The organism is Micromonospora sp. CPCC 205558 (assembly GCF_036902955.1).
In the GTDB taxonomy this organism is placed as follows: domain Bacteria; phylum Actinomycetota; class Actinomycetes; order Mycobacteriales; family Micromonosporaceae; genus Micromonospora.
Genome location: NZ_JBAKHR010000003.1, coordinates 1 through 55651 on the forward strand (window position 1 = coordinate 1; position 55651 = coordinate 55651).

Genomic DNA, 55651 nt, shown 5'->3' on the forward strand with positions numbered 1-55651 from the left:
CCCCCCCCCCCCCCGGCCCCCCGTGGCCCCGGGGCCCGCGGCGGCGCCCTCCCCCCCGGGGGGTTGCGCCCCGCCCGGCGACCGGATCCTCAGCGGTAGGTCATCCGTACCCGGTTGTCGGAGTCGTTGATCTCCATCAGGTGGCGGAATCCGCTGTCCATCGGCCAGACATCCACGTCGGCCTTCCCGGTGCCCAGCGTGCCCCCCTCGGCCACCCGGAAGCTGAGGTCCAGCCGCACCTCCGCCCCCGCTGCCAGCCGGCCAAGGGTGCAGGTCACCGGCTCGCTGGTGCGCTGGGGCTCGTCCACACACGGGCCCCATCCGTCGACGTCCGGACGCATCGTCGCGGGTACGCCCAACCTCAGGTCCACGCGGGCTACCGGCTCAGTGCCCCGGTTGCGAACCCGTACGGTGGTCGTACCCGTGAGGGAGCCGTCGTCGGCCGTGGTCAGCACGAGGTCGGTGGCGGTGACCGAGACGTCCGCCGAGTGCGGATTCTGGCCGAAGGTCGTCGGCCCGGAGACCTGGGCGAAACTGTCGCCGTTCCAGCGGTAGCCCCGCCACTGCCGCTGTGACCACTCGCCGGGCCAGCCGCCTCCGGGAGCGATGTCACCGACCTGCACGCGCACCGTGCCGTCACTCACGACATCCAGCGCGAACAGCCACTGCGGCTTGTCAATGGTGCTCGCGACCACTCGGCCGAGCGTAATCACCTTTCCTTCCTGGTCGCGGTCGAAGGCGACCACCTGCATCGGCCCGCGGCTGCCGAGCACGCACTGCACCAGCGCCACCGTCTCCACCGCGCCGTCTCCGTCGACGTCGCCGTGGTCGAGCGCCAAGAGCCAGTTCCTGCCCTCCCGGCCCTCGGCGGTGAGCCGCGTCTCCGACGTCGGGCAGCCTGGTCCGGCCCGCCATGCCGGCAGGGTCACCGATGCCGCCAGCAACTGGGCCCGGCTGAATCGGCCGTCCGGTACGGCGATGGTCGGGATGGCACTGGTCCCGGCAGGGCTGGGGGTTGAACTTGGCGGCGTCGGCGTCGGTGACACCGAGATGCTCGGCGTCGGGTCGACCGGACCGGGCCGGTGGTCCGGGCCGTTCAACGCCGCGTATCCGACGGCCGACCCGCCGAACAGGGCGAGCGCCGTCGTGGCGGTGGCAGCCAGCCGACGCCGGCTGCGGCCTTGCACCGTCCGTCGAACGGCGGCGGGTCCCGGCGCCTCGATCTCCGCCAGCGCGGTCGTGCGGTAACGGGCGAACTCTTGGGCGAGGTCGAGGGTCTCCTGCTCAGACATCCCGCACCTCCTCATTGGTGTCGCGCAGGTGGGTGGCGAGTGCGGTCCGGCCCCGGTGCAGCCAGGACTTGACGGTCCCTTCGGCGACCTGTTCCTGAGCGGCGATCTCCGCGACAGTCAGGTCGGCGAGGTAGTGCAGCACGACGGCCCGCCGCTGCTTCGGCGGCAGTTTCGCCAACGCGGCGTCGACGGCGACCCGGTCCGGGTTCGGTTCCGCAACGTGGGTCTCCCGCTGCCGCATCAGCCACAGCTGCGCGGTCCGCAGCCGCCGCCAGCGGTTGTGGCCGAGGTTCCAGGCGACCTTACGGACCCAGGCCAGCGGGTCGTGGTATCCGGCGAGCCGGTCCCAGCGGGCGTACGCCCGGCAGAACGCCTCCTGAACCAACTCCTGCGCCTGCCCACGGTCACCCGTGTACGCGGTCAGCTGCACCACCAGGCCGCGAAAGTGGGCGTGGTAGAAGTCGTCGAAGACCAGCTCTGTCGGCGTGGGGGTTCCCAGTTGGTCCGGTGGGCGTCCGCCCACCCGCACATCTCGTGTCACAAGCACTTGTCCTCCCCGTGGCGAGTGCGGGCGGTGTGTTCGCCAGCACCGGTCACACAAGCGAGCGCGCCGACAGGTTGCGCATCAATCGATCCCGAGCCCTTGTCGGGTCTCGGACAACTGGCCGAACGCTCAACTGGCGGGCAGCTTCAAGTCGATCCGGGTGGTGTTGTCGTCGGGCGAACGGTCGGGTGGGAACTTTCCGCTCACGTTCGCCCGCACGGTGAGCGCAAAGCCGGTGAGGGTCCGGGCCGGTCCGCCCGGGGCGATGTTCACCGTGACGGCGATCTGGTACGACCGGGTGCCGCCGAGGGGGATCGGCCCGTCGCCGGTACAGGTCATCGTCTTGACGTCGTCGGTCTGGCCCTGGTGGAAGCAACCGCCGATGTTCGTGCCCTTCAGACTGATCGTCGCCTCGAGGGGGAGCACCACGATCAGGTCCCCGGCGTCGTACGACCGGGTCGCGGCATTGCCCATCGTGACGTCGAGCGTTCCGGTGTAGGCGGTGTCGGACGGCTCCAGAGTGAGGGAGCGCGGGGCACTGATCGACAGGTCAACGTACCGGGTAGGCGTCGGCGTCGGCGTCGGCTTGGGTGTGGGGCGGGAACTGGTCGGCCGCTCGGCCGGAAGGCTGGTGGAGGGGGTAGCACTCGGCGTCGACGAACCACTCGGAACGGACGTGGGCGATTCGCTGACGGGAGGGCCCGCCGAGGTGTCCGGCTGGAACGAGGGAAGGTCGGTGGCCGGCGAGGGGGCGATGACATCGGTGGGCGGCGGAGCGGCCACGGGCCGGACCAGACTCACCCCGCCGACCGCGACGAGTACCGCCGCGGCGATCCCCGACGACACGACCCGGTTGCGAAGCCGGCGGTACGCGCGTCGCCGCGGCACGTCCGGATCAGGCTCGACGACCTGCCGGAAGCCGGCGGCGCTCAACTCCTCGAAGGCAGCCGCCAGTCGATCCGCTCGCTCGTTGCGCTGTTCCATCTAGTCCGCCCTCCTTCCGGTCAGGCCCTCGTCGATTGCTGCGGGTTGACGGCCGAGTAGTTCGGGCTCCTGCTCCGCCAGGACGTTGGCCAGGGCGGCCCTGGCCCGGTGCAGCCAGGACTTGACGGTGCCGGCCGCCACCCCGCAGTCCTCGGCGATCTCACTGACGGTCAACTCGGCCATGTAGTGCAGAACCACCGCGCGCCGTTGGTTCGCCGGCAGGGTCGCCAGCGCGGCGGCGAGTGCCACCCGATCCGGACCGGGCCCGTTGACCACCTCCACCCGCTGGCGGAGGCTGAACAAACGGGCGGTGCGCAGGCGGCGCCATCGGCTGACCGCGACGTTCCAGGCGACCCGACGGATCCAGGCCACCGGATCGTCGTACCGGGAGATCCGGTCCCAGCGGGGCCAGGCCCGGCTGAACGCCTCCTGCACCAGGTCCTGTGCTTCGTTCATGTCCCCGACGAACGCGTACAGCTGCACCACCAGTGGCTGGAAGTGACGGCGGTAGACCTCGTCGAAGCGGGGACCATCCTCGTGCGGGACCACTCCGCTCACCTCGATGTGCAGTCGCGCGGGAGTTGTCACCGGATCGGGTGAGGTGGGCGTGCGCGGCCGCAGGAACACCTGCGGCCGCGCCTCGGTCGGGGACATTCCGTCAGCCGGCGGTGACGGTGAAGGTGGCGACGTTGTCGGCCGGGTACACGTCGGGCAGCAGACCGCCCCAACCAAAGCTGGCGCCCAGGTGCGCCGAACCGGTGCCGAGGTCACCGGGGGACACCTCGGCCGGTGCCCGGATCAGCAGGGCTATCGTCCGCTCTTCGCCGGGCATGAACTTGCCGCCGGCCACCATGCAGCTCGCCGTACAGGGCTCTGGAGGTTCGATGCCGCCGATCTCGACCCCGCTCGGCAGCGTCGGAGTGAGCCAGTACACGTCGTGTGGCGCGTCGCCTGCGACCCGGATGATCAGCGGCACCCGGCCGAGCCAGCTCCCGTCCTCCTGACGCGTCAGGGCGGCGGGACCGGCGCTCACGGCCGCGTCCGTGAGGGTGTCCCGCACGTACGGTCGGGGAGCGCGCAGTGAGCCGGTCGTTGAGCGGTACAACGCGGAGAAGGCTGCCGTGTCGTTCGCCGGGTTCCGGTCCCCAGTCTCGATGGCGACCTGTCCGCCGAAGCTGACCATCGCGTACGGCCGGGTGGTGGTGTGCACCCGGAAGTCGACTGTGAACGTCCGCCGCTCACCCGGTCGCAACGCGCCGCCCGGCACGTGGCAGTAGATCGTCCGGGCCGGCTGTGCCGCTCCGAAAACGCAGGGATCGGCGGGGTCGAGCCCGTCGAAGGCGCCAGGGGCCGGCTCGGTGACCGCCAGGTTGAGGTACGCCGCATCGTGGCCGCGGTAGTTGACGGTCACCGGAAGGCTGCCCGCGTACCCCCGGTCGGTCGGCTCGAGCACCAGCCGACCGACGGAAACCGACGTGTCGTGCGGGGCGGCGAACGCCGGCCCCGACAGGCCGGTCAGCGCGACCCCCGCGCCCAGCACACCGGCCACCAGCCGGCGGGTGATGGTTCTGGTCATCTGTGTCTCCCCGTTCCCCGTGGTGCCGCCCCCGTTGCCCCGGTGGCGGTGATGCGAGCAAGACACTCGACGGGCCCAACAACGGTTGCAGGCATTGCGCCCGTGGGGGTGTCAGGTGGGTGACAGGCGGCGAGACCCCGCGCACCAGCGGGATCGTGACCGGCACCAACGGGTGCGCGCCGGAGCTGTGATTGACTGTTCGGCGGGGGTAGGAGGGAGGCGGTCGTGCAGCTGCCGGCAGTGCTCGGTGAGCCGATCCGGTTCGTGCTGAACTGGGGGCGCCGCTACTCGCTCTGGGTGTTCAACTTCGGTCTGGCCTGCTGCGCGATCGAGTTCATCGCGACCAGCATGGGTCGGCACGACTTCATCCGACTCGGCGTGATCCCGTTCGCCCACGGCCCCCGCCAGGCCGACCTGATGGTGGTCTCCGGCACGGTGACCGACAAGATGGCCCCGGCGATCAAGCGGCTCTACGACCAGATGCCCGAGCCGAAGTACGTCATCTCGTTCGGCGCCTGCTCCAACTGTGGCGGCCCCTACTGGGATTCGTACTCGGTGACCAAGGGCGTCGACCAGATCATTCCGGTCGATGTGTACGTGCCCGGCTGCCCGCCTCGGCCGGAGGCGCTGCTGCACGGCATCCTGCGCCTGCAGGAGAAGATCGCCGCCGAGCAGTCCGGCATCGGGGGTGTGCCGCAACGGGACGTGCTGGCCGCACCGCTGGACGCCCCGCCCCGCGAGGCCGCCGCGCCACGCTCGGTCGACTCGCTCACCGCCGCACCGGTACGCCACCCCATTGTGGACCCGCCGCACTAGCCTGCGCACTATGAGCAGCTCAGCTGATCAACGGTCCGCCCACATCGTCGACGTGCTCACCGAGGAGTTCGGGGCGTCGATGGCGATCGACCCGGCCGCCTTCCGCCGCAAGTTCCGCAAGATGGCGGCTTCACCGTTCGCCTTCTACCGGGGCAGCGCCGCGCTGTTCTACGCCGACCAGCTCGGCGACTTCGCCGACGACCGGTTCCTCGACGAGCAGACCAGCCGGGTGTGGATCCACGGTGACCTGCACGCGGAGAACTTCGGCACCTACATGAACGCCTCCGGGCAGCTGGTGTTCAACGTCAACGACTTCGACGAGGCGTACGTCGGGCCGTTCACCTGGGACCTGCGTCGGCTCGCGGCCAGCGTGGCGCTGCTCGGCTACGGCAAGGCGCTCTCCGACACGGGCATCGGCGAGCTGGTGGCCGGGTTCGCCCGGTCGTACCTGACCGAGCTGCGGGCCATCGCCGCCGGCGGTGACGACGCGATCGGTTCGATCACGCTGGACAACGCTGACGGGGTACTGCGCCGGGTGCTCCAGCGGGCCCGACTCAACACCCGTGTCGACCTGCTCGCCGCGCAGACCACGATCGACAACTACGAGCGGCGCTTCTCCATCGGCGACGGGGTCTTCGAGATCGACGACGCCACGCGGGACCTGGTCAGCGCCGCCTTCCAGGACTACCTGGGCACCCTGCCCGTCGCCTCGACGCAGCTCCGCCCGGTGGCGGCCCGGATCAAGGACGTGGTGCTGCGCAAGGGGGTGGGCATCGGCTCGGCCGGGCTGCCGTCGTACAACCTCTTGCTGGAGGGGCACACCCAGGCACTGGAGAACGACGTCGTCATCTACATGAAACAGGCACAGGTGCCGGCCGTGGCACGGTACGTCACCGACGAGTCGGTCCGCGGCTACTTCCAGCACCAGGGGCACCGGACCGCCGAGTCGCAGCGGGCGTTGCAGGCGCACGCCGACCCGTGGTTGGGCTTCACCGAGCTGAACGGGGCGGGTCAGCTCGTCGCCGAGGTCTCCCCGTACGCCGCCGACCTGGACTGGTCGGACGTGAACGAGCCGGAGGAGCTGACCGGGATTCTCGTCGACCTGGGCCGGGCGGTGGCCCGGATGCACTCGGTCGCCGACGACGAATCCAGTCACGATCTGGTGGACTACTCCACCGAAGAGGCGATCGTCGCGGCGGTGGATGCCGACGAGGCCGGGTTCGTCGCCCACCTGGTGGACTTCGCGCACGCGTACGGGGTGCGGGCCCGCCAGGACCACCAGCTCTTCGTCGACCTGTTCCGCAACGGCCGGCTGCCGGGCATCTGATCGGGCGCAGCGTCGCTCAGGAGGCGAACTCCAGCACCACTTTGATGTCGTCCGGCCCGGGGGTGTACGCGTCGGCGTACCGGTTCACCGGCACCCGCCGGGTGATCAGCGACTCGAGCCAGACCTGGTCGGCACGGGCGAGTGCCTGCGCGGCCATGTTCCAGTGCCGCCGGTTGGCGTTCACCGAGCCGAACACCACGTTGTTCTCCAGCACCAGCGCCCGGTTGAGGGCCCCGGCGTCGAAGTCGATGCTCCGGCCACCGCTGGACACCCCGGCCAGGCAGACGATCCCGGTCGGGCCCGCCTTGCACATGACGTCGAGGACCACTGTGGGGGCGCCGGTGCACTCGATCACCACGTCCGGCTCGAAGGGCAGGTCGTTGACCGGAACCGCGTGGTAGGTAGCGCCGAGCCCGGCGACCAGCTCCGGCTTCGGCCCATCGGTGGCCCGGTCCAGCACGTGGACGGTGAGCCCGCGCTGGGTGCCGAGCAGCGCGGCCAGCAGCCCGATCGGCCCGGCCCCGGTCACCAGGACGGTCTGCGGCTGCCACTCGGCCCGGTGCCCGATCCGTTCGATGTGGTCCCAGGCCTTCGCCACCACACTGGTCGGCTCCAGCAGCACGCCGACCTGGGCCAGCGCCGGGTCGAGCTTGACCGCGAACTGCGGCTCGATCCGCCAGCGGTCGCGGGCGAACCCGGGTAGCGCCTTGATGCCGTGTTCGGTGTACTGGCCGTTGCGGCACATGTCCCACTCGCCGACCGCGCAGTTCGGGCAGGGCACCGGGTCGGGGTGCCGGACGATCCCGGCCACCAGGTCGCCGGGTTGCAGGGTGCCGCTCGGGTCCTCGATCACCCGGCCCAGTGACTCGTGCCCGATGACCAGGCGGTCCGCCCCCGGCGGCGCCTCGCCGTATTTCCCGTCGATGATCTCGTGGTCGGTGCCGCAGATCCCCACCGCCAACGCCTCGACCAGGACAGAGCCCTCCTCGTCAGCCGGCTCCGGCTGATCCTCGACGAGGTTCAGCGAGTTGGCGACTTCGGGTCTCACCGTCACAGCGCGCACGCCCTCATCTTTCCCCGTGGAGACGTGCAGCGCGTCCAAAGCCGGCAGATCGGCTGGCATCGCCGGCGGCCAGGTGTGGGCGCGGCCGGCACTAGGATCAGCGGCATGACTCCCGAAGAGGTCGGCGCTCGACTGGTCGCGCTGCTCGCGCCGGTTGAGGCGACCCCGTCGGTCTCCGGCGGGCAACGGTTCGCCCGGGCCACCGTCGATGTGCCGCCGGCGAGCTGGTTGACCGCGGTTTCCGCCGCCCGTGACGACGCCGATCTGGCCTGCGACTTCTTCGACTGGCTCTCCGCCGTCGACGAGTTGGCGGAGGGCTTCGACGTGGTGGCGCACCTCTGGTCGACGCGACTGCGCCACGGCCTGCTGCTGCGTACCCGGTTGCCGCGTGGGGCGCCCACCGTCGACTCGGTGGTCGACGTCTACCCCGGTGCCGCCTGGCATGAGCGGGAGACGCACGAGATGTTCGGCATCGACTTCGCCGGCCACGGGGAGTTGCTGCCGCTGCTATTGCCCCCGGAGTTCGAGGGCCACCCGTTGCGTAAGGAGTTCGTGCTCGCTTCCCGGGTGGCGAAGCCCTGGCCGGGTGCGAAGGAGCCGGGCGAATCCGAAGCCGGCGGCGGACGCCGACCGATCCGTCCGCCGGGCGTTCCCGCTCCGGGCGAGTGGGGGCCCACGCCCACCCCGGCCGGCGCCGGTGGTGTGGGGGAGGGCCCGCGCGGCGGCACCCCGGCCAGACCGGCCGGTGAGCGTCCGGCGCGGCCAGCCCCGGGGGCCCGTCCGCCCGCGCCTGACGCAGGCCCGGCCGCATCGGGGGGCGAGCCGATCGCGGACCCGCCGGGTGGTGCTGGCCGCAGCGACCACGACGGGGGTACGGCCTGATGCCGCTCTGGGTGGAGCTGGTGCTCCGAATCGGCGGCGTGGTGGTCGCGTTCCTCACCCTGCCGTTGCTCGTCGGCCAGGCCGAGCACAAGGTGATGGCGCACATGCAGGGCCGGCTCGGCCCGATGTACGCGGGCGGCTTCCACGGTTGGGCGCAGCTGGTGGCCGACGGGGTCAAGTTCGTGCAGAAGGAGGACATAACGCCGCGCGAGGCGGATCGGGCGGTGTTCCGGTTGGCGCCGGCGGTGGCGCTGGTGCCCTACCTGCTGGTGCTGCTGGTCATCCCGCTCGGCCCGGACGACCTGGTCGGGCAACCTCTGGACATCGGCCTCTTCTTCGTGCTGGCCGTTGTCGGTGTCGGCGTGGTGGCGGTGCTGATGTCGGCGTGGGCGTCGGCCAACAAGTACAGCCTGCTCGGCGGGCTGCGCGGGGCCGCCCAGCTGCTCGGTTACGAGTTGCCGCTGGTACTGGCCGCCGCGTCGGTGGCGATGGCGGCCGGCACGCTCAGCCTGTCGGGCATCGTCGAGGCGTGGCAGCCGTGGTGGCTGATCTGGCAGGCGCCCGCGATGATCATTTTCTTCGTCGCCGGGCTGGCCGAGATCCGTCGGCCACCGTTCGACATGCCGGTGGCCGACTCGGAGCTGGTCTTCGGCTACATGACCGAATACACCGGCCTGCGGTTCGCGTTCTTCCTGCTCGCCGAGTACGTCGGCATCGTGGTGATCGCCGCGCTGACCACGGTGCTGTTCCTCGGCGGTTGGCAGGGCCCGTTCGCGGACGACCAGCTCGGCTGGCTCTGGACGCTACTCAAGATCTTCGCGGTGTCCTTCGTGATCATCTGGCTCCGGGTGTCCTATCCCCGGCTCCGCGAGGACCAGCTGCAACGCCTCTGCTGGCTGGTGCTGGTCCCCGCGTCCCTGGCACAACTGGTCCTCACCGCAGCCGTCCGCATCGCCCTGTAGGCGGCGGCCCTTCGGGGTCGGCTCGGTGCCGGCAGAGGTCCGCCAGCGCGACGCGCTCGAGCTGGGTCCGCGCGGGCGCTGGTCGAGTTGGTCCCGGAAGACGCTTTCGAGCTGATGTCACAAACGAATCGGTGGCCGGCCGGCCCCACCGCGGCCGAGATCACACCTGATGTCGCAAACGATTCAGCTCGAAAGCGTCGTATGCCCACCTCGGTCGCCAGCCGCCGCCAGCCCCGGTCGCCAGCCGCCGCCAGCCACCGGCGGGGCCACCGCCAGCCACTGCCAGCCACTGCCAGCCACCGGCGGCCACTGCCGGCCACTGCCGGCCACCGGCGGGGCCACCTGCGGCCACCGTCGACCGCCGGCCACCTCGGCGCCGGGAAGGGCGTGTCGGCGCGGCGTTGGAACAGGACCGCTCAGCGCAGCGGGGTGTGTGCGGGGTCGACCGGCTCGGCGGGGGGTGGGGGCGGTGTGCCGTCGCCGAAGGGGCGGCCACCGAGCGCTTCCCGGCCGTGCGGGGTGAGCCAGTTGGACAGGTCGGGGCCGAGCGGAACGATCCCGGTCGGGTTGATGTCGCGGTGCACCTCGTAGTAGTGCCGCTTGATGTGGTCGAAGTCGATGGTGTCGCCGAAACCGGGAGTCTGGAACAGGTCCCGGGCGTACGCCCACAGCACCGGCATCTCGCTCAGCTTCTGCCGGTTGCACTTGAAGTGGCCGTGGTAGACCGGGTCGAAGCGGACCAGCGTGGTGAACAGTCGCACGTCGGCTTCGGTGATGGTGTCGCCGACCAGGTAACGCTGGTCGGTCAACCGCTCGGTGAGCCAGTCCAGCCGGTTGAAGAGCCGGTGGTACGCCTTGTCGTACGCCTCCTGGCTGCCCGCGAACCCGCACCGGTAGACACCGTTGTTGACGTCGGAGAACACCACGGCGTTGACCTCGTCGATCTGCTCCCGCAGGTGTTCGGGGTAGAGCTGCGGCGCACCCTCGCGGTGGTACGCCCCCCACTGCGTGGACAGGTCCAGGCTCATCTGCGCGTAGTCGTTGGTCACCACCTGCCCGGTCGGCACGTCCACGATCGCGGGCACGGTGATGCCGCGCTCGTAGCCGGGGAAGCGCTTGAAGTACGCCTCCTGGATGCGCTCGATGCCGAGCACCGGGTCCCGGCCGTCCGGGTCGAGGTCGAAGGTCCAGCTCCGGGCGTCGTGGGTTGGGCCGGCCACCGCCATCGAGATGGCGTCCTCCAGGCCGAGCAACCGCCGCACGATGATCAGTCGGTTGGCCCACGGGCAGGCCCGGCTGACCGCCAGCCGGTACCGGCCCGGCTCGACCGGGTATCCGTCCCGCCCGTCCTTGGTGATCCGAGTGGCGATGTACCGCTGGTCGCGGGTGAACTCGCCGCCCGGCTCGACGTACTTGCCGCCTTTTTCCTCGCCCACGTCGCCCTCCCGGTCTGGTCGGTGTCTCTCCCCAATCCTCGCGGATCTACGGCGCACTGTGGTCCCGGATAACCTGCCGGGATGACGGATGTGGAGGCGGCGGCCCGGCGGTTCATCGCCGATGTGTGGAATGCCCGCCAGGAGGAGTCGGCGTACGAGCTTGTCGCCGAGGAGTGCCCGGGGCTGGGCGGCACCGGGCCGGAGGCGACGTTGGCCTGGCACCGCGAGCGCCGGGCGGCCTTCCCGGACCTGCGCTACAAGATCGTGGACGTGGTGGCGGCCGGCGAGCGGGTGGCCGTGCACTGGCGGGCGGCCGGCACCCACGTCGGGCAGTTCGGGCCGGTGCCGCCGACCGGGCAGGTGGTCAGCTACTCGGGGGCGACGTTCCTGCGCTTCGACGCGGCGGGCCGGATCGTCGAGGTGTGGAGCTGCAACGAGTTGTTCCAGTTGTTGCAACAACTCGGCGTCGAGATGCTCCCGCCGCCGGTCGTCAGTGGGCCCGGGGCGTGATCCGGCTGATCGGCAGGTTGATGGGAAAGGGCTCACCGGTGTCGACGAACTTCGTCCACCGCCCGGTCTCGGTGTAGACCTCGTTGACCGCGTCGATCCGGTAGGTCACGACCTCAAGCTCGCCACCCTCGGTCTCGATCCGCCAGTAGTAGGGGATGCCGGCCTGGGCGTACAGCGCCGGCTTCAACACCCGGTCGATCGAACGGGTGTTCGGTGAGACGATCTCGACGGCGAGGACCACCTCGTGCGGCTCGTACTTCGACGGTTCGCGAGCCGCCGCGGCAGCCGTGGTGATCAGCACGTCGGGGATGAACGACCGGGTGCGGTTGATCCGCACCTCGACCGCCTGGGTCACGTCGTAGCCGTCGGGGCAGTCCTCGTCGAGCACGGCCATCAGCCGGCCGGCGATGGTCTGGTGGGTGCGGGTGGGGGAGGGGGACATCAGCAGCACTCCATCGAGCAGTTCCCGGCGGCGGCCATCCTCGGGCAGCGCATCCAGATCGTCAGTCGTCCATCCGCCCTCGGGCGGGTAGTCGCTCTGCAGCGCGGCGGTCATGGCAGGTCCTTCCAGGTGCGGTCGTTCTCCCCGCGACCACGGTACCGCCTTGGACCTGTGGGTGGTGGTCGCGCGCGCCGGGGCCACAGGGCAGGATGGTCGACATGAGCGACCCCAGCGAGCGCGGTGACACCAGCGAACGCGGCCTTCCCGGCGCGGGCCTGGTGAAGGGGCTGGCGGTCACCCTCAAGACGATGACCAGCCGTTCGACCACCCAGCAGTACCCGGACGTGGCCCCCGACCTGCCGCCACGCTCGCGCGGTGTGATCGCGTTGTCCGAGGAGAACTGCACGGTCTGCATGCTCTGCGCGCGTGAATGTCCGGACTGGTGCATCTACATCGACTCGCACAAGGAGGAGGTGGCGGTGCCCGGCGCCGCCCGCCCCCGCCAGCGCAACGTGCTCGACAAGTTCGACATCGACTTCTCGCTCTGCATGTACTGCGGCATCTGCATCGAGGTCTGCCCGTTCGACGCGCTCTACTGGTCACCGGAGTTCGAGTACGCCGAGTACGACATCAAGGACCTGCTGCACGACAAGGACCACCTCGGTCAGTGGATGGCCACCGTTCCGCCGCCGCCCGCGCACGACCCGAACGGCGAGCCGGCCAAGGAGGAAACCTCCGCCGCGCGCAAGGCCGCCGCCGCACGTCCGGCAATTCCAGCGGTACGCCCCGACGCCGACCAGGACCCCCCGTCGTGACCGCCCGAACCGGAGAGGCGGCCCGGTGACCGGGGCGGATGTGCTGCTGCTCGCCCTCGGCGCGGTGGCGGTCGGCGCCGGCGTGTTGGTGGTGACCACGAAACACCTGGTCCGGGCCGGGCTCTACCTGGTGGTGTGCCTGGGCGCGTTGGCCGGTGACTTCCTGGTGCTCAGCGCCGAGTTGGTGGCCTGGGTGCAGGTGCTGATCTACGTGGGCGCGGTGGTGGTCCTGCTGCTGTTCGCGGTGATGCTGACCCGCGCTCCGATCGGTGCCTCCGACGACCTGGACCGGCCCGGCTGGCCGGCCGCGCTGATCGGTGGCGGCGCCGGGCTGGGGCTGACCGCCCTGCTGGTCGACGCGTACCGCTGGAGCACCGTCACGCTGCCCCACGCCGGCACCGCCGAGCGGCTGGGCGAGCAGATCTTCCAATCCTGGGTGCTGCCCTTCGAGGTGCTCTCGGTGCTGCTGCTCTCCGCCCTGGTGGGCGCGATCGTGCTGTCCCGGCCGGACATCGGCCGAGCCGGCCCGCACGGCGACGGCCGGGCGGCTGAGCTGGTCGACAGCGAGCCCGGGGGGCGCCGGTGAGGCCGGTCATCCCATACGTCACCGCCGCGCTGCTGTTCGGCCTCGGCGTGTACGGCGTACTGCGCCGCCGCAACGCGGTGCTGGTGCTGATGTCGGTCGAGTTGATGCTCAACGCGGTCAACCTGATCCTGGTCACCGCGGACACCACCGCCCGCGCCGTGCTCCCGCATTCGGGGCAGGTCTTCGCCCTGTTCGTCATCGTCCTCGCGGCTGCCGAGATCGGCGTGGGGTTGGCGATCGTCCTTCAGCTCTACCGGCTGCGGGCGACAGTCGCCGTGGATGACGTGCCGTTGACCGAGCCGGATCCCGGGCGCGAGCCGGCCGTCGTGGACTCGGAGGCGGGCCGGTGACCGGGCTGCTCGGGGCGCTGCTGCCCGCCGTACCGCTGGTCGCCGGGCTGCTCGGCCTGCTGCTGCCACCGGCACCTCGGCACGGCGGCTCGACCGGCGGCGACCGGGCCCGGACGACTGCCGTGACGCTCGGCGTCACAGGTGCGGCCGGCGCGCTGGCGTTGGCGGTCGCGCTGCTGATCACTGTCGACGGGCCGACGGAGACGTCGCGCACCTGGGTCGACTTCGGCGGGCTGGCGGTGACCCTCGGCGTACGGCTGGACGGCGCGGCCGCGCTGGTCGCGGTCGCGGTCACCGCGGTCGCCCTGGCCGTGCAGGTCTACTCGATCGGCTACCTGCGGCGCGGTCCCCACGACGACGTCGACGTGGACCACCGCTACCCGCCCTACGCCGCCCAGATCAGCCTCTTCACGGGTGCCATGCTGCTGGTGGTGGTCGCCGGCGACCTGATCATGCTGTTGGTCGGCTGGGAGGTGATGGGCCTCTGCTCGTACCTGCTGATCGCCCACGACCGCCGACTGGCCGGCGCCCCCGCCGCGGCCATGAAGGCGTTCCTGGTGACCCGGGTCGGTGACGTCGGGTTCCTGCTGGGCATCGCGCTGCTGGGTGTGTCGACCGGCAGCTTCCGGATCGCCGACGTGCTCGCCCACGAACATTCCGGCGCGACGTTGACCGCCGCCGGGCTGCTGCTGCTCGCCGGTGTGGCCGGCAAGAGCGCGCAGTTCCCGCTGCATACCTGGCTGCCGGACGCGATGGCCGGCCCGACACCGATCTCCGCGCTGATCCACGCCGCGACGATGGTCGCCGCCGGGGTGTACGCGGTGGCCCGGCTCTACCCGCTGTTCACGGCCGCGCCGGTGACGCTGACCGTGCTGGGGGTGCTCGGCGCGATCACGCTGCTGCTCGGCGCGCTCGCCGCCACCGCCCAGGACGACATCAAGCGCGTGCTGGCCTGGTCGACCGTGTCCCAACTGGGCTACATGACCGGCGCGCTGGCAGTCGGCTCACCGTCTGCCGCACTGTTCCACCTGCTCACCCATGCGGCCTTCAAGGCGCTGCTGTTCCTCGCCGCCGGCGCGGTGATCCACGCCGTCGGCACCACCCTGATGTCGGAGATGGGCGGGTTGCGGCGCAGCATGCCTGTGACGTTCTGGTGCACGGTGGTGGGCCTGGGCGCGCTGGCCGGGGTGCCGCCGTTGGCCGGCTTCTGGAGCAAGGACGGCGTACTGGCGGTCGCCGAGTCGGCCGCGCTGGAGGGCACCGGCCCGGCCCCGTCCTGGGTGGGCTGGATCGTCTGGATCGCCGGGCTGGTCGGCGTGGCGATCACCGCCTGGTACGCAGGTCGGCTGCTGCTACGCGCCTTCTTCGGCGCTCCGCGCCTGCCGCTGGTCCGGCCGCACGACCCGCCGGCCGTGCTGCGCTGGCCGGTGCTGCTGCTGGCCGTGCCGGCCGCGCTGCTCGGTCTGGCCGGGTTCGTCGGGGCGTTCGCGGACCGCCTGCGGTTCCCCACCGTCCCGGTGGCGGGCTCCGAGGACGGCCTGGTCCACCTGGGGTCGGGGGTGCTGCTGCCGCTCGCGTTCCTGCTGCTCGGCGCCGCGCTGGTGACGCTGGGTTGGCGGCGCGACCCGGCCGCGGCGCTGGGCCCGCTGCGGCCGGTCTTCGCCCGCGCGTTCCGGCTCGACGACGTCCAGCACACCCTTGTGGTACGCCCCGTCCGCGCGCTGGCCCGCGCCGCGCGCACCGGTGACGAGGTGGTGGTGGACGGCGCGGTCGAGGGCAGTGGGCGGGCCGCTTCCGGTCTGGGCGCGGCGTTGGCCACGCTGCACCGCGCGGCGCTGCCCCGGGCCGCCGCCGGCGTACTGGCCGGCGCGCTGCTGATCGGCCTGGCCGCCGCCGTGATCGGGGTCGTCCAGTGAGCGCGAGGAGTGAGCCGGGTTTGCGAGCCCCGCAGCCGCGAACAGAGGCGGTCCAGTGAGCGCGAGGAGTGAGCCGGGTTTGCGAGCCCCGCAGCCGCGAACAGAGGCGGTCCAGTGAGCGCGAGGAGTGAGCCGGGTTTGCGAGCCCCGCAGCCGCGAACAGAGGCGGTCCAGTGAGCGCGAGGAGTGAGCCGGGTTTGCGAGCCCCGCAGCCGCGAACAGAGGCGGGCCGATGACGTTTGGGCAGGTTTTGCTGGTGGCCGTCCTGGCGCTGCCGGCGCTGGGCGCGGTCGCGGTGGCGGCGACGCCCCGGGACCGGGCGGCCCGACTGGTCGGCACGATCGCGGCGGCGCTGACCCTGCTGGCCGCGGTGCCGCTGGTGCTCGGCGGTCGAGGCTGGGTCGCCTGGTCGGCCGACGCGCCGGCGGTGCGCCCGTGGCACCAACTGGACCTGCAGTGGGTGCCCGGTCTGGAGTTGCGCTTCCACCTCGGCGTCGACGGCATCTCCTGGCCGCTGGTGGTGCTGACCGCGCTGCTCACGTTGCTCTGCTGCGCGTACACGATGTGGCGTGTGCCGGACGGCGGCAGCGGCCGGGCGCTCGTCGCGCTGCTGTTGGTGGTCGAGGTGGGCATCCTGGGCACCTTCCTCGCCCTGGACCTGGTGCTGTTCTTCCTCTTCTTCGAGGTCGTCCTACTGCCGATGTACGCGATCATCGCGGGCTGGGGTGGTGCGGCCCGGCGCCGGGCGGCCCGGAAGTTCGCGCTCTACACGCTGTTCGGGTCGGTGCTGCTGCTGGTCGGCGTGTACGTCGTGGTCGCCGCCGCAGGCACCGCCGACATGGTGACGCTGACCGGTGGCGCGGGGATGTCCCGGGGCACCCAGTTGGCCGCGTTCACGGTGCTCGCGTTGGCGTTCGCGGTGAAGAGCCCGCTGTGGCCGCTGCACTCCTGGCTGCCCGACGCGCACACCCAGGCACCCACGGTGGGCAGTGTCGTGTTGGCCGGTGTGCTGCTCAAGATGGGCACGTACGGCTTGATCCGGGTCGCGGTGGGGGTGGCGCCGGAGGGTGCCCGTTGGGCGGCGCCGGTGCTCGGGGTGCTGGCCGTCGCCGCGATCCTGATCGGGTCGCTGGTCTGCCTGGCCCAGTCGGACGTGAAGCGGCTGATCGCGTACTCCAGCGTGGGTCACATGGGCTTCGTGTTGCTGGGCGTCGCCACGCTGACCGCCACCGGCATCCAGGCGGCGCTGATCGGCAACGTCGCGCACGGCGTGATCACCGGCCTGCTGTTCTTCCTGGCCGGGGCGGTGAAGGACCGTACCGGCACGGGCACCCTCGCCGAGCTGTCCGGGCTGCGGGAGACCGCGCCCCGTTTGGCGGGCCTGCTGGCGTTCGCGGCGATCGCGTCGCTGGGCCTGCCCGGGCTGGCCGGCTTCTGGGGCGAGGCGTTTGCGGTGATCGCCGCCGTGCAGGTGGGCGGCCCGCTCTGGACCACCCTGGGGGTGCTGGCGGCGGTCGGTGGGGCGCTCACCGCCGCGTACTTCCTGCGGTTGCTGCGGCAGGTCACCCACAACCGGCCGAGCCCCGCCGTCGGGCAGGTCGGCCCTGGCCTGGCCGGCGCGGAGCTGACCGCCTGGGTGCCGCTGGTGCTGCTCGCGTTGGCCATCGGGCTGGCGCCGACGCTGGTCCTCGGCGTCGCCGAAGCTCCCGTCGACGCCCTGATCGGAGTGGTTTCCCGATGAGTGCGAGGAGTGCAGCGAAGCGGAGCCCCGCAGTCGCGAACGAAGGCGGGCTCCTGGTGAGCGCGAGGAGTGCAGCGAAGCGGAGCCCCGCAGTCGCGAACGAAGGCGGGCTCAGATGAACGTCGTGCAGAGCGTGGACAGCGTCGCGCTGCTGCCGGCCTACCTGGCTGCCGGCACGGCCGTGCTCGTACTCATCACCGACCTACTGGTGGCTCGGCCACGGGCCACGATCGCGGTGGCCGCGCTCGGCGCGCTCGGCACCGCCGTCGGCTCCGCGCTGGTCGGGGCGGGTGCGCAGCGGCGGACGTTCTGCGTGGGCGCCGACTGCTCCTGGATCTTCGGCGGTCGCGCGGCCCTGGTCGGCGTGGTGGTCGCGCTGCTCACAGTGGGCGTGCTCGGGCTGTCGGTGCCTGCGCTGCGGGCTGGGCGGTCACCGGCCGGGGAGTACGCCTTCCTGTTGGCCTGCTCGATGACCGGCGGCGTGGTGCTCGGCGCGGCCGGCGACCTGATCACGTTGATCGTCGCTCTGGAGACGCTGACCCTGCCGCTGTACGTGCTGGTCGGGCTGCGCCGGGGGAGCCTCGCCAGCGCCGAGGCGGCGTTGACCTTCTTCGTGGTCAGCGTGGTGGCGACCACGCTGACCCTGCTCGGCGCGGCGCTGCTGTACGCGGTGACCGGTGGGCTGCACCTGGACCGGCTCGGCGCGTTGCTCGCCGAGCAGTCGGAGCTGCGGGACCTGCCGCTGACCACCGCCGCGGTGGCGGTGCTACTGGTCGGCCTGGCCTTCAAGGTGGCGGCGGTGCCGTTCCACGCCTGGGCACCGGCCACCTACGACGGCGCGCCGCTGCCGGTGGCCGCGTACCTGTCCACCGCGTCGAAGCTGGGCGGGCTGGTCGCCCTGCTCGCCGTGGTGCAGCGGGCGCTGCCCGCGGATCAGACCGGTCCGGTGCTCGCTCTGCTCGCCGTGCTCACCATGACCGTCGGCAACCTGGTCGCCCTGCGTCAGCGGCGGACCGTCCGGCTGCTCGCCTGGTCGTCCGTCGCGCAGGCCGGGTACATCCTCGCCCCGCTGGGAGCGTTGGCGTTGGCCGCCGGCCGCACCGACGAGGCGCGGTCCGCCGCGTACGCGGCCGCCGTGGCGTACGCCGTCTTCTTCGTGGTGTTGGAGCTGGCCGCCTTCGCCGGGGTGACCGCCCTGCGGCCGACCGGAGCGGACGGCGGCACGGTCGACGACCTGCGTGGGGCGGCCCGCCGGCACCCGTGGCGGGCCGCGGCGTTCGGTCTCGCGCTGGTGGGGCTGGCTGGTCTGCCGCCGGGGCTGGCTGGCCTGTTCGCGAAGGTGACAGTGGTGCGGGCACTGCTTGACGGTGGCGCGGCCTGGCTGGCGCTGGTGGTGGCGCTGAACGCCGTGATCGGCCTCGCCTACTACCTGCGGGTGACCGCCGCGCTCTGGGCGCCGGAGCCGGTCGCCAACCCGCACGGCGGCGGCGCTGCGGCCGTACCCCTGGTAGGGGTGGTGGCGGTGGTGCTGGCGGTGGCGACGGTGGCCGCCGTGGTGCTCGGCGTCGCCCCGCAGTTGGTGCTCGACCTGGCCGGCCGCTGACCTGACCTGCGGCGCAGTCTCAGTCAACTCACAGCGTTGTAACGGATGGTTGGTGGGTACCGGGTTGTTACACCGGTCAGCGGATCCTGGCGATCCGTGCACCGAAGGAGACATCGTGCACCACAACCGTCTGAAGACCGCAGCGCTGCTTGGCCTGCTCAGCGCCCTGATCCTGGCGGTGGGCTACTGGTTCGGCGGCAGCGGCGGTCTGGTCATCGCCGTCGTCGTGTCTCTGGTCATGAACGGCGTCACCTACTTCTACTCCGACAAGCTCGCACTGCGCTCGATGGGCGCGCAACCGGTCACCGAGGCACAGTTCCCCGAGCTGTACCGCATGGTCCGGGAGTTGGCCACCGACGCAAAGCAGCCGATGCCACGGCTCTACGTCAGCCCGACCGCGCAACCCAACGCGTTCGCCACCGGTCGCAACCCGCAGCACGCGGCCGTCTGCGTGACGCAGGGCATCACCGAGATCCTCGACTACCGTGAGCTGCGCGGCGTGATCGGGCACGAGCTGTCCCACGTCTACAACCGGGACATCCTGATCTCCAGCGTGGCGGCCGGCCTGGCCAGCATCATCACCCTGCTGGCGAACCTCGCCTTCTTCATCCCGCTGGGCGGCGGGGACGACGAGGACCGCCCCAACCCGGCTGTGCTGCTGCTCACCCTGATCCTGGGCCCGATCGCCGCCACGGTGATCCAGTTGGCGATCAGCCGGAGCCGCGAGTTCCAGGCGGACGAGTCGGGCGCCAAGTTGAGCCGCGACCCGCTGGCCCTGGCCAGCGCACTCCGCAAGATCGACGCGGTGGCCCGACGTCGGCCGTTGCCGGCCCAGGGCCAGCTCACCAGCACCGCCCACCTCATGATCGCCAACCCGTTCCGGGGCGGCGGCATGGCCGCGCTCTTCTCCACGCACCCGAAGATGGAGGACCGCGTCGCACGGCTGGAGCAGATGGCCCGCAACTCGGGGCCGGTGCAGTTCCAGCGCTGACCCGCTGATCCACCGCCTCCGCCCGTACCCGGTCGCACCGGGTACGGGCGGATTGCTGTATTTCCGTTGTCTACCCGCCCGGCGGTGGCGTTAGGGTCGTAACGGCTCACGCTCATTACATCCCCGGAGGTTCACGGTGACCGCGCTGCGTCAGTACCTGGGTGTCTGGCGGATCCCCGGCGCGCCCATGCTGCTGATCACCGGCATCATCGGGCGGCTCGGAATCGGCATGACCCCACTGGCGCTGCTCCTGGTCGTCGAGCAGGTGACCGGGCGCTACTCACTGGCCGCCATCGCGGGCGGCATCTACGCCCTCGCCGGTGCCGCGCTCAGCCCGGTGGCCGGGCGGATCGCCGACCGGGTCGGCCCCACCCCCGTCCTGCTGCTCACCGCCGTGGCCCACCCGCTGGCGCTCACCGGGTTGCTGCTGGCCAGCCGCTCCGGCGACGACGCTCTCCCCGTCATCTACCTCGCCGCAGGCGTGGCCGGCGCAACCTACCCGCCGCTCACCGCCGCCATCCGAGGCGCCTGGAACGACCTGACCGGCCCCAACTCCGGCCGGTACGCCCTGCGCAACACCGCGCTGGCCGCCGAGACCACGCTCTTCGAAATCGTCTTCGTCATCGGCCCGCTGCTCGTCGCCGGCTTCGTCCTCGTCGCCGACGCGGCAGCAGCGCTGATCGGTGCGGCAGTGGTCACCCTGGCCGGCACGACCGCCGTGGCCCTCGGCCGGGTCATGCGCGGCTGGCGCCCGCACCCGCAGGAACACCACGCCCGCGGGCTCGGCCCGCTGCGGGTCTCCGGCTTCCCGGCCCTGCTGATCTGCGTCGCCGGCCTGGGCATCGCGTTCGGCGCCGCCGGGGTGACCGTGCCGGCGTTCGCGAGCGACCACACCACCGGCGACCCGGAGAGCCTCGCCGGCCTCCTGCTCGCGGTCTGGGGGGTCGGCAGTGCCCTCGGTGGCCTCTGGTTCGGCGTCCGCAAGCCAGCACCGAACATGACCCGCCAGTTCGCCCTGCTGCTCGGCGCGCTGGCCGCCACCTTCGCCATCTTCGCGGTGATGCCCACCCCACTGGCGTTGGGTGTCGCGCTGGTCGCCGGCGGAGCCACCATCGCGCCCGCGCTGACCCTGGAGAACACCCTGGTCGGCCGGATCGCCCCGACCGGCATGTTGAACGAGGCGTACACCTGGGTTGTCACCGTCGCGGTGGCGTCCAGCGCGGCCGGCGGCTCGGTGGCCGGCGTGATCGTGGACCACGCCGGTGGCGTCCGCTGGGCGTTCCTGTTCGCCGGGGCGGCGGTCGCCGTCGGTGCCGCGGTCGCCGCCCTACCCGCCGGGCCCATCGCCCGCGCCGAAACCACAGCGGTACGCACCGAACAGCCCGTCACCGTCTGACGACCGATCCGCCCGCGCCCGCGCAGCCTCTTGATCGACTCGAGTTTCTGAAAGTCGCGGTGTCCCAGTCGCCCGGATGCCCCCACTTTCAGGAACCCGAGTCGATCTCAGTCAGGTGCTTTGCGTCCAGGGCGCCGGTGGCGGGTAGGGGTGGGCAGCCGTCACCGGTAGTTGTTGAACTGAAGGGCGACGCCGAAGTCCTCGCCCTTCAGCAGCGAGATCACGGCCTGCAGGTCGTCGCGCTTCTTACCGGTCACGCGCAACTGGTCGCCCTGGATCTGCGCCTGCACGCCCTTGGGGCCCTCGTCGCGGATCTTCTTGCTGATGGCCTTGGCCTTGTCCGTCTCGATGCCCTGGATCACCTTGCAGTCAATCTTGAAGATCTTGCCCGACGGGCGCGGCTCCCCAGCATCCAGCGACTTCAGCGAGATGTTCCGCTTGACGAGCTTCTCCTTGAACACGTCCAGTGCGGCGCGGACGCGCTCCTCAGTCTCCGCCTGAAGACCGATCGCCTCCTCGCCCGACCAGGAGATCTCAGCGCCGGTGCCGCGGAAGTCGAACCGTGTCGCAAGCTCCTTCTCCGCCTGCCGAAGGGCGTTGTCGACCTCCTGACGGTCAACCTTGCTCACGATGTCGAACGACGGGTTCGCTGCCATGTTTCTGCTCCTGCTGTCCGGCGGTCTGGGCCTGCCGTCGGCCGCCGACCAGCGGCACGACCCCCTGACGGTACCCGGTTGCGTCGGTGCCGGGGGGAGCCGCTATTCTTGCTTCCGCCGCCGCGTTGCGACGCGGTGGGGTGCCCTGGCGGGTTGCCCGAGCGGCCAATGGGAGCGGACTGTAAATCCGTCGCGAAAGCTTCAGAGGTTCGAATCCTCTACCCGCCACCAGGTGCAGACACGGCCCTTGACCAGCAGAGATGCTGATCAGGGGCCGTTGTCGTTTGTCTGGTCGAGTCCGGCTGAGTCCAGCTGTTGACGACTGGTTGTGGGCAGGTCGATCTTGGCCGCTTCTTCCGGGGCCTGCACGGTGGGTCGCTGTCCGAGTCGGTCTACGACCGGTGGTGGAAGCTCGCCCGGGAACGGGCCCTGACCGAGTCTCAGGTTTCCTCGCCGCTCGTCCGCCGGCCCTACGACCTGCGGCACGCAGCGGCCTCGCTCTGGCTGAATGCCAGCGTCCCGCCGACCGAGGTAGCCCGGCGCCTGGGCCACGGCGTCGCCGTCCTGCTCCGCGTCTACGCCAACTGCATCGACGGCGGCGACGACACCATGAACGACAAGATCGGCGACGCCCTCGGATGACCTCGTGTAGTTCAGCCGTGCCCGATAGCGGTTTCACCGATCAGCCGGTGCGCCTCGGCAATCACGTCTGCGCCGACATCCTCAAGGGTGCCGCTGTCCTCGCGCCCTCCATAGCCGGAATCAAGGATGTCGTAGGCGATCTCAAGGCCGACGAACTGCTCTGCCAATGGAGTGCCGTCCCAGGTGATGAATCGATACGCCCAAGACGTGAGGTCGCGAGGCGTGATGGTCTCTGCGAGCAGTCGGCGGGCCATGATTCGGACGGCTTCCTCCTCACCCTCTCGGCTCCCCTCCCGGTAATAGGTCAGCAAGAGCTCGGGAGGGCTCCTTCCAACCAACGCCGCAACTCGTCGCTCTCGCTTCCTCGGGCCGGCGAGATGCCTGCCAGGATTCGAAGGGTGGGGCTGTCTACGCCCGCAACAGGCAGTCACAGGCTGCCGCGATCACGTCCGCCGCCGTGTCCGAACCGACGCTCCAAAGGATGGCGGCGTCCTGAAGGCGGCTCAGAGCATCCTCGCTGTGCATCGGTACTTGGTCCGCTGCCAAGCTGGCGCTGTCTCCGAGATATCGAGCCGCAGAGCGGAAGTGCCCGGCGTTTCGCCGACCGAGATCGAACGGCTGTGGTGTGCGGTGCGAGCACTCGCCCTGACCGGGAATGATGCCGGCATGTCTTCACCTGCGCCGGACCGCGACTCACCTGCCGGCGACCACTTCATCAAGATTTGGTTCAAGTTCGTGCCGCGGGAAGGGTGGCTTCCCTACGACACCGAGGGTCTGTGGGGTGTCGCTGCGGGCCCGGACACGGCTCGCATTTGCAACGCTCCGTTCCTTCAAGAAGGCGTTGCTGAGGGTGACCTGGTGCGCTTCACCGTGAGTCCGGACGGACTTTGCTGGGCAACCGGGCGGGTCGAGGCGTCGGGCAACTGCACCGTAAGAGTCCTGCCGGAGCCCCGTGGCCCACTCGGACCAAGCGCCCAAGCTGTCTACGACCGCCTGGCGCCCTTCGGCATTGGCGGCGAGACGTTCAGCAAGGAACTCCCTCTCGTTGCTTTCACCGTGCCAGCGAGTGCAGATCTCGCCGCGATCAAGGCGACCTTGCAACGAGGCGAGGCGGATGGCTGGTGGAGCTTCGAGGTCGGCTGCGCGACCGACGACTGGAGAGCAGCCTGAACACCGGCGTCGTCCTGGCGCTGTTGCCGTGGGCGTGGGCACATGGTGGGCGGCTGACCGGTCGGTGTCGGTGAGGCGGCGAGGAACAGCAGCTCAGTGTGCTCATCGGGGACTGCCGGTCACCTCGTCCGCAAGGTTGAAGGTGACACCGCATACGGGACAGGTCATCCGACCAAACAAGTAGGTGAGTGAGGTCGCAACCGACTCATGGCCCAGCCCCAACGCCTCGGCGTGCAGACGCGTGCCAACTGCGCGGAAAGCCCGGGCTCGATCGAGGAATCGCCTGACTGTAGGTCGACGAGCAGGTCCTCAGCGCACGCCGGACACTGCACATCGACCTCTCCGTCGTTGATGCGATCGAGCTCCTTGCCCCAGACCTTGTCACCGTTGAAACCGAGTACGGCTTGCTGCAGGTACACGAACATCGTGTCGCTGGGCCCGCCGGACGCCAGGCACTCAAGGGTCAGCGCACGCAATGTGGCGATGTCACCGGCGTACAAGCCGCGACTCTTGTCGTCGGCGTCTACGGCGATGAATCCGGCGAGTACGACGCCGCGCTCTCGGTCTTGAGGACTGAAGTTGGCGCAGGTTCGGGCCAACCAGGGCAGCAGAACGGCGCTTGCGGGATCGCAGGTGCCCTCGTGACACGACTCCTGCCAGATGAGATCCCACGCCGGGGAAGCGGGATTGTCTGCGGCGGCGTCCAGGGCCTCCTGAAGGCTTGGCAGCTGCAGCCAACGCCCCGCCGCTCATCACGATCGTGGCGGCAGGTGACGGCGACCGACGTGTCATCGCCCACTGCGGTCGGTGCCGACAGGTAATGCTGGACCTGCCCCCCGATGTCTTCGTCATCGTTCCAACGGGCGACGGGCAGTTGGCTGCGAAGCCGGTCCGCGCAGGAACGCGCGGCACATGACGCGCTGAACCTGTTCACGACGGATGGCTTCGGCTACTTCCTGGAGCAGTCCACTCGACCGCAGACGATCGCTTGCTGGATTCGCCGATCGGGCTGGCTGCCTGGATGTTCGACCACGACACCGACAGCTACTACAAGATCTCCCGGGCGCTCCTCGACGGCGTGCCGACGGGCGCTCTCACCCGTGAGTCCATTGTCGACAAGGTCACGTTGTACTGGCTGACCGGCACCTCGTCCGCCCGGTGGCGCTGGGAGTTCGGGCGGTTCCTAACAGCGGCCCAGGCGGCCGGTCAGACCCCGCCGCCGGTCTCGGTCCCCGATCGGTTTCACCACGTTCCCCGGCGAGATCTGGGCCGCTCCGCGCAGCTGGGCCGAGGCGGTGAGGCTGACCGCGGCGGCCACTTCGCGGCCTGGGAGGAGCCGGAACTCTTCGCCGCTGAGGTGCGGGCAGTGTTCCGGCCGCTGCGGGGATCCTGAGGCAGGCTCGGCATGCGACGTGGGCTGCGCTGACGCTGCTCACACTCGCGACGGCGCCGAGCGCCCCCGTCTGTATTGAACCCGGCGAAGGGCTGGTGCGTTGGCGAAGAGCCGGTATGGTGGTCGATGGCTGGGCGTCGATGCAAGCGCGGACGCACCACCCGGGGGCATCACTCAGAGTGATCGACGTGTCAGATTTGCTGGCTGCATGGCGGCTGCGGCGAATTGTGGTGAAGGTCGTAATCGACGCTGTCTGAGGCGCTGATCGGCCCTGCAGGCTCGTGATCTGGCCCGCTGTGATGAGGGTGGTCGGCCGAACGGCGCGAAGTCACAGGCGGTGGGGTCAGTCAGGCTGTCCCTACTTTTCTGGCTGCCCGCGCTGTGGCACGATCGTGGAACCTCCACTATCCCCACGACAGTTTCCGACAGGAGCAATCATGTCTGGTCGTAGGCTGGGCCGGCTGTTTGGCTCACTTCTCATTCTGGCCGCGGTCTTCGGCGGCATCGGCGGTGTCGATCTTGGCAGCGGCCTGGAGGGTGGCGCGCAGACCGCGGACATCATCTGGCACTGAACCGAGCACTTTGGGTTCACCGTCGAGGTTTGCCCCGCCAGGGGTGCTGCACGCCTGTGACAGGGCAAGCCTCGGCGGTGGCGTGACTGCTCGGTGTCATTCCGAAGGAGCGTCATGAGCGGTCACGGTCAGCCTCGGCGGAGGTCGTCCGAGGACGCCTGGATCATCACCGCTCCTTTGGCACTGGTCGCCGTCGCCTGCGCCACGGTTGCCGGGCTGGTCGGCGACAAGCTGTTCGGCAACTGGCCACAGGCCGCGCTCCTCCTCGTCTTGATGATCGCTGCGGGGACGCCCCTGCTCAGCCTGGTCGTTCGGCGGCAGACGATCGGCGTGACGCTCACTGAGCTGCCGCTGGTTCTCGCGTTCTTCTTCCTGCCGCCGTTGACGGTGGCGGTCATCTACACGCTGACCTCTCTCATCACGCACACCCGGCAGCGGCTGTCGGCCCACAAGGTGTGGTTCAACGTGGCGAGGGCCGCTGCGGGGACGTCACTGGGCGCCCTGGTCCTGCAGGCTCTTCCGCCGATCGATGGTGTGGGTCCGCGCACCTGGGGCAGCATCTTCGCTGCGGTGAGCATGGTCATCCTGGTCAGCATCACCAGCGTGGCCGCGGTGCACACGCTCCTGTACGGCTGGCAGACCGGGCGTGGGGCGTTGCGTACCGCCAAGCCGGCGGTGCTCACGGCGGCGATCAACGTGGCGGTCGGCCTGATCGTGCTGATCCTGATCAGGAACACGTGGTGGTCGCTGCTGCTGCTCGCCGTGCTCGGTGCTGGCGTCGTGCTGGTCTACAGTTCGTACGCCCAGTTCTTCCGCCAGCACCGCACCCTCAGCGACCTGTACGACCTGACCCGTGCGGTGGTCGCGAGCGGGCAGAACGGCACTTTGCCGGATGCGCTGCTCGGCCGGGTCCGTGCTCTCATGCAGGCGGAGTACGCGACGCTCTGGCTTCCGGCTCAGGGGCGGCACCCGGAGACGCTGTTGACCGCCCGGGTGGACGATCCCGGTCTGCTCGACCAGGCCCACACCCCGTCGGCGATCCGCGATCGGGTGCGTGAAACCCGCCGCACGGTGGCCATCGGTCGAGGGGTCACCACGGACGGCGAGTTCCGGACCGACCTCAACGAGCGGCGGATCAAAGATGCGGTGGTGGTGCCGCTGCGTTCCGGCGAGGTCGTCATCGGCACCCTGGAGGTCGCCAACCGCATCGGCGACGGCAACAACTTCACCTCCGCGGACATCGCGGTCCTGGAGACGGTTGCCGCCCACGCGGGTGTCGCGTTGGAGAATTCCCGGCTGGTCGACCAACTGCGGTACGACGCCTACCACGACGCGTTGACCAAGCTGCCCAACCGGCGGCGGATCACCGGGGCGCTGGATGAGTCGGTCAAGATCCGCGCGCCGGGCGAGGTGGTGGCGCTGTTGCTCTTCGACGTCGACGGGCTGCGCCAGGTCAACGAGTCCCTGGGGCACGCGGCCGGCGACAAGGTCCTCGCCGAGGTCGCCAATCGGTTGCGGGCCAGCGCACCGTCGTCGGCTCTGGTTGGCCGTGCCGGCGGGGACGAGTTCCTGGTGACGCTGCGATTGGAGAGCGCTGAGGCGGCGCTTGAGTTGGCCGCCCAACTGCGCGACCAGATCCGCGACGAGATGGTCTTCGACGCGCTCACCCTCGACGTGGACACCGCCGTCGGGGTGGCCGTACACCCGGATCATGGCAGCGACGCGGCGGCCCTGCTGCTTCGGGTCGACCTCGCGGCCACCGCGGCCAAGTCGGTGCCGGGCAGCGTGCAGCTGTTCAACCCCGCGCTGGAGTCCCGTTCACTGCGCCGGCTGGGCCTGGCCGGCGATCTGCGCCGTGCACTGGACCAGGACGAGCTGGAGGTCTATTTCCAGCCCAAGGTGACCCTGCGGGACCGGCGCCTGGTTGGTGTCGAGTGTCTGGCCCGCTGGGAGCACCCGGCGCACGGCACTGTCGCACCCGAGGACTTCGTGGCGGTGGCCGAGCACACCGGCCAGTTGAGCCGGCTCACCGAGGTGGTGCTCCGGGAGGGCCTTCGGCGCAGCCGGGACTGGGCGCTGGCCGACCAGCCGCTGCCCATCGCGGTCAACCTCTCGGCTCGTACGCTCATCGACCAGCACTTCCCGGATCGGGTCCAGGAGTTGTTGACCGAGTACAAGGTGCCGGCGCAGCGCCTCACCCTGGAGATCACCGAGTCGGGGGTGCTGGACGGCACCGACCGGCCGATCCCCACCCTGCAACGGCTGCGGGATCTGGGCGTACGGCTGTCGGTGGACGACTTCGGTACGGGTGACTCGTCCCTGGCGCACCTGCGGCGGCTGCCGGTGCACGAGGTGAAGGTGGACCGCTCCTTCGTGCAGGGCATGGCGACCGATCCGGGGGACCTGGCGATCGTCAACGCGGTGGTGACCCTCTCCCAGCAGTTCGGCCTGGCCGTGGTGGCCGAGGGGGTGGAGAGCGAGCTGACTCTGGAGCTTCTCCAGGACATCGGCTGTGAGATCGGGCAGGGCTTCCTGTTCAGCAGGCCGCTGCCGTACGAGCGGTTGGCTGCCTGGTTCGGCGCCCAGGTCGAGCCGGAGACGATCTCCAACGGGGAGCTGCCGCGCCTTCGAGTCGTGCCCTGAGCAGGGCGCGGACGATCACCGGGGATCCGATTTCACCTGCCGAGCCGGGCCGTGTACTCTTACTCGTGCGCGCCCCACGGGGAGATCGCGCAGGCCCCCTTAGCTCAGTCGGCAGAGCGTCTCCATGGTAAGGAGAAGGTCTACGGTTCGATTCCGTAAGGGGGCTCGAGGGTTCAGCTGGACCCATCGCAGCGGTGTAGCTCAGATGGTAGAGCAAGCGGCTCATAATCGCTGTGTCGCCGGTTCAAGTCCGGCCACCGCTACTCTCGTCTTCCGGGCTCGTTGCCGGTGGTCGTAAGAAAATGGGCGCTTCTGGCGCCCACTTTGCATGTCCGCGCTGTCAGCGTCTAGGCTGGCGCGTCGTAGTTGTTTCCGTTAGCGAGGAAGGCACTCCGCCGTGGCGAAGGCTACCGATGTCCGGCCGAAGATCACTTTGGCGTGTGTGGAGTGCAAGGAGCGCAACTACATCACGCGCAAGAACCGGCGCAACGACCCCGACCGCATCGAGCTGAAGAAGTTCTGCCCGCGTGACGGTCGGCACACGGTCCACCGCGAGACCCGCTGACTGCTGGCCGGCCTCGGGGCCGGCCGTTGTCGAAGCTTTCCAATCGCCGATCTGACCGGTTTGGTGCGGCTCCGCCGCCGCCTACCGATCAGGTCGGCGATTGGGCTTTCCGTGTAGGTTCGCGGCATGCCTCTGGACCCTTCCTTCGTCGGCCGGACCTATCCGCCGACCGCCCCCTACCAGGTGGGCCGAGAAAAGATCCGCGAGTTCGCCAGCGCCATCGGCGCCACCGATCCGGCCCATCACGACCCGGAGGCCGCGCAGGCGCTGGGCCACCCCGACGTGGTGGCCCCGCCGACCTTCCCGGTGATCGTCACGATGGCCGCGAGCAGCCAGATCATCGAGGACCCGGCCCTGGGTGTCGACTACAGCCGCCTGGTGCACGGCGACCAGCGGTTCGCGTACACCCGGCCGGTGTTCGCCGGCGACGAGCTGGTCTGCACCAACACCATCGAGGACGTCAGCACCCGGGGTGGGCACGGCTTCCTGACCACGCGCACCGACGTGAGCACGGTCGGCGGGGAGCCCGTGGTCGCGGTCTGGGCCAGGTATGTCATCCGCGGGGAGGCCTGAGATGGAGTTGGCAGCACAGACGTTCCGGGTGACCCGTGCGGACCTGGTCCGTTACGCCGGCGCCTCGGGCGACTTCAACCCGATCCACTGGAGCGACCGGGTCGCCACCAAGGTGGGCCTGCCCGGGGTGATCGCCCACGGCATGTTCACCATGGCGTTGGTCGGCCGGGCGGTCACCGAGTGGGCCGGGTCGCTGGACGCGGTGGTCGAGTACGGCGTGCGGTTCACCCGGCCGGTGGTGGTTCCGGACGATGACCAGGGGACCGAGATCGAGGTCACCGCGCGGGTCCGTGAGGTGACCGAGGACGGTCTCACCCGCCTCGAGGTGACCGCCACCTGCCTGGGTGAAAAGGTGCTGTCACAGGCGCGGGCAACCATCCGGACGGCACGCTGAACCGAGCCCGCCACGCGTGGCGGAGAGACCGGTTGGGAAAGTCGGGCGGCTACCCGTACACTGGTCCGCCGTGGGGCAAGTGACCCCTGCTCGGTCGTCTGTGGCCGCGTGGGGCGAGTGTTGCCGCATAGGGGTGTAGCTCAATTGGCAGAGCAGCGGTCTCCAAAACCGCAGGCTGCAGGTTCAAGTCCTGTCACCCCTGCGCCTCAGGCCTGACCGTTCCCGTGGGTCGCGCCGCCAGTTCGGCGGCGTCCGGCCCGTGGTGGTGGCATCGGCGGGGTGGTTCCGAGGCAATCGGGCCCTCCCGGGTGAGCCACCGGCCGCGGCCCGTCGCGGGACGGTTGGGTCCGGCCGGCGTGACCAGCGCCGCGTACGCCACTCGGCGTGCGACCCCAGATTCCGCGACGGAGGGCGAAGTGGCCGACAACAAGCGGCGCGACGACGACGGCGACGATCGTCTGGACGACGAGATCGTCGACGACGTGGCCGACGACGACGCCTCTGGCGCGGACGAGCCGGTTTCCCGGGGAGGCACCGCCACCCGGTCGCGTGCCCGGGCGGAGTCGGCGGACAGCCGGCCGACCACCCGGTCGGAAACGGGTCGGGTGGGCGTCTTCGGCCGTGTCGCCCGGTTCTTCCGCGAGGTCGTGGCCGAACTGCGTAAGGTCATCTGGCCGACCCGCAAGGAGTTGCTGACCTACACCGCCGTGGTGGTGGCGTTCGTCGCGGTGATGCTGACGATCGTGGGTGTGCTGGACTTCGGCTTCGCCAAGGTCGTGTTGTTTGTCTTTGGCAACTCGGACTGACCGGCTGCCTCCAGCCATAGTGACGGAAGTGAGCGAGCGTGCCTGAGTACGACGAGACCGCCGGACCGGTGGACGAGCAGTCCACGGTCGCGACGGCGGCTGGTGACGAGTCGGTTGAGGCCGCCAGCGAGCCGGAGTTCCCAACGACCGAGCCCGCACCGGACGAGGACTACGACCCCGTCGCGGAGCTGAGGCAGAAGCTGCGCTACGCCCCGGGTGACTGGTACGTGGTGCACTCGTACGCCGGCTACGAGAACAAGGTCAAGACCAACCTCGAGACCCGGATCACGAGCCTCGACATGGAGGACTTCATCTACCAGGTCGAGGTGCCGACCCGGGAAGAGGTCGAGGTCAAGAACGGTAAGCGTTCGCAGATCCAGGCCAAGGTCTTCCCGGGCTACATCCTGGTTCGGATGGAGCTGACCGCCGAGTCCTACTCATGCGTCCGGAACACCCCGGGTGTGACCGGCTTCGTCGGCGCGACCGACCGGGCCGACCGGCCCGCGCCGCTCTCGCTCGACGAGGTGCTGAAGTGGCTGGCGCCGGCGGTCGAGACCGAGCAGAAGAAGGCGAAGCCGGAGATCAAGGTCCTCGACTTCGAGGTGGGCGACTCCGTCACCGTCACCGACGGCGCGTTCGCGTCGCTGCCGGCCACGATCAGCGAGATCAACGCCGACCAGCAGAAGCTCAAGGTGCTGGTGTCGATCTTCGGTCGCGAGACTCCGGTGGAGCTCAACTTCAACCAGGTCGCCAAGATCTGATTGGTCGTCGGCGGCGGGTCCGACCCGCCGCCGACGTCGGCGTACGCGCTCTCGCTCGACCTCGGCGGACGAGTGGGCTGCGGCCTGCGCTACTCTTGAATGTCGCCGCTGTCGCACCGCGCTGACCGTGCGCGCCCGAGGGCGGCGACAGCCGCATTTTCCCAGCTCCAAGCCCCAGGAAGTGACATGCCTCCGAAGAAGAAGCTCGTCAAGACGTTCACGCTTCAGTTGCCGGCGGGCCAGGCCACGCCGGCGCCGCCGGTCGGCCCCGCGCTCGGCCAGCACGGCGTGAACATCATGGAGTTCTGCAAGTCCTACAACGCGCAGACCGAGTCTCAGCGGGGCGACATCGTCCCCGCCGAGATCAGCGTGTACGAGGACCGGTCCTTCACGTTCGTGCTGAAGACCCCGCCCGCTGCCCGGCTGCTGATCAAGGCTGCCGGTGTGCAGAAGGGTTCGGGTGTTCCGCAGGCCGAGAAGGTCGGCTCGGTCAGCCGCGCCCAGCTGCGTGAGATCGCCGAGAAGAAGATGGCCGACCTCAACGCCAACGACCTCGCCCAGGCCGAGAAGATCATCGCCGGCACCGCCCGGTCGATGGGCATCACCGTCAACGACTGACGTCGGCCCCGGCCTTCGACCCGACCGTGGGAGGGCTCGCGCCGAGCGGCCCGCCAGAGACCACAGGAGTAATCAGCAATGCAGCGCAGCAAGAGCTACCGCAAGGCCGCCGATGTCATCGACCGGTCGAAGCTCTACACCCCCACCGAGGCCGTGAAGCTGGCCAAGGAGACCACCAACGTCAAGTTCGACGCCACGGTCGAGGTCGCCATGCGCCTCGGCGTCGACCCCCGCAAGGCGGACCAGATGGTCCGCGGCACGGTCAACCTGCCGCACGGCACCGGTAAGACCGCCCGCGTGATCGTGTTCGCCAGTGGCGCGAAGGCCGAAGAGGCCGCCGCTGCGGGTGCGGACGAGGTGGGCACGGACGAGCTGGTCGCCCGGATCCAGGGTGGTTGGCTCGACTTCGACGCGGCGATCGCCACGCCGGACCAGATGGCCAAGATCGGCCGGATCGCGCGGATCCTGGGCCCGCGCGGTCTCATGCCGAACCCGAAGACCGGCACGGTGACCATGGACGTCACCAAGGCGGTGCAGGACATCAAGGGCGGCAAGATCACCTTCCGGGTGGACAAGCACTCCAACCTGCACCTGATCATCGGCAAGGCCTCCTTCACGGAGACCCAGCTGGTGGACAACTACGCCGCGGTGCTCGACGAGGTGCTGCGTGCCAAGCCGTCCGCGGCCAAGGGCAAGTACCTCCGCAAGGTCATCCTGACCACCACGATGGGCCCGGGCGTTCCGGTCGACCCGAACCTGGTGAAGAACCTTCGGGAGGACCAGGCCGAGGCCTGAGTCGACAGTTCGCCCCGACGCGTTCGAGGTGTGGGATGCTCGGGGCCATGTGGCTGGAGGACGTCTGGTTGCGGTACCACCGGCGGGGGCCATGGGTGCTGCGAGGCATCGATGTGCGGATCGGCCCCGGCGAGGTGGCGGTCGTGCTGGGCCGCAACGGGGTGGGCAAGTCGACCCTGCTCCAGGTGGCCGCGGGGGTTCTCCGGCCGGGCCGGGGCCGGGTCGCCGACCGGCCGGCACGGGTGGGTTGGGTGCCGGAGCGTTTCCCCGCCGACCAACCGTTCACGGTCGCCCGCTATCTGACCGGGATGGCCCGGGTGGCGGGGCTGGGCAGGGCCGCGGCCGACGAGGCGGTGACCTCCTGGAGCGACCGGCTCGGGTTGGCCGCGTTCCGCTCGGTGCGGCTGCCGGAGCTGTCCAAGGGCACCGCGCAGAAGGTCGGCCTCGCCCAGGCGATGCTGCGGCCGCCGGGCCTGCTGGTCCTCGACGAGCCGTGGGAGGGGCTGGACGCCGCGACCCGTGAGTTGGTGCCCGAGCTGATCGCCGAGGTGCTCGCCGCCGACGGGTCCGTCCTGGTGAGCGACCACCGTGGCGAGACGGTCCGGCTGCCGGCCGCGCGCCGTTGGTTGGTCGCCGACGGCTCGGTTACCGAAGAGACGCCGGCGACCGACGAGACGTTCGCGGTGGTCGAGGTCGCGGTGCCGGCCGCGCGGGTCGCCGGCACCGTCGCCCGGTTGCGCGCCGAGGGCCACCAGGTGCTGCGGGTACGCTCCGACGCCTCCACCGCCGCACCCCAGGCCCGACCCGCCGAGCCGCTCCGGGCGGCCAGCGCTGCCCGACCCGCCGAGCCGCCGATCGGGGTGGCCGAGCAGCCGGAGGCCGCCGACGCGGCTGTCGAACCGGCGGCGGGGGAGGCCCGGTGAGCGCCCTGATCCGGATGCGGCTGGCCGGTTTCCTGCGTACCGGCCGGGCGGTGGCACCGCTGCTCGCCGGCCTGATCACACTCGGCACCCTCTACGGCGGTGGTCGTGCCCAGCCGGCGGAGGCGTACGGCGTCTCCGCGGTCGTGCTCTTTCCGGTGCTCGCCTGGCAGACCAAGATTCTGCTGGACGTCGAGCCGGACGTGCAGCGTCGGCTGGCGCAGGTGACGGTCGGGGTGGCGCGGGAGCGGTTGGCCGGGTTGCTCGCCGCCGGAGTGGCGGCGCTGGTGACGGTGGCCGTCGCGCTGCTCTTTCCGTGGCTGGTCGGTGGGGTGTCCGGCCCGGTCGACCCGGGGGACCGGTCGATTCCGGTCGGGCTCGCGCTGGGGGTGTGGGCGCACCTGCTGGTCGTACCCGCTGCGGTTGCTCTTGGCGCGCTGGCCAGCCGGGCGTCGGTGGGTGGCGCCGGGTACGGCGTCGCGGTGTTGGCCCTCGGCGGGGTCGGCGCGGTGGTGCTCGGCCTGACCGGTTCGGTGGCCCCCTGGCTGGCACCGCCGATCATGGCCGCCGCTCGCACCACGGGCGGCGATGCCGCCGCGCTGACCCTGCTGGGGCTGAGCGCGTGGGCACTGGCCTGGAGTGGTGCGGTCGCCGGCGGCTACCTGTGGCGGCGGCGGGCCCAGGGCTGACCGCGACCGGCGCTGGTGGCGCGGCTCACAGGGTGCGATTTGGTGCTGGTGACCTGGGCGCGTACTCTTCAAACCGTCATCCGTGTTCTCATGGATGAGGAACCACCCAGAGACCGCTGGTCACCGTGCTTCGGCACGGTCGAAGGTCCCGCGACAACGGGCGACCCGCGTAGGGCGGCAAGCGTAACTCGGCAGTGAACCTGGTCCGCCGACCATGGTGATCCACCGGCCCTCGCCCCGTGCGCCCTGCGCCGGGGCTTTTTCGTTGTCGTGCTGCCTCCGCCCCCGTTCCGGCTTCGGCTGAGACGGGGACCAGCCTCGACTAACGAGAGAGGAGGGACATGGCGGACAAGCCGATCCGGGCCGACAAGGCCACGGCCGTCGCTGAGCTGACCGAAAGCTTCCGTAGCTCGGGCGCCACCGTGCTGACCGAGTACCGCGGTCTGACGGTTTCCCAGCTCACCCAGCTTCGGCGCTCGCTCGGCGCCGATACCAGCTACACGGTCGCGAAGAACACGCTGGCCAAGCGTGCTGCGACGGACGCGGGCATCACCGGCCTCGACGAGCTGTTCACCGGTCCTACCGCGCTGACTTTCGTTTCGGGCGACGTCGTCGAGGCGGCGAAGGGGCTTCGCGACTTCGCGAAGGCCAACCCGAAGCTCGTCATCAAGGGCGGTGTCTTCGAGGGCAAGGCCATTTCCGCGGCCGAGGTCACGAAGCTCGCCGACCTGGAGTCCCGCGAGGTGCTGCTGGCCAAGCTGGCCGGCGCGATGAAGGGCAACCTGAGCAAGGCCGCGGCCCTGTTCCAGGCCCCGCTGTCGAAGACCGCCCGTCTGGCGGCTGCACTGCAGGACAAGCGCGAGAAGGAGGGCGCCGAGGCGGCCTGAGGCCCCCACGGCGCACCAGTTCTTACTTAACAGAATCAGGAAAGGACGCCAGATATGGCGAAGCTCAGCACCGTCGAGCTGCTCGACGCGTTCAAGGAGATGACGCTGATCGAGCTCTCTGAGTTCGTGAAGCAGTTCGAGGAGACCTTCGAGGTCACCGCCGCTGCTCCGGTCGCGGTTGCCGCTGCCGGCGGTGGCGCCGGTGGCGCTGCTGCCCCGGCCGAGGAGGAGAAGGACGAGTTCGACGTCATCCTCGAGGCTGACGGCGGCAAGAAGATCCAGGTCATCAAGGTCGTGCGTGAGCTGACCGGCCTGGGCCTCAAGGAGGCCAAGGACGCGGTCGAGTCCGCGCCGAAGGCCATCCTGGAGAAGGTCAACAAGGAGACCGCCGACAAGGCGAAGGCCAAGCTCGAGGGCGAGGGCGCCAAGGTCACCCTCAAGTGACCTGACGTTCCACCTACGCGTACCCGGCTCCTGAGCCGGGACACCATCGCGTCGCGGCGGGGGGTGATCCGACACGGATCACCGCCCGCCGTATTGGTGGTGTCGGCTCTGATCGGCCTGATATCGGCTCCGACCTGCGGCTTCGTCGACCGGAGCGAGGGCGGCGGGTCGCTCTCCAGGGGGAAACACGCGGCGAGCGGAATACCGGCCCTTGACGCGGCCCCGGGCTGCCAGGCACGCTGACACCAGCAAGACACCGCGCTTGCGACGGCCACGACGTGGGTATGACAGCGGCGGCACCATCGGCCGCGGTAACCCGAGCGGCCCAGTGGGGAGTTGCGTTCTGAGCGGCCCGGCAGACCCCGGTGGCGGGGGCCGAGGAGCGCTCCGCAAACAACCTGCGGGGTGGGCTGGACAGCGGTTAGCCTCTCGGCTACACTGCTAGTTTGCGCTGCCTTCCGACTTGACCCCTGCTCGGAAATGTCCGTTTACGGATATTTCTGGTGGGGTCATTGGAGTGCACGCGTACCAGCCGTTCTGCAGCACCGGTCCTCGGAAGGACGCATCTTGGCAGCTTCCCGCCCTGCGAAGACCAGTCGTACGTCGAGCGCATTCGCTCCCCGCCGAGTTTCATTCGGCAGGATCACCGAACACCTCGAGGTCCCCAACCTCCTTGCCATCCAGAACGAGTCCTTCGACTGGCTCGTCGGCAACGAGGCTTGGCAGGGCCGGTCGGCGGACGACCCGCACGCACGCTCGGGTCTCGCGGAGATCCTTGAAGAGATCAGTCCCATTGAGGACTTCTCCGGCACCATGTCGCTTTCCTTCTCAGCGCCGCGCTTCGACGAGGTCAAGGCCTCGATCGAGGAGTGCAAGGAGAAGGACCTGACCTACTGCGCTCCGCTCTTCGTGACCGCGGAGTTCACCAACAACACCACTGGCGAGATCAAGAGCCAGACGGTGTTCATGGGTGACTTCCCGATGATGACGCCCAAGGGCACCTTCGTCATCAACGGCACCGAGCGCGTCGTGGTCAGCCAGCTCGTCCGGTCTCCGGGCGTCTACTTCGACAAGCAGCCGGACAAGACCTCCGACCGCGACCTCTCCAGCGTCAAGGTCATCCCGAGTCGGGGTGCCTGGCTGGAGTTCGACATCGACAAGCGCGACACGGTCGGCGTCCGCATCGACCGCAAGCGTCGCCAGGCCGTCACCGTCCTGCTCAAGGCCATCGGATGGTCGGCCGAGCGGATCCGTGAGCGGTTCGGGTGGTCCGAGCTGATGATGACCACGCTCGAAAAGGACCACATCGCCGGCGCCGACGAGGCGCTGCTCGACATCTACCGCAAGCTGCGCCCTGGCGAGCCGCCGACGCGCGAGAACGCCCAGACCCTGCTCGACAACCTCTTCTTCAACCCGAAGAGGTACGACGTCGCCAAGGTCGGGCGCTACAAGTTCAACAAGAAGCTCGAAGTCGACGTGCCGATCACCACCGGCACGCTGACCGAGGACGACATCGTCGCCACCGTGGAGTACCTGTGCCGGCTGCACGCCGGTGAGGACGGCTACGAGGCCGACGACATCGACCACTTCGGCAACCGGCGCCTCCGTACCGTGGGCGAGCTGATCCAGAACCAGGTTCGGGTCGGCCTGTCCCGGATGGAGCGGGTCGTCCGCGAGCGGATGACCACGCAGGACGTCGAGGCGATCACCCCGCAGACCCTGATCAACATCCGCCCGGTGGTGGCGGCGATCAAGGAGTTCTTCGGGACGTCCCAGCTGTCCCAGTTCATGGACCAGACCAACCCGCTGGCGGGCTTGACCCACCGGCGCCGGCTGAGCGCGCTCGGCCCGGGTGGTCTGTCCCGGGAGCGGGCCGGCTTCGAGGTCCGCGACGTGCACCCGTCCCACTACGGCCGGATGTGCCCGATCGAGACGCCGGAAGGCCCGAACATCGGCCTGATCGGCGCGCTGTCCACCTTCGCCCGGGTCAACCCGTTCGGCTTCATCGAGACGCCGTACCGGAAGGTCGTCGAGGGTCGGGTCACCGACCAGATCGACTACCTGACCGCGGACGAGGAGGACCGGTTCGTCAAGGCCCAGGCCAACGCGCGCCTGAAGGCTGACGGGACGTTCGCCGAGGACCGGGTGCTCTGCCGTCGTAAGGGCGGCGAGACCGAGGACGTCGTCCCGGCCGCCGTCGACTACATGGACGTCTCGCCCCGGCAGATGACCTCGGTCGCGACCGCCATGATTCCGTTCCTCGAGCACGACGACGCCAACCGGGCACTGATGGGCGCGAACATGCAGCGCCAGGCGGTGCCGCTGGTCAAGGCCGAGGCGCCGCTCGTGGGTACGGGCATGGAGTACCGGGCCGCGGTCGACGCTGGCGACGTGGTGGTCGCCGAGGTCGGCGGTGTGATCGAGGATCTCTGCGCCGACTACGTCACCATCCACCAGGATGACGGCCACCGCCGGACGTACCTGCTGCACAAGTTCCGCCGCTCCAACGCCGGCTCCTGCGTCAACCAGAAGCCGGTGGTCTTCGAGGGCGACCGCGTCGAGGCCGGTCAGGTCATCGCCGACGGTCCGTGCACCGACGAGGGCGAGATGGCGCTCGGACGCAACCTGCTGGTGGCGTTCATGTGCTGGGAGGGCCACAACTACGAGGACGCGATCATCCTGTCGCAGCGCCTCGTGCAGCAGGACGTGCTCACCTCGATCCACATCGAGGAGCACGAGGTCGACGCCCGGGACACCAAGCTCGGTCCGGAGGAGATCACCCGCGACATCCCGAACGTCAGCGAGGAAATGCTCGCTGACCTCGACGAGCGCGGCATCATCCGGATCGGTGCCGAGGTCGTCCCCGGTGACATCCTGGTCGGCAAGGTCACGCCCAAGGGTGAGACCGAGCTGACCCCGGAGGAGCGGCTGCTCCGCGCGATCTTCGGTGAGAAGGCGCGTGAGGTTCGGGACACCTCGCTGAAGGTGCCGCACGGCGAGACCGGCACGGTCATCGGTGTGCGTACGTTCTCCCGCGAGGACGGCGACGAGTTGCCGCCGGGTGTCAACGAGCTGGTCCGGGTCTACGTCGCCCAGAAGCGCAAGATCCAGGACGGCGACAAGCTCGCCGGCCGGCACGGCAACAAGGGCGTCATCTCGAAGATCCTGCCGATCGAGGACATGCCGTTCCTGGAGGACGGCACCCCGGTCGACATCGTGCTCAACCCGCTCGGTGTGCCGAGCCGGATGAACATCGGCCAGGTTCTGGAGACCCACCTCGGTTGGGTCGCCAAGACCGGGTGGAAGGTCGAGGGTGACGACGCCGACTGGAAGCGCCAGCTGCGTTCGATCGACGCGCACGAGTCCGAGGGCGACACCAACGTGGCCACCCCGGTCTTCGACGGTGCCCGCGAGGAGGAGATCTCCGGTCTGCTCGAGTCGACCCTGCCCAACCGGGACGGCAAGCAGCTGATCGGGCGTACCGGCAAGGCGCAGCTGTTCGACGGTCGTTCTGGCGAGCCACTGCCGGACCCGATCGCGGTCGGCTACGTCTACATCCTGAAGCTCAACCACCTGGTCGACGACAAGATCCACGCTCGGTCGACCGGCCCGTACTCGATGATCACGCAGCAGCCGCTGGGTGGTAAGGCGCAGTTCGGTGGTCAGCGTTTCGGTGAGATGGAGTGCTGGGCGATGCAGGCGTACGGCGCTGCCTACGCCCTGCAGGAGCTGCTCACGATCAAGTCCGACGACGTTCTCGGCCGAGTGAAGGTCTACGAGGCCATCGTCAAGGGCGAGAACATCCCGGAGCCGGGCATCCCGGAGTCGTTCAAGGTGCTGCTCAAGGAGCTGCAGTCGCTGTGCCTCAACGTTGAGGTGCTCTCCAGCGACGGTGTGGCCCTGGAGATGCGCGAGACCGACGACGAGGTGTTCCGGGCCGCTGAGGAGCTGGGCATCGACCTGTCCCGGCGCGAGCCGAGCTCGGTCGAAGAGGTCTGAGGTGTGCGGTCGGGGGCCGGCGAGCCAGCCCCCGACCCCGCCCGAGAATTAGCAGTACAGACGACGACATAGGGGACATAGTGCTCGACGTCAACTTCTTCGACGAGCTGCGCATTGGTCTCGCCACCGCTGACGACATCCGTCAGTGGTCGCACGGCGAGGTCAAGAAGCCTGAGACGATCAACTACCGCACCCTGAAGCCGGAAAAGGACGGGCTCTTCTGCGAGAAGATCTTCGGTCCGCAGCGGGACTGGGAGTGCTACTGCGGTAAGTACAAGCGCGTCCGGTTCAAGGGCATCATCTGTGAGCGCTGCGGCGTCGAGGTGACCCGCTCCAAGGTCCGTCGTGAGCGGATGGGGCACATCGAGCTCGCTGCTCCGGTGACCCACATCTGGTACTTCAAGGGCGTTCCGAGCCGGCTGGGTTACCTGCTGGACCTCGCCCCCAAGGACCTCGAGAAGATCATTTACTTCGCCTCGTACGTCGTGACGAGCGTTGACGCCGAGTCGCGTCACCGTGACCTCTCGACGATCGAGAACGAGATCCTGGCCGAGAAGCGGCAGTCCGAGAACAGCCGCGACTCGGAGATCGAGAAGCGGGCCGCCAAGCTCGAGGCCGACCTGGCCGAGCTGGAGGCCGAGGGTGCCAAGGCGGACGTCCGGCGCAAGGTCAAGGAGGGCGGAGAGCGCGAGATGCGCCAGATCCGCGACCGGGCCCAGCGCGAGATCGACCGCCTGGACGAGGTGCTGGACACCTTCCGCAAGCTGGAGCCGAAGCAGCTGGTCACCGACGAGCTGCTCTACCGCGAGCTGCGCGACCGGTTCGGTGAGTACTTCACCGGTTCCATGGGTGCCGAGGCGATCAAGGCGCTGGTCCAGAACATGGACCTCGACGCCGAGGCCGAGAGCCTGCGGGAGACCATCCGGTCCGGCAAGGGCCAGCGGAAGATCCGGGCGCTCAAGCGACTCAAGGTCGTCGCGGCGTTCCTGAACACCCGCAACTCGCCGCTCGGCATGGTGCTGGACTGCGTCCCGGTCATCCCGCCGGACCTGCGCCCGATGGTGCAGCTCGACGGTGGCCGCTTCGCGACCTCGGACCTGAACGACCTGTACCGCCGCGTGATCAACCGGAACAACCGCCTCAAGCGGCTGATCGACCTCGGCGCGCCCGAGATCATCGTCAACAACGAGAAGCGGATGCTCCAGGAGGCCGTCGACGCGCTGTTCGACAACGGCCGTCGTGGTCGGCCGGTCACCGGCCCGGGTAACCGCCCGCTCAAGTCGCTGTCCGACATGCTCAAGGGCAAGCAGGGCCGGTTCCGCCAGAACCTGCTGGGCAAGCGCGTCGACTACTCCGGCCGTTCGGTCATCGTGGTCGGCCCGAAGCTCAAGCTGCACCAGTGCGGTCTGCCCAAGCAGATGGCACTGGAGCTGTTCAAGCCGTTCGTGATGAAGCGGCTGGTCGACCTCAACCACGCCCAGAACATCAAGTCCGCCAAGCGGATGGTCGAGCGTCAGCGCCCGGTCGTGTGGGACGTGCTGGAAGAGGTCATCGGCGAGCACCCGGTGCTGCTCAACCGGGCGCCGACCCTGCACCGTCTGGGCATCCAGGCCTTCGAGCCGCAGCTGGTCGAGGGCAAGGCGATCCAGATCCACCCGCTGGTCTGCACCGCGTTCAACGCCGACTTCGACGGTGACCAGATGGCGGTGCACGTGCCGCTGTCCGCCGAGGCTCAGGCCGAGGCGCGGATCCTGATGCTGTCGTCGAACAACATCCTCAAGCCGGCCGACGGTAAGCCGGTCACCATGCCTACCCAGGACATGGTCATCGGTCTGTACCACCTCACCCACCTCACCGCCGGTGAGAAGGGCGAGGGCCGGGCGTTCAGCTCGGACGCCGAGGCGCGGATGGCCTTCGACAACGGTGAGCTGCACCTGCAGGCGCCGGTGAAGATCCGCCTGCGTGGCGTGGTCGGTGTCGACAACGGCGCTGGCTCCGAGGCGTGGACCGCCCCGGAGGGCTGGGTCGAGGGTGACCCGCTGACGGTGGAGACCACCCTGGGTCGGGTGCTGTTCAACGAGACGCTGCCGCAGGGCTACCGCTTCGTGAACTACGAGATCCGCAAGGGGCAGCTCTCCGCGATCGTCAACGACCTCGCCGAGCGCTTCCCCAAGGTGGCGCTGGCCGCCACCCTGGACGGGCTCAAGGAGGCCGGTTTCCACTGGGCCACCTGGTCCGGCGTGACGATCGGCATGGAGGACGTCATCGCGCCGCCGCGCAAGGCGGAGATCCTGGCGCGGTACGAGAAGGACGCCGACCAGATTGACAAGCAGTACCAGCGTGGTCTGATGACCGCCGAGGAGCGTCGCGGCGAGCTCATCGAGATCTGGACCAAGGCGACCAACGAGGTCGCCAAGGAGATGGACACTGCGCTGCCGCAGGAGAACCCACTGTGGAAGATGATCAACTCGGGTGCTCGCGGTAACCTGCTCCAGCTCCGGCAGATCGCGGCGATCCGTGGTCTGGTGGCCAACCCCAAGGGCGAGATCATTCCGCGGCCGATCAAGGCCAGCTACCGGGAGGGTCTGTCCGTGCTGGAGTACTTCATCTCCACGCACGGTGCCCGTAAGGGTCTCGCCGACACCGCGCTGCGTACCGCCGACTCGGGTTACCTGACCCGTCGTCTGGTGGACGTCTCGCAGGACGTCATCATCCGCGAAGAGGACTGCGGCACCGACCGGGCGATCCCGATGCAGATCGGCGAGAAGCTGGACGGCAAGCTCGTCGTCCACACCCACGCCGAGACCAGCGTGCACGCCCGGACCCTCGCCGACGACATCAAGGGGCCGGACGGCACCGTGGTCGCCGAGCGCGGTCAGGACATCAACTCCATCGGGGTCGACAAGATCGTCGCCGCTGGGGTGGAGACCGTGCGGGTGCGCAGCGTGCTCACCTGCGAGTCGAAGCTCGGCGTCTGCGCGGCCTGCTACGGCCGGTCGCTGCCGACCGGTAAGTCGGTCGACATCGGCGAGGCCGTCGGCATCATCGCGGCCCAGTCCATCGGTGAGCCTGGTACGCAGCTGACGATGCGTACCTTCCACACCGGTGGTGTCGCGGGTGAGGACATCACCCAGGGTCTGCCGCGTGTTCAGGAAATCTTCGAGGCTCGGGTCCCGAAGGGTAAGGCGCCCATCGCCGACACCCCCGGCCGGATCCGGATCGAGGACGGCGAGCGCTCGCGCAAGATCATCGTGGTGCCGGACGACGGCAGCGAAGAGATCGTCTACGACAAGATCTCGAAGCGGGTCAAGCTCCGGACCCACGACGGCGGTCACGTCGCGGTCGGCGAGAAGCTGACCGAGGGCACCATCGACCCGCACGAGCTGCTGCGGATCATGGGTCCGCGGGCGGTCCAGGTCCACCTGACCAGTGAGGTCCAGGAGGTCTACCGCTCGCAGGGTGTGCTCATCCACGACAAGCACATCGAGATCATCATCCGCCAGATGCTCAAGCGGGTGACGGTCATCGACTCCGGCTCGACCGAGTTCCTGCCGGGCGTGCTCGTCGACCGGGCGCTGTTCGAGTCGGAGAACCGCCGGCTCGTCTCGGAGGGCGGCGAGCCCGCCGCTGGTCGTCCGGTGCTGATGGGTATCACCAAGGCCTCGCTGGCCACCGACTCCTGGCTCTCGGCGGCCTCCTTCCAGGAGACCACCCGGGTGCTGACCGACGCTGCGATCAACTCGCGCAGCGACTCGCTGGTCGGCCTCAAGGAGAACGTGATCATCGGAAAGCTCATCCCGGCGGGTACCGGCATCAGCAAGTACCGCAACGTCCGGGTCGAGCCGACCGAGGAGGCCAAGGCCAAGGTCTACTCGATGACCGGTTACCCGGAGACCGATTACGGTTTCGGGCCGGCCAGCGGGCAGGCTGTGCCGCTGGACGACTTCGATTTCGGGTCGTACCGCTAAGCACCAGTTATCCGACGAGGCCCCCGGTGAAAGCCGGGGGCCTCGTCGTGTCCGTGCCCACCCACCCCGGGGTCGGGTTCGGCATGATGGGGGGATGACGACCGCACCTGGGCAGGTGTCCGTCGCCCAGTCGGACCTGCGCCACCCGCTGGACCCGGACCCGGCCCGCGCCACGAAGGCACGGGCGGTCTTCGCGCTGGGTTTGCTCGGCATGCTGACCGGGTTGTTCATCGGTGGCGTGGTGCCGGCCACGGTGGCCCTGCAACTCGCCCGGCAGGCCCGCCGCGAGGCGTACGCCTCGGGGGGTTTCCTGACCGGCGGCGTCTGGCTGCGACGGGGGGAGTGGATGGCCTGGACCGGCCTGCTGCTGGTCGTGGTCAGCGTGGTGGTCGCAGTGGTGATCGGGGTGGTCCGGTTGGCCGGCGCGCCGTTCGGTCACGACTACCCGGCGAACATGGACTGAGTCGCCGGTGGCCACGCCCCACGTGGGCGGCGGCGCTCGCGGCGGTAGCCTGGCCGATGTCCGCCGCGTGGCGGTGGCGGCCTTTCGACAGGAGGACCTCGTGACGGAACCGGCGCGGCCCCCTGCGGACGAACCGGCCGGCCCTCCGGCCCCGCCGGCTCCTCCGTCCGAGCCGAGCGACTGGGCGCGGCCAGGCCCGAGCGGCGAGCAGCACCCTCCGGTGTCCGCGCCGGATGCGCCGCCACCTCCGGGGCCGTACTCCGGCTGGGGCACGATTTCCGCGCCCGGCTCCGGCCAGCCGTACCCGGTCTCCAGCGCGCCGACGTGGACGCCGCAGGGTTGGGGCCCGCCCCCGTCCGGTCCTGGTATGCCGCCCAGCTGGGGCCCGCCGTCGTCCGGGCCGGGTGCGCCACACGGTTGGGCGCCGCCCCCGTCCGGGCCGGGTGCGCCACACGGTTGGGCGCCGCCGTCGTCCGGGCCGGGTGCGCCGCCCGGCTGGGGCCCGCCATCGTCCGGGCCGGGTGTCCCGTACGGCTGGGGACCGCCGTCGTCCAATCCCGGCGTGCCGCCGGGGTGGGGGCCGCCGTCGTCCGGGCCTGGAGGGCTGCCGGGGCACGCTCCCGGGTGGGGTGGCCCGCAGGGGCGTTCGGTAGCGCCGCCCACCGACGACCAACGCCGCCCGCCGAAGCGGGTGGAGGCGGTTTCGGGTACGCCGTTCGGCGTCGTGCACCTGGACGTGGCACCGGTCACCTCCGGGCTGGCCATCGGGGCACTGGTGGCGGGGATCGCCTCGGTCGTGGTCTCGCTGCTGGTGATCTGTTTCGGAGTGGCCTTCAAGAACGACGGCGGTGCCTGGGCCTCCGGAGCGTTCGCCGTGCTGGGTGTGCTGGCCGGCGTTGCGGCGGTCGTCGTCGGCCTGCTCGGCCGGCGGCAGATCCGCCGGCCGGCCGCGCCCTCCGCGGTCCAGTTCAGCGGTCGCGGGCTGGCGATGGCCGGGATCAGTTGCGGCGCGGCGGGGGCCCTGTTCAGTGCTCTGGGCCTGGGTCTGGCCCTGCTCCTCGCCCTGACCTGAGGGTGATCACCGACAGATCCGACACCTGACGGGGGTTTCCCGCGGAAGGCTTCCGGTCCCCCCGGGGGCGATGGGTGCTTCTGCGGGGGAGCCGGTACACTTGTATTCGTAGGTGCCCATCGCGGGCGACAGGGCAGGACGAGATCCGGCCGGCGGGTGTGAGACAGTCGCCGGGCCATTCCGTTTTGACCTGGGCGGTTGTGGTAGGTACTCTTTCCCCTTGTGCCCGGGCGTGCCCGGGCAACTCGTGCGTGCGCTGTTTCCGGCTTACGGACGGCGGCACGACAAGCCAAAGATCCGGGGCGGGGCGATCCGCGTGCCGGTGACAAACCCCGGAACGCACGCGAGAGCGTCGCAACGGGGCCGTGACGAGGGCGACACGCCCGACCGCGGGTGCCGGGGTCTCCGCAAGGCGACCCTGGTCGGAATGTAGGAGAGTCGGTCATCAGGCCGACTAACGAGCAGACGGCGCGGCCGCGGATGCGGCCGAAGGGAGCGGAGAAACCCGGTGCCCACGATCCAGCAGCTGGTCCGAAAGGGCCGCCAGGCGAAGACGACCAAGACCAAGACCCCGGCGCTGAAGGGTTCCCCTCAGCGGCGCGGCGTGTGCACTCGCGTGTACACCACCACCCCGAAGAAGCCGAACTCGGCGCTGCGCAAGGTCGCTCGCGTGAAGCTCAGCAGCCAGATCGAGGTGACCGCCTACATCCCCGGCGTCGGTCACAACCTGCAGGAGCACTCGATCGTGCTCGTCCGCGGTGGCCGGGTGAAGGACCTCCCCGGCGTGCGTTACAAGATCGTTCGCGGCTCGCTGGACACCCAGGGTGTCCGCAACCGCAAGCAGGCGCGCAGCCGTTACGGCGCGAAGAAGGAGAAGAGCTGACATGCCGCGTAAGGGACCCGCTCCGCGGCGGCCACTGGTCGCTGACCCGGTGTACAACTCGCCGCTGGTCACCCAGCTGGTGAACAAGATCCTGCTCCGCGGCAAGCGTCAGCTCGCCGAATCCATCGTGTACGCGGCCCTCGAGGGCTGCCGCGAGAAGTCCGGCACCGACCCGGTCGTCACCCTCAAGCGGGCGATGGACAACGTCAAGCCGACCCTCGAGGTGCGTAGCCGTCGGGTCGGTGGCGCCACCTACCAGGTTCCGGTCGAGGTCCGCCCGACCCGGGCGACCACCCTGGGCCTGCGCTGGCTGGTCACCTACTCCCGCGCCCGGCGCGAGAAGACCATGGTCGAGCGGCTCATGAACGAGCTGCTGGACGCGAGCAACGGCCTCGGTGCCGCCGTCAAGCGGCGCGAGGACACGCACAAGATGGCCGAGTCGAACAAGGCCTTCGCGCACTACCGCTGGTAACACCCTGGGTTCCGGCGCCTCCGGGCGCCGGAACCGCCACCAGTTGAGTCGAGACGACGATAAGTAGGGATTGAAGTGGCCGCCGCAGACGCGCTCGCCAACGTACGCAACATCGGCATCATGGCGCACATCGATGCCGGTAAGACCACGACCACCGAGCGAATCCTGTTCTACACCGGCATCACGTACAAGATCGGTGAGGTCCACGAGGGCGCTGCCGTCATGGACTGGATGGAGCAGGAGCAGGAGCGTGGTATCACCATCACCTCCGCTGCCACCAAGTGTGAGTGGAAGGGCCACACGATCCAGATCATCGACACGCCCGGCCACGTCGACTTCACGGTCGAGGTCGAGCGGTCGTTGCGGGTCCTGGATGGTGCGGTCGCGGTTTACGACGGTGTCGCCGGCGTGGAGCCGCAGACGGAGAACGTCTGGCGGCAGGCCGACAAGTACAACGTCCCGCGGATGTGCTTCGTCAACAAGCTCGACCGGACCGGTGCCGACTTCTTCCGCTGCGTGCAGATGATGATCGACCGGCTGAACGCCACCCCGCTGGTCCTCCAGATCCCGATCGGGCTCGAGGGCGACCACATCGGTGTCGTCGACCTGATCGGCATGCGCGCCCTCACCTGGCGCGGGGAGACCCAGAAGGGTGAGGACTACGCGGTTGAGGAGATCCCGGCCGACCTGGCCGACTCCGCAGCCGAGTGGCGCGAGAAGCTGATGGAGACCCTCGCCGACGTCGACGACGCGGTGATGGAGAAGTACCTGGAGGGCGACGAGGTCTCGGTCGACGAGATCAAGGCCGCCATCCGGCGTGCGACCATCGCCGGCAAGGCCAACCCGGTGCTCTGCGGCTCGGCGTTCAAGAACAAGGGCGTCCAGCCCATGCTCGACGCCGTTGTCGACTTCCTGCCGTCGCCGCTGGATGTTCCGGCGATCGAGGGTACGGCCACCGACGGCGAGACCCCGCTGCTGCGTAAGCCGTCCAACTCGGAGCCGTTCTCCGGTCTGGCCTTCAAGATCCAGACGGACAAGCACCTGGGCAAGCTCACCTACGTGCGGGTCTACTCCGGCACGCTCGATTCCGGTTCTCAGGTGGTCAACTCCACCAAGGACCGCAAGGAGCGGATCGGCAAGATCTACCAGATGCACGCCAACAAGCGGGAAGAGCGTCCGTCGGCGCAGGCTGGCGACATCATCGCCGTGCAGGGTCTCAAGCAGACCACCACCGGCGACACTCTTTCCGACCCGGCGAACCCGGTCATCCTGGAGTCGATGACCTTCCCGGAGCCGGTCATCTCGGTGGCGATCGAGCCGAAGACCAAGTCCGACCAGGAGAAGCTGGGCACGGCCATCCAGCGCCTGGCCGAGGAGGACCCGACCTTCCGCGTCCAGCTGGACGAGGAGACCGGTCAGACGGTCATCTCCGGCATGGGTGAGCTGCACCTGGACATCCTGGTCGACCGGATGCGCCGCGAGTTCAACGTCGAGGCCAACGTCGGCAAGCCGCAGGTGGCGTACCGCGAGACCATCCGCCGCAAGGTGGAGAAGGTCGAGTACACGCACAAGAAGCAGACCGGTGGTTCCGGCCAGTACGCCCGCGTGATCGTGAGCGTCGAGCCGCTGCCGCTGGACAACGACTCGCCGACCTACGAGTTCGCCAACGCCGTCAGCGGTGGCCGTATCCCCCGGGAGTTCATCCCCTCGGTGGACGCCGGTGCGCAGGACGCGCTGCAGTACGGCATCCTGGCGGGCTTCCCGCTGGTCGGTGTCAAGCTGACCCTGCTGGACGGCCAGTACCACGAGGTCGACTCGTCGGAAATGGCATTCAAGATCGCCGGCTCGATGGTGATGAAGGACGCGGCCCGCAAGGCCGATCCGGCACTGCTCGAGCCGATGATGGCCGTTGAAGTCACCACTCCTGAGGAGAACATGGGTGACGTCATCGGTGACCTCAACTCCCGCCGCGGCATCATCCAGGCGATGGAGGAGCGCAGCGGCGCCCGCATCGTCCGGGCCCTGGTGCCGTTGTCGGAGATGTTCGGCTACGTCGGCGACCTGCGGTCGAAGACCCAGGGCCGGGCTAGCTACAGCATGCAGTTCGACTCCTACGCCGAGGTTCCGCAGAGCGTCGCGAAGGAGATCATCGCAAAGGCAACGGGCGAGTAGCGCCCTGAGCAGGTGATTCGTGGTTGGTCGCGGGAGGGTTAGCCCGCCTGCGGCCACCACGATCGGATCGCGTGAGACCGGGCCTGTAGGCTTCATCGCCGCAGAACCCACAAAGGCTCTCCGGCCGTCAGGCCGGAAAGGCTGTCGACAGAGTCCTAAGCGCCGACCGGCGCGCCGGGCGTACGAACCAAGAAGTCCACAGGAGGACACCAGTGGCGAAGGCTAAGTTCGAGCGGACTAAGCCGCACGTCAACATCGGCACCATTGGTCACATCGACCACGGTAAGACGACGCTGACGGCGGCCATCACCAAGGTCCTGCACGACCAGTACCCGGACCTGAACCCTTACACGCCGTTCGACGAGATCGACAAGGCGCCGGAGGAGAAGGCCCGCGGCATCACGATCTCGATCGCGCACGTCGAGTACCAGACCGAGTCGCGGCACTACGCGCACGTCGACTGCCCTGGGCACGCCGACTACATCAAGAACATGATCACCGGTGCCGCGCAGATGGACGGCGCGATCCTGGTGGTGGCGGCGACCGACGGCCCGATGCCGCAGACCCGCGAGCACGTGCTGCTGGCCCGTCAGGTCGGCGTGCCGTACATCGTCGTGGCGCTCAACAAGAGCGACATGGTCGATGACGAGGAGCTCCTGGAGCTCGTCGAGCTCGAGGTTCGTGAGCTGCTCTCCTCGCAGGAGTACCCGGGTGACGACCTGCCGGTCGTTCGGGTTTCGGCGCTGAAGGCCCTCGAGGGTGACCCCGAGTGGACCGGCAAGCTGCTGGAGCTGATGACCGCTGTCGACACCTCGATCCCGCAGCCGGAGCGCGAGGTTGACAAGCCGTTCCTGATGCCGGTTGAGGACGTCTTCACGATCACCGGTCGTGGCACCGTCGTCACCGGTCGCGTGGAGCGCGGCGTTCTCCTGCCGAACGAGGATGTTGAGCTCGTCGGTATCAAGGAGAAGAGCTTCAAGACCAAGGTCACCGCGATCGAGATGTTCCGGAAGACCCTGGACGACGCCCGCGCAGGTGAGAACGTCGGCCTGCTGCTGCGTGGCACCAAGCGCGACGAGGTCGAGCGCGGCATGGTCGTCGTGAAGCCGGGCTCGAACACCCCGCACACGGAGTTCGAGGCGACGGTCTACATCCTCTCCAAGGAGGAGGGCGGCCGGCACACCCCGTTCTTCCAGAACTACCGTCCGCAGTTCTACTTCCGGACCACGGACGTCACCGGTGTCGTCACCCTCCCCGAGGGCACCGAGATGGTCATGCCGGGTGACAACACGTCCATGTCGGTGAAGCTGATCCAGCCCATCGCCATGGAGGAGAACCTCAAGTTCGCGATCCGCGAGGGTGGCCGCACCGTCGGCGCCGGGTTCGTCACCAAGATTAACAAGTGAACTAGGTAACCCCGATTAGACCCGCCGCCGGTCGTGCGGCATACTAGTCAGGTTGCGTAACGACAGTTCGTCGCCTGTGTTCGGCTTTCGCTGAACCTCCGGGTGGCGAGGCAGTCGAGCGTAGGGTGGTTGGCGGCCCAGTCGCCAACCACCCTCGCACGGCGTTCAGGTCGCGGTAATGCGATCGACGCCTTGACCCACCGCGCGGTCAGCACCACTCCGGAACCAAGGGGCGGAGCTCGGCCCGAGGGCGCGACACGCCCGACCGCGGGGGTCGGCGAAGTGGGCCTGTACCAGCCGGTACAGGCGCCCGCAACACAGCGGCATCGAGAGAAGGAACAGAAGCCACCATGGCGGGACAGAAGATCCGCATCCGGCTCAAGGCCTATGACCACGAGGTCGTCGACTCCTCGGCTCGGAAGATCGTCGAGACGGTGACGCGCACCGGGGCGCAGGTCGCGGGCCCGGTGCCGCTGCCCACGGAGATCAACCGTTTCTGCGTTATCCGCTCGCCGCACAAGTACAAGGACTCGCGCGAGCACTTCGAGATGCGCACGCACAAGCGGCTGATCGACATCATCGACCCGACCCCGAAGACGGTCGACTCGCTCATGCGCCTCGACCTGCCGGCTGGCGTCGACATCGAGATCAAGCTGTAGGGACCGGACAAATGGACAGGCAAGTCAAGGGGATCCTGGGCGCCAAGCTCGGCATGACCCAGGTCTGGGACAACAACCGTGTTGTTCCCGTGACCGTGGTCGAGGCCGGCCCGTGCGTCATCAGCCAGGTTCGTAGCGCCGAGAAGGACGGTTACTCCGCGGTCCAGCTCGCGTACGGCACCATCGACCCGCGCAAGGTCAAGAAGCCGGTCAGCGGGCACTACGCCAAGGCGGACGTGGCGCCGCGCCGGCACATCGTCGAGCTGCGCACCACGGACGCTGGGGAATACTCGCTCGGCCAGGAAGTCACGGTCGAGGAGTTCCCGGTCGGCGTCACCATCGACGTCACCGGCAAGACCAAGGGCAAGGGCTACGCCGGCCCGATGAAGCGGCACGGCTTCCACGGTCTGCGCGCCAGCCACGGTGTCGAGCGCAAGCACCGCTCGCCCGGTTCCATCGGCGCCTGCGCCACTCCGGGTCGCGTCTTCAAGGGCACCCGGATGGCCGGCCGGATGGGTGGCGTGCGCTACACCGTGCAGAACCTCACCGTCCAGGCGGTCGACACCGAGAACAACCTGCTGCTCGTCCGGGGTGCCATTCCTGGTCCCAAGGGCGCGCTCGTTCTGGTCCGTACCGCGGCCAAGAGCAAGGTGAAGAAGGGCGGTGCGGCCAAGTGACCACCGTTGACGTGCGCACCGTCGAAGGCACCACCAGTGGCTCGGTCGAGCTGCCGGCGGACATCTTCGACGTGCAGGCCAACGTCGCGCTGATGCACCAGGTCGTGGTGGCCCAGCTCGCGGCGGCCCGACAGGGCACGCACAAGGCCAAGACCCGCGGCGAGGTCGCCGGTGGCGGCAAGAAGCCGTACAAGCAGAAGGGCACCGGTCGCGCCCGGCAGGGCTCGATCCGCGCGCCGCAGTTCGCCGGCGGTGGCGTCGTGCACGGTCCCGTGCCGCGCGACTACAGCCAGCGGACCCCGAAGAAGATGAAGGCCGCCGCTCTGCGGGGTGCCCTCTCCGACCGGGCCCGCGCCGGGCAGGTGCACGTCGTCGAGGCGTTCGTCTCGGGCGAGAAGCCGTCCACCAAGGCGGCCCTGGCCACGCTGACCAAGCTGACCGAGGCCCGTCGGGTCCTGGTCGTGCTGAGCAGCACCGACGAACTGAACTGGGTGTCGCTGCGCAACGAGCCGCGGGTGCACCTGATCGAGTCCGGCCAGCTGAACACGTACGACGTGCTGGTGGCCGACGACGTGGTCTTCACCAAGGACGCCCTGGACGAATTCCTGGGCGTGCCCGCCGAGACCACCGAGGAGGGTGGCAAGTGAGCACCATCGCCGACCCGCGCGACATCATCGTGGCGCCGGTCGTCTCGGAGAAGAGCTACAGCGAGCTGAACCGGAACTGGTACACCTTCCTGGTGCACCCGGACGCGAACAAGACCGAGATCAAGATCGCTATCCAGCAGATCTTCAACGTCCGCGTCCTGACGGTCAACACGCTCAACCGCCAGGGTAAGCGCAAGCGCACCAAGACCGGCTTCGGTCAGCGCAAGGCGACCAAGCGGGCGATCGTGAAGCTGGCTGACGGTGACCGCATCGAGGCCTTCGGCGGCCCGGTCAGCTGAGGGGTGTAGACAATGGCTATCCGTAAGTACAAGCCGACGACGCCGGGCCGACGTGGCTCGAGTGTCGCTGACTTCGCCGAGATCACCCGGTCCACGCCGGAGAAGTCGCTGCTGGCTCCGTTGCCGAAGAAGGGCGGGCGTAACGCCCACGGCCGGATCACCACGCGGCACCACGGCGGCGGTCACAAGCGCCAGTACCGTCTGATCGACTTCAAGCGGGTCGACAAGGACGGCGTGCCGGCGAAGGTCGCTCACATCGAGTACGACCCGAACCGCACGGCGCGCATCGCGCTGCTGCACTACGCCGACGGCGAGAAGCGGTACATCATCGCGCCGAAGGACATGAAGCAGGGCGACCGCGTCGAGTCCGGGCCGGGCGCCGACATCAAGCCGGGTAACAACCTGCCGCTGCGCAACATCCCGGTCGGTACCACCATCCACAACGTGGAGCTGCGTCCGGGTGGCGGGGCCAAGCTGGCCCGTTCCGCCGGCGTCGGCATCCAGCTGCTCGGCCGCGAGGGCGCGTACGCGACCCTGCGTATGCCGTCCGGTGAGATCCGGCGGGTGGACGTGCGCTGCCGCGCCAGCATCGGCGAGATCGGCAACGCCGACCAGTCGAACATCAACTGGGGTAAGGCCGGCCGGATGCGGTGGAAGGGCAAGCGCCCGACCGTCCGTGGTGTCGCCATGAACCCGGTCGACCACCCGCACGGTGGTGGTGAGGGTAAGACCTCCGGTGGTCGCCACCCGGTCAACCCGCAGGGTAAGCCCGAGGGCCGCACCCGCCGTAAGGGCCAGCCGAGTGACCGGCTGATCGTCCGCCGTCGCTACGCCACGCGTAAGCGCGGCTGAGGGAGATAAGACATGCCTCGCAGCCTGAAGAAGGGCCCGTTCGTCGACGACCACCTGCTCAAGAAGGTGGAAGTTCAGAACGACAAGGGCTCCAAGAACGTGATCAAGACCTGGTCGCGGCGCTCGACGATCATCCCCGAGATGCTGGGGCACACGATCGCCGTGCATGACGGACGCAAGCACGTCCCGGTGTTCGTGACCGAGGCGATGGTCGGGCACAAGCTCGGCGAGTTCGCGCTGACCCGCACGTTCAAGGGTCACGAGAAGGACGACCGGAAGAGCCGTCGGCGCTGACGCCGCGGGCATACGGATAGAGGGAACAAGGGGTTACAGCGATGCCAGGAAAGGGCGACGCTCCGGTGCTTCCGGGCGCGCGGGCGGTTGCGCGGCACGTGCGCATCTCGCCGATGAAGGCGCGCCGGGTGGTCAACCTCGTCCGCGGCCTGCCCGCGAAGGAGGCGCTCACGGTGCTGCAGTTCGCGCCGCAGGCTGCGAGCGAGCAGGTGTACAAGGTGCTCGCTAGCGCGATCGCCAACGCGGAGAACAACGAGCGGCTGGACCCCGACGCGCTGCTCGTCAGCGAGGCCTTCGTGGACGAGGGCCCGACGATGAAGCGGTTCCAGCCGCGGGCGCAGGGTCGGGCGTACCGAATCCGCAAGCGCACCTGCCACATCACCGTGGCGGTCGAAGCGGTCGCGCCGGCAGCGCCGAGGAAGGCCGCGGCGAAGAAGGCCGCCCCGGCCACGGAGGCCGCACCGGCCGAAGCGCAGAGCAAGACGGAGGACGCCGAGTAATGGGTCAGAAGGTTCACCCCACTGGGTTCCGGCTCGGCATCTCGACCGACTGGAAGTCCCGCTGGTTCGCGGACAAGCTCTACAAGGACTACATCGGCGAGGATGTCAAGATCCGCCGCATGATGTCCAAGGGCCTCGAGCGTGCCGGGATTTCCAAGGTCGACATCGAGCGCACCCGCGACCGGGTCCGGGTCGACATCCACACCGCCCGGCCGGGCATTGTCATCGGCCGTAAGGGTGCGGAGGCCGACCGGATCCGCGGCGAGCTTGAGAAGCTCACCGGCAAGCAGGTTCAGCTGAACATCATCGAGGTGAAGAACCCCGAGTCGGACGCTCAGCTGGTCGCGCAGGGCGTGGCCGAGCAGCTGTCCAGCCGGGTCAGCTTCCGTCGGGCGATGCGCAAGGCCATGCAGTCGGCGATGAAGAACCCGGTCTGCAAGGGCATCCGGGTTCAGGTTTCGGGCCGCCTCGGCGGCGCCGAGATGAGCCGGACCGAGTTCTACCGTGAGGGCCGGGTTCCGCTGCACACGCTGCGGGCCAACATCGAGTACGGCTTCTTCGAGGCCCGTACCACGTTCGGTCGGATCGGTGTGAAGGTCTGGATCTACAAGGGCGACGCCGTCCCGGGCCGGGAGGCTCCGGCCGAGGCCGGTCCGTCCCGCCCGCGTCGTGGTGAGCGCGGCGACCGTCCCGAGCGTCCGCGCCGTGGCCGGTCGGGTTCGTCCGGCACCACGGCTGGTGGCACCGAGGCCGGTCGGGCTGCTGCGACCACCATCGCGCAGCAGGCCGAGACGCCGAGCGGCGAGCCGGTCGACAGCGCAGCTGTCGCCGCCACTGCTGCTCCGGCAGAAACGCAGCAGGAGGGCTGACAGATGCTGATGCCGCGCAAGCCCCCGAAGGGCTTCCGCAAGCCGCACCACCCGGACCGCAGTGGCGCGTCCAAGGGTGGTAACCGGGTGGTGTTCGGCGAGTTCGGGATCCAGGCTCTCGAGCCGGCGTACGTGACGAACCGGCAGATCGAGTCGGCACGTATCGCGATGACTCGCCACATCAAGCGTGGTGGCAAGGTCTGGATCACGATCTTCCCGGACCAGGCCCTCACCAAGAAGCCTGCCGAGACCCGGATGGGTTCCGGTAAGGGTTCGCCCGAGTGGTGGGTCGCCAACGTCAAGCCGGGGCGGGTTCTCTTCGAGATGTCCTTCCCCAACGAGCAGATCGCGCGAGAGGCTATGCGTCGCGCGATCCACAAGCTCCCGATGAAGTGCCGCATTGTTACGCGCGAAGTGGGTGAATCCTGATGGCAGCGGGCGTTAAGGCGACCGAGCTGCGTGAGCTCTCCGAGGAGGAGCTGGTCACGAAGCTGCGGGAGGCCAAGGCGGAGCTGTTCAACCTCCGCGTGCAGGCCGCAACCGGGCAGCTGGACAACAACCGGCGGTTGCAGGTCATCCGTCGGGAGATCGCCCGGATCTACACGATCATGCGCGAGCGCGAGCTGGGGCTCTCGGCCGCGCCGACTGAGGTGACTGCA

The 55651-nt window shown here is 69.4% G+C and carries 58 protein-coding genes and 4 tRNA genes (1 of these 62 cut by a window edge); 51 read left to right on the forward strand and 11 right to left on the reverse strand.

Annotated elements, in window-relative coordinates; genetic code table 11:
• Positions 1-89: 89 nt before the first annotated feature.
• The 5 genes from V6U86_RS04275 to V6U86_RS04295 form a co-directional block, all read right to left on the reverse strand.
• Positions 90-1292: a hypothetical protein gene (locus tag V6U86_RS04275; RefSeq protein WP_334498648.1), complete on the reverse strand. Its 1203-nt coding sequence runs from the start codon at positions 1290-1292 to the stop codon at positions 90-92.
• Complete coding sequence (locus tag V6U86_RS04280; protein WP_442934878.1) at positions 1285-1839, reverse strand: RNA polymerase sigma factor; 555 nt, start codon at positions 1837-1839, stop codon at positions 1285-1287. Before V6U86_RS04280 ends, V6U86_RS04275 begins: the two co-directional genes overlap by 8 nt.
• A 126-nt stretch (positions 1840-1965) precedes the next feature.
• Complete coding sequence (locus V6U86_RS04285; protein WP_334498650.1) at positions 1966-2820, reverse strand: hypothetical protein; 855 nt, start codon at positions 2818-2820, stop codon at positions 1966-1968.
• Entirely contained in the window at positions 2821-3474 is a 654-nt protein-coding gene (locus V6U86_RS04290) for a SigE family RNA polymerase sigma factor (protein ID WP_334498653.1), read from the reverse strand. It abuts the gene before it with no gap.
• 4 nt (positions 3475-3478) lie between these two features.
• Positions 3479-4396: a hypothetical protein gene (locus V6U86_RS04295; protein WP_334498655.1), complete on the reverse strand. Its 918-nt coding sequence runs from the start codon at positions 4394-4396 to the stop codon at positions 3479-3481.
• A 225-nt stretch (positions 4397-4621) separates the two neighbouring features.
• On the opposite strand from V6U86_RS04295, the gene V6U86_RS04300 reads away from it, so the two are divergent.
• Together V6U86_RS04300 and V6U86_RS04305 are read left to right on the forward strand one after the other, a co-directional pair.
• Positions 4622-5212 carry an NADH-quinone oxidoreductase subunit B gene (locus V6U86_RS04300; RefSeq protein ID WP_334498657.1) on the forward strand — a complete coding sequence of 197 codons (591 nt, stop codon included), beginning with the start codon at positions 4622-4624 and terminating at the stop codon, positions 5210-5212.
• Positions 5213-5222: 10 nt separating this feature from the next.
• Positions 5223-6539: a DUF2252 domain-containing protein gene (locus tag V6U86_RS04305; protein ID WP_334498659.1), complete on the forward strand. Its 1317-nt coding sequence runs from the start codon at positions 5223-5225 to the stop codon at positions 6537-6539.
• 16 nt (positions 6540-6555) lie between these two features.
• Here the strand turns inward: V6U86_RS04305 and V6U86_RS04310 are convergent, their stop codons facing one another.
• Positions 6556-7602: a glucose 1-dehydrogenase gene (locus V6U86_RS04310; RefSeq protein WP_334498661.1), complete on the reverse strand. Its 1047-nt coding sequence runs from the start codon at positions 7600-7602 to the stop codon at positions 6556-6558.
• 105 nt (positions 7603-7707) lie between these two features.
• Between V6U86_RS04310 and V6U86_RS04315 the strand changes: the two genes are divergently transcribed.
• Together V6U86_RS04315 and V6U86_RS04320 are read left to right on the forward strand one after the other, a co-directional pair.
• Positions 7708-8484, forward strand: coding sequence for an NADH-quinone oxidoreductase subunit C (locus tag V6U86_RS04315; protein ID WP_334498663.1), 777 nt, complete (start codon positions 7708-7710; stop codon positions 8482-8484).
• Complete coding sequence (locus V6U86_RS04320; protein WP_334498665.1) at positions 8484-9446, forward strand: complex I subunit 1/NuoH family protein; 963 nt, start codon at positions 8484-8486, stop codon at positions 9444-9446. The genes V6U86_RS04315 and V6U86_RS04320 overlap by 1 nt, the downstream gene beginning before the upstream one ends.
• A gap of 416 nt (positions 9447-9862) precedes the next feature.
• Here V6U86_RS04320 and V6U86_RS04325 read toward each other — a convergent pair whose 3' ends face one another.
• Positions 9863-10882: a glutathione S-transferase family protein gene (locus V6U86_RS04325; protein WP_334498667.1), complete on the reverse strand. Its 1020-nt coding sequence runs from the start codon at positions 10880-10882 to the stop codon at positions 9863-9865.
• 81 nt (positions 10883-10963) lie between these two features.
• Here V6U86_RS04325 and V6U86_RS04330 point away from each other — a divergent pair, with 81 nt between their 5' ends.
• Positions 10964-11392 (forward strand): ester cyclase, encoded by a 429-nt coding sequence (locus V6U86_RS04330; RefSeq protein WP_334498670.1) that lies wholly within the window; start codon positions 10964-10966, stop codon positions 11390-11392.
• On the opposite strand, the gene V6U86_RS04335 is transcribed toward V6U86_RS04330, so the two are convergent.
• Positions 11373-11948, reverse strand: a complete 576-nt coding sequence (locus V6U86_RS04335; RefSeq protein ID WP_334498673.1) for a Uma2 family endonuclease — start codon at positions 11946-11948, stop codon at positions 11373-11375. The genes V6U86_RS04330 and V6U86_RS04335 overlap by 20 nt on opposite strands.
• Positions 11949-12043: 95 nt before the next feature.
• On the opposite strand from V6U86_RS04335, the gene V6U86_RS04340 reads away from it, so the two are divergent.
• The 8 genes from V6U86_RS04340 (at position 12044) to V6U86_RS04375 (ending at position 21232) form a co-directional block, all read left to right on the forward strand.
• Positions 12044-12649 carry a NuoI/complex I 23 kDa subunit family protein gene (locus tag V6U86_RS04340; protein ID WP_334498675.1) on the forward strand — a complete coding sequence of 202 codons (606 nt, stop codon included), beginning with the start codon at positions 12044-12046 and terminating at the stop codon, positions 12647-12649.
• A 25-nt stretch (positions 12650-12674) separates the two neighbouring features.
• On the forward strand, positions 12675-13235 hold the full coding sequence (locus V6U86_RS04345) for an NADH-quinone oxidoreductase subunit J family protein (protein ID WP_334498677.1): 561 nt from the start codon (positions 12675-12677) through the stop codon (positions 13233-13235).
• Positions 13232-13585, forward strand: coding sequence for an NADH-quinone oxidoreductase subunit NuoK (gene nuoK, locus V6U86_RS04350; protein WP_334498679.1), 354 nt, complete (start codon positions 13232-13234; stop codon positions 13583-13585). The genes V6U86_RS04345 and nuoK overlap by 4 nt, the downstream gene beginning before the upstream one ends.
• Positions 13582-15501 carry an NADH-quinone oxidoreductase subunit 5 family protein gene (locus V6U86_RS04355; RefSeq protein WP_334498681.1) on the forward strand — a complete coding sequence of 640 codons (1920 nt, stop codon included), beginning with the start codon at positions 13582-13584 and terminating at the stop codon, positions 15499-15501. The genes nuoK and V6U86_RS04355 overlap by 4 nt, the downstream gene beginning before the upstream one ends.
• 232 nt (positions 15502-15733) lie before the next feature.
• Entirely contained in the window at positions 15734-17242 is a 1509-nt protein-coding gene (locus V6U86_RS04360) for a complex I subunit 4 family protein (RefSeq protein WP_334498683.1), read from the forward strand.
• Positions 17243-17357: 115 nt separating this feature from the next.
• Positions 17358-18845 carry an NADH-quinone oxidoreductase subunit N gene (locus tag V6U86_RS04365; RefSeq protein ID WP_334498686.1) on the forward strand — a complete coding sequence of 496 codons (1488 nt, stop codon included), beginning with the start codon at positions 17358-17360 and terminating at the stop codon, positions 18843-18845.
• Between the two features lie 115 nt (positions 18846-18960).
• Positions 18961-19836, forward strand: a complete 876-nt coding sequence (htpX, locus tag V6U86_RS04370; RefSeq protein WP_334498688.1) for a zinc metalloprotease HtpX — start codon at positions 18961-18963, stop codon at positions 19834-19836.
• A gap of 136 nt (positions 19837-19972) precedes the next feature.
• Entirely contained in the window at positions 19973-21232 is a 1260-nt protein-coding gene (locus tag V6U86_RS04375) for an MFS transporter (protein WP_334498690.1), read from the forward strand.
• Between the two features lie 161 nt (positions 21233-21393).
• Here the strand turns inward: V6U86_RS04375 and V6U86_RS04380 are convergent, their stop codons facing one another.
• On the reverse strand, positions 21394-21888 hold the full coding sequence (locus V6U86_RS04380) for a YajQ family cyclic di-GMP-binding protein (RefSeq protein WP_124774541.1): 495 nt from the start codon (positions 21886-21888) through the stop codon (positions 21394-21396).
• A 147-nt stretch (positions 21889-22035) separates the two neighbouring features.
• Between V6U86_RS04380 and V6U86_RS04385 the strand changes: the two genes are divergently transcribed.
• Together V6U86_RS04385 and V6U86_RS04390 are read left to right on the forward strand one after the other, a co-directional pair.
• A tRNA-Tyr gene (locus tag V6U86_RS04385) sits at positions 22036-22119 on the forward strand.
• Positions 22120-22203: 84 nt separating this feature from the next.
• The gene (locus tag V6U86_RS04390) at positions 22204-22530 is read left to right on the forward strand and encodes a hypothetical protein (RefSeq protein WP_334498695.1); all 327 of its coding nucleotides are present in this window, start codon (positions 22204-22206) and stop codon (positions 22528-22530) included.
• An 11-nt stretch (positions 22531-22541) separates the two neighbouring features.
• Here the strand turns inward: V6U86_RS04390 and V6U86_RS04395 are convergent, their stop codons facing one another.
• A complete protein-coding gene (locus V6U86_RS04395) occupies positions 22542-22841 on the reverse strand; it encodes a hypothetical protein (protein WP_334498697.1) in 300 nt (99 codons plus the stop codon).
• Positions 22842-23196: 355 nt separating this feature from the next.
• Between V6U86_RS04395 and V6U86_RS04400 the strand changes: the two genes are divergently transcribed.
• Entirely contained in the window at positions 23197-23700 is a 504-nt protein-coding gene (locus tag V6U86_RS04400; RefSeq protein WP_334498699.1) for a DUF4265 domain-containing protein, read from the forward strand.
• A gap of 164 nt (positions 23701-23864) precedes the next feature.
• Here V6U86_RS04400 and V6U86_RS04405 read toward each other — a convergent pair whose 3' ends face one another.
• Positions 23865-24200, reverse strand: a complete 336-nt coding sequence (locus V6U86_RS04405; protein ID WP_334498701.1) for a hypothetical protein — start codon at positions 24198-24200, stop codon at positions 23865-23867.
• A 521-nt stretch (positions 24201-24721) separates the two neighbouring features.
• Between V6U86_RS04405 and V6U86_RS04410 the strand changes: the two genes are divergently transcribed.
• The 35 genes from V6U86_RS04410 to rpmC form a co-directional block, all read left to right on the forward strand.
• Positions 24722-25093 carry a hypothetical protein gene (locus V6U86_RS04410; RefSeq protein ID WP_334498702.1) on the forward strand — a complete coding sequence of 124 codons (372 nt, stop codon included), beginning with the start codon at positions 24722-24724 and terminating at the stop codon, positions 25091-25093.
• Between the two features lie 437 nt (positions 25094-25530).
• Entirely contained in the window at positions 25531-25665 is a 135-nt protein-coding gene (locus V6U86_RS04415) for a hypothetical protein (protein WP_334498704.1), read from the forward strand.
• Positions 25666-25779: 114 nt separating this feature from the next.
• Positions 25780-28308 carry a putative bifunctional diguanylate cyclase/phosphodiesterase gene (locus V6U86_RS04420; RefSeq protein WP_334498706.1) on the forward strand — a complete coding sequence of 843 codons (2529 nt, stop codon included), beginning with the start codon at positions 25780-25782 and terminating at the stop codon, positions 28306-28308.
• Between the two features lie 93 nt (positions 28309-28401).
• Positions 28402-28474, forward strand: a tRNA-Thr gene (locus V6U86_RS04425).
• 24 nt (positions 28475-28498) lie between these two features.
• Positions 28499-28571 (forward strand) — tRNA-Met (locus V6U86_RS04430).
• Positions 28572-28705: 134 nt separating this feature from the next.
• Complete coding sequence (gene rpmG / locus V6U86_RS04435) at positions 28706-28873, forward strand: 50S ribosomal protein L33 (protein WP_007073056.1); 168 nt, start codon at positions 28706-28708, stop codon at positions 28871-28873.
• Positions 28874-28999: 126 nt separating this feature from the next.
• A complete protein-coding gene (locus tag V6U86_RS04440) occupies positions 29000-29446 on the forward strand; it encodes a MaoC family dehydratase N-terminal domain-containing protein (RefSeq protein ID WP_334498708.1) in 447 nt (148 codons plus the stop codon).
• A 1-nt stretch (position 29447) separates the two neighbouring features.
• Positions 29448-29840, forward strand: a complete 393-nt coding sequence (locus V6U86_RS04445) for a MaoC family dehydratase (protein ID WP_334498710.1) — start codon at positions 29448-29450, stop codon at positions 29838-29840.
• Between the two features lie 129 nt (positions 29841-29969).
• Positions 29970-30042: transfer RNA gene (locus tag V6U86_RS04450), tRNA-Trp, on the forward strand.
• Positions 30043-30256: 214 nt separating this feature from the next.
• Positions 30257-30646, forward strand: coding sequence for a preprotein translocase subunit SecE (gene secE, locus V6U86_RS04455; protein ID WP_124774558.1), 390 nt, complete (start codon positions 30257-30259; stop codon positions 30644-30646).
• A gap of 38 nt (positions 30647-30684) precedes the next feature.
• Positions 30685-31407 carry a transcription termination/antitermination protein NusG gene (gene nusG, locus V6U86_RS04460; protein WP_112584800.1) on the forward strand — a complete coding sequence of 241 codons (723 nt, stop codon included), beginning with the start codon at positions 30685-30687 and terminating at the stop codon, positions 31405-31407.
• Between the two features lie 186 nt (positions 31408-31593).
• Positions 31594-32025 (forward strand): 50S ribosomal protein L11, encoded by a 432-nt coding sequence (gene rplK / locus V6U86_RS04465; RefSeq protein WP_334498718.1) that lies wholly within the window; start codon positions 31594-31596, stop codon positions 32023-32025.
• A 78-nt stretch (positions 32026-32103) separates the two neighbouring features.
• Positions 32104-32820: a 50S ribosomal protein L1 gene (rplA, locus tag V6U86_RS04470; RefSeq protein WP_334498720.1), complete on the forward strand. Its 717-nt coding sequence runs from the start codon at positions 32104-32106 to the stop codon at positions 32818-32820.
• A gap of 35 nt (positions 32821-32855) precedes the next feature.
• Complete coding sequence (locus V6U86_RS04475; RefSeq protein ID WP_334498723.1) at positions 32856-33743, forward strand: ABC transporter ATP-binding protein; 888 nt, start codon at positions 32856-32858, stop codon at positions 33741-33743.
• On the forward strand, positions 33740-34429 hold the full coding sequence (locus V6U86_RS04480; protein ID WP_334498726.1) for a hypothetical protein: 690 nt from the start codon (positions 33740-33742) through the stop codon (positions 34427-34429). The genes V6U86_RS04475 and V6U86_RS04480 overlap by 4 nt, the downstream gene beginning before the upstream one ends.
• Before the next feature lie 341 nt (positions 34430-34770).
• Positions 34771-35316, forward strand: a complete 546-nt coding sequence (gene rplJ, locus V6U86_RS04485) for a 50S ribosomal protein L10 (protein ID WP_030329872.1) — start codon at positions 34771-34773, stop codon at positions 35314-35316.
• Between the two features lie 54 nt (positions 35317-35370).
• Positions 35371-35760: a 50S ribosomal protein L7/L12 gene (gene rplL, locus V6U86_RS04490; RefSeq protein WP_099848686.1), complete on the forward strand. Its 390-nt coding sequence runs from the start codon at positions 35371-35373 to the stop codon at positions 35758-35760.
• Positions 35761-36327: 567 nt separating this feature from the next.
• Positions 36328-39759: a DNA-directed RNA polymerase subunit beta gene (gene rpoB / locus V6U86_RS04495; RefSeq protein ID WP_124774565.1), complete on the forward strand. Its 3432-nt coding sequence runs from the start codon at positions 36328-36330 to the stop codon at positions 39757-39759.
• Between the two features lie 80 nt (positions 39760-39839).
• The gene (locus V6U86_RS04500) at positions 39840-43727 is read left to right on the forward strand and encodes a DNA-directed RNA polymerase subunit beta' (protein WP_334498733.1); all 3888 of its coding nucleotides are present in this window, start codon (positions 39840-39842) and stop codon (positions 43725-43727) included.
• A gap of 94 nt (positions 43728-43821) precedes the next feature.
• Positions 43822-44190, forward strand: coding sequence for a hypothetical protein (locus V6U86_RS04505; RefSeq protein ID WP_334498735.1), 369 nt, complete (start codon positions 43822-43824; stop codon positions 44188-44190).
• Positions 44191-44881: 691 nt separating this feature from the next.
• On the forward strand, positions 44882-45262 hold the full coding sequence (locus V6U86_RS04510) for a hypothetical protein (protein WP_334498920.1): 381 nt from the start codon (positions 44882-44884) through the stop codon (positions 45260-45262).
• Positions 45263-45770: 508 nt separating this feature from the next.
• Positions 45771-46145 (forward strand): 30S ribosomal protein S12, encoded by a 375-nt coding sequence (rpsL, locus tag V6U86_RS04515; RefSeq protein WP_007465318.1) that lies wholly within the window; start codon positions 45771-45773, stop codon positions 46143-46145.
• A gap of 1 nt (position 46146) precedes the next feature.
• Positions 46147-46617: a 30S ribosomal protein S7 gene (gene rpsG / locus V6U86_RS04520; RefSeq protein WP_007465317.1), complete on the forward strand. Its 471-nt coding sequence runs from the start codon at positions 46147-46149 to the stop codon at positions 46615-46617.
• A gap of 75 nt (positions 46618-46692) precedes the next feature.
• Positions 46693-48789, forward strand: a complete 2097-nt coding sequence (fusA, locus tag V6U86_RS04525) for an elongation factor G (RefSeq protein WP_334498741.1) — start codon at positions 46693-46695, stop codon at positions 48787-48789.
• A 212-nt stretch (positions 48790-49001) separates the two neighbouring features.
• Positions 49002-50195, forward strand: coding sequence for an elongation factor Tu (gene tuf / locus V6U86_RS04530; protein ID WP_030329885.1), 1194 nt, complete (start codon positions 49002-49004; stop codon positions 50193-50195).
• Between the two features lie 350 nt (positions 50196-50545).
• The gene (gene rpsJ / locus V6U86_RS04535) at positions 50546-50854 is read left to right on the forward strand and encodes a 30S ribosomal protein S10 (protein ID WP_007073037.1); all 309 of its coding nucleotides are present in this window, start codon (positions 50546-50548) and stop codon (positions 50852-50854) included.
• Between the two features lie 11 nt (positions 50855-50865).
• Entirely contained in the window at positions 50866-51531 is a 666-nt protein-coding gene (gene rplC, locus V6U86_RS04540; protein ID WP_124776998.1) for a 50S ribosomal protein L3, read from the forward strand.
• Positions 51528-52178: a 50S ribosomal protein L4 gene (rplD, locus tag V6U86_RS04545; RefSeq protein ID WP_030329890.1), complete on the forward strand. Its 651-nt coding sequence runs from the start codon at positions 51528-51530 to the stop codon at positions 52176-52178. Before rplC ends, rplD begins: the two co-directional genes overlap by 4 nt.
• Positions 52175-52477, forward strand: coding sequence for a 50S ribosomal protein L23 (rplW, locus tag V6U86_RS04550; protein WP_007465304.1), 303 nt, complete (start codon positions 52175-52177; stop codon positions 52475-52477). The genes rplD and rplW overlap by 4 nt, the downstream gene beginning before the upstream one ends.
• A 12-nt stretch (positions 52478-52489) precedes the next feature.
• Positions 52490-53329, forward strand: a complete 840-nt coding sequence (rplB, locus tag V6U86_RS04555) for a 50S ribosomal protein L2 (RefSeq protein WP_030329891.1) — start codon at positions 52490-52492, stop codon at positions 53327-53329.
• 12 nt (positions 53330-53341) lie between these two features.
• Complete coding sequence (gene rpsS / locus V6U86_RS04560; protein WP_007465299.1) at positions 53342-53623, forward strand: 30S ribosomal protein S19; 282 nt, start codon at positions 53342-53344, stop codon at positions 53621-53623.
• Between the two features lie 41 nt (positions 53624-53664).
• On the forward strand, positions 53665-54123 hold the full coding sequence (rplV, locus tag V6U86_RS04565; protein ID WP_007465297.1) for a 50S ribosomal protein L22: 459 nt from the start codon (positions 53665-53667) through the stop codon (positions 54121-54123).
• Entirely contained in the window at positions 54123-54992 is an 870-nt protein-coding gene (gene rpsC / locus V6U86_RS04570; RefSeq protein ID WP_091402401.1) for a 30S ribosomal protein S3, read from the forward strand. Before rplV ends, rpsC begins: the two co-directional genes overlap by 1 nt.
• 3 nt (positions 54993-54995) lie before the next feature.
• Positions 54996-55421, forward strand: coding sequence for a 50S ribosomal protein L16 (rplP, locus tag V6U86_RS04575; protein ID WP_007465292.1), 426 nt, complete (start codon positions 54996-54998; stop codon positions 55419-55421).
• Positions 55421-55651, forward strand: the 5' portion of a protein-coding gene (rpmC, locus tag V6U86_RS04580) for a 50S ribosomal protein L29 (RefSeq protein ID WP_007465283.1). 6 nt of this gene lie beyond the right edge of the window; the window shows 231 of its 237 coding nt (coding positions 1-231); it begins with the start codon at positions 55421-55423; the stop codon falls past the right edge of the window. The genes rplP and rpmC overlap by 1 nt, the downstream gene beginning before the upstream one ends.

What these genes read in the sequence shown, in the direction of transcription:
- V6U86_RS04275 (WP_334498648.1), bottom strand. Translation starts at nt 1,292, where the DNA reads ATGTCTGAGCAGGAGACCCTCGACCTCGCCCAAGAGTTCGCCCGTTAC.
- V6U86_RS04285 (WP_334498650.1), bottom strand. Translation starts at nt 2,820, where the DNA reads ATGGAACAGCGCAACGAGCGAGCGGATCGACTGGCGGCTGCCTTCGAG.
- V6U86_RS04290 (WP_334498653.1), bottom strand. Translation starts at nt 3,474, where the DNA reads ATGTCCCCGACCGAGGCGCGGCCGCAGGTGTTCCTGCGGCCGCGCACG.
- V6U86_RS04295 (WP_334498655.1), bottom strand. Translation starts at nt 4,396, where the DNA reads ATGACCAGAACCATCACCCGCCGGCTGGTGGCCGGTGTGCTGGGCGCG.
- V6U86_RS04305 (WP_334498659.1), top strand. Translation starts at nt 5,223, where the DNA reads ATGAGCAGCTCAGCTGATCAACGGTCCGCCCACATCGTCGACGTGCTC.
- V6U86_RS04315 (WP_334498663.1), top strand. Translation starts at nt 7,708, where the DNA reads ATGACTCCCGAAGAGGTCGGCGCTCGACTGGTCGCGCTGCTCGCGCCG.
- V6U86_RS04320 (WP_334498665.1), top strand. Translation starts at nt 8,484, where the DNA reads ATGCCGCTCTGGGTGGAGCTGGTGCTCCGAATCGGCGGCGTGGTGGTC.
- V6U86_RS04330 (WP_334498670.1), top strand. Translation starts at nt 10,964, where the DNA reads ATGACGGATGTGGAGGCGGCGGCCCGGCGGTTCATCGCCGATGTGTGG.
- V6U86_RS04335 (WP_334498673.1), bottom strand. Translation starts at nt 11,948, where the DNA reads ATGACCGCCGCGCTGCAGAGCGACTACCCGCCCGAGGGCGGATGGACG.
- V6U86_RS04340 (WP_334498675.1), top strand. Translation starts at nt 12,044, where the DNA reads ATGGTCGACATGAGCGACCCCAGCGAGCGCGGTGACACCAGCGAACGC.
- V6U86_RS04360 (WP_334498683.1), top strand. Translation starts at nt 15,734, where the DNA reads ATGACGTTTGGGCAGGTTTTGCTGGTGGCCGTCCTGGCGCTGCCGGCG.
- V6U86_RS04365 (WP_334498686.1), top strand. Translation starts at nt 17,358, where the DNA reads ATGAACGTCGTGCAGAGCGTGGACAGCGTCGCGCTGCTGCCGGCCTAC.
- V6U86_RS04380 (WP_124774541.1), bottom strand. Translation starts at nt 21,888, where the DNA reads ATGGCAGCGAACCCGTCGTTCGACATCGTGAGCAAGGTTGACCGTCAG.
- V6U86_RS04400 (WP_334498699.1), top strand. Translation starts at nt 23,197, where the DNA reads ATGTCTTCACCTGCGCCGGACCGCGACTCACCTGCCGGCGACCACTTC.
- V6U86_RS04410 (WP_334498702.1), top strand. Translation starts at nt 24,722, where the DNA reads ATGTTCGACCACGACACCGACAGCTACTACAAGATCTCCCGGGCGCTC.
- V6U86_RS04415 (WP_334498704.1), top strand. Translation starts at nt 25,531, where the DNA reads ATGTCTGGTCGTAGGCTGGGCCGGCTGTTTGGCTCACTTCTCATTCTG.
- V6U86_RS04420 (WP_334498706.1), top strand. Translation starts at nt 25,780, where the DNA reads ATGAGCGGTCACGGTCAGCCTCGGCGGAGGTCGTCCGAGGACGCCTGG.
- V6U86_RS04440 (WP_334498708.1), top strand. Translation starts at nt 29,000, where the DNA reads ATGCCTCTGGACCCTTCCTTCGTCGGCCGGACCTATCCGCCGACCGCC.
- V6U86_RS04445 (WP_334498710.1), top strand. Translation starts at nt 29,448, where the DNA reads ATGGAGTTGGCAGCACAGACGTTCCGGGTGACCCGTGCGGACCTGGTC.
- rplK (WP_334498718.1), top strand. Translation starts at nt 31,594, where the DNA reads ATGCCTCCGAAGAAGAAGCTCGTCAAGACGTTCACGCTTCAGTTGCCG.
- rplA (WP_334498720.1), top strand. Translation starts at nt 32,104, where the DNA reads ATGCAGCGCAGCAAGAGCTACCGCAAGGCCGCCGATGTCATCGACCGG.
- V6U86_RS04475 (WP_334498723.1), top strand. Translation starts at nt 32,856, where the DNA reads ATGCTCGGGGCCATGTGGCTGGAGGACGTCTGGTTGCGGTACCACCGG.
- rplJ (WP_030329872.1), top strand. Translation starts at nt 34,771, where the DNA reads ATGGCGGACAAGCCGATCCGGGCCGACAAGGCCACGGCCGTCGCTGAG.
- rplL (WP_099848686.1), top strand. Translation starts at nt 35,371, where the DNA reads ATGGCGAAGCTCAGCACCGTCGAGCTGCTCGACGCGTTCAAGGAGATG.
- V6U86_RS04505 (WP_334498735.1), top strand. Translation starts at nt 43,822, where the DNA reads ATGACGACCGCACCTGGGCAGGTGTCCGTCGCCCAGTCGGACCTGCGC.
- rpsG (WP_007465317.1), top strand. Translation starts at nt 46,147, where the DNA reads ATGCCGCGTAAGGGACCCGCTCCGCGGCGGCCACTGGTCGCTGACCCG.
- rpsJ (WP_007073037.1), top strand. Translation starts at nt 50,546, where the DNA reads ATGGCGGGACAGAAGATCCGCATCCGGCTCAAGGCCTATGACCACGAG.
- rplC (WP_124776998.1), top strand. Translation starts at nt 50,866, where the DNA reads ATGGACAGGCAAGTCAAGGGGATCCTGGGCGCCAAGCTCGGCATGACC.
- rplB (WP_030329891.1), top strand. Translation starts at nt 52,490, where the DNA reads ATGGCTATCCGTAAGTACAAGCCGACGACGCCGGGCCGACGTGGCTCG.
- rpsS (WP_007465299.1), top strand. Translation starts at nt 53,342, where the DNA reads ATGCCTCGCAGCCTGAAGAAGGGCCCGTTCGTCGACGACCACCTGCTC.
- rplV (WP_007465297.1), top strand. Translation starts at nt 53,665, where the DNA reads ATGCCAGGAAAGGGCGACGCTCCGGTGCTTCCGGGCGCGCGGGCGGTT.
- rpsC (WP_091402401.1), top strand. Translation starts at nt 54,123, where the DNA reads ATGGGTCAGAAGGTTCACCCCACTGGGTTCCGGCTCGGCATCTCGACC.
- rplP (WP_007465292.1), top strand. Translation starts at nt 54,996, where the DNA reads ATGCTGATGCCGCGCAAGCCCCCGAAGGGCTTCCGCAAGCCGCACCAC.